Raw genomic sequence first — 56161 nt, 5'->3', positions numbered from 1 at the left:
CACTTTCGCGGTGCCGGTCAGCTATCACGTTCACGCAGTCGTCTTCATGGGCTGGATCGCGCTGTTTCTGGCGCAGCACGTTACCGCTTCGTCAAAGAACTGGGCGCTGCACCGCACGCTCGGCAAGTTCGCCTATTTCTGGGTTCCGGCGATGGTCGTGGTCGGGACGATGATCATGCTGATCGTCGCGCGCCGGACCGGCGGCCCGTTCTTCTTCAACAAGAGCGAGTTCCTGATCAGCAATATCGTGACGCTGTGGGGTTTCGGCGGCATCGCGTGGTGGGCGCTGAGGCGGCAGCGCTATACCGGATGGCACCGGCGGCTCTTCCTCGTGTCGATGGCGATGCTCGTCGGTCCCGGCATAGGCAGGCTGCTGCCGATGCCGCTGCTGATCCCCTATGCGTGGCCCATCTCGCAGGCGCTGACCTTCCTTTTTCCGGTCATCGGCATGATCGCCGACAAGCGGGCCACTGGCAGCGTGCATCCGGCCTATAAATGGGGTCTCGGCATTTATGTCGGACTGTTCCTAGCCTCGATGGTGCTCGCCTATTCGCCGCTCGGCTATGCGATGACCGAAGCCTTCGTGGCGGGCACACCGGGCGCGGACCGGCCGATGGACCCCTTCCTTCCGCCCGGCTTTACCATGTGAAAGCGGAACGGCCTCGCGTTCCTGTCCGTTCGTCCTATATCGAGCCCATACACACGCTCAAAACTGACGGACATTATTGATGACGGCCCAAGACACGAGACTGCCTACCGGCACGGACCTGCGCGCGGAAATCGACCGCCTGCGCAAGGAAAAGAACGCGATCATCCTCGCGCACTACTACCAGAAGCCGGACATTCAGGATCTCGCCGATTTCGTGGGCGACAGCCTGCAGCTTTCGCAGATGGCCGCCGACACCGATGCCGACGTCATCGCGTTCTGCGGGGTTAAGTTCATGGCCGACACGGCCAAGATCCTTTCACCCGAAAAGATCGTCGTTCTGCCCGACATGGACGCAGGCTGCAGCCTCGAAGACTCCTGCCCGCCCGAGAAATTCAAGGCTTTCCGCGAGAAGCATCCCGATCACATCGCGCTGACCTACATCAATTGCTCGACCGAGGTTAAGGCGCTGAGCGACGTCATCGTGACCTCCTCCAGCGCGGAAACGATCCTGCAGCAGATCCCGAAGGACCAGAAGATCATTTTCGGACCCGACCGGCATCTGGGCGGCTATCTCAGCCGCAAGTTCGACCGCGAGATGCTGCTGTGGCCGGGTGTGTGCATTGTGCACGAAGCTTTCAGTGAAACAGAACTGCTGAAGCTGAAGCAGCAGCACCCCAATGCACCGATCGCCGCGCATCCCGAATGCCCGCCGACGATCGTCGACCATGCCGATTACGTGGGTTCGACCAGCGGTATCCTGCAGTTCGCCGAGACCTTTCAGGGCGATACGCTGATCGTCGCGACCGAGCCGCACATCATCCACCAGATGGAAAAGGCGCTGCCGCAGAAGAACTTCATCGGCGCGCCCGGCGCGGACGGCAACTGCTCGTGCAATATCTGTCCCTACATGGCGCTCAACACGATGGAGAAGCTGTACGCCTGTTTGCGCGATCTCGAACCGCGGATCGAGATCGAGGAAGGGCTGCGCCTGAAAGCGAAGCAGAGCCTCGACCGGATGCTCGAAATGGCAAGCGGCACGATCGGCAAGGGCGACCTCGGCAAGATCTGAGCAAGCCTAACGCTCCAGACGCTCTGTCAGCATGTGCGGGGTGGCAAGGCCAAAGGCGAGCGCGGCGGCGAGTTCCAGTTCCAGCCGGCAGGTAGCGGTCAGGACCGCGAGTCCGGCGCCGCCGGCGAAAGCGATGAGCGTAGGCAGCGCGACGGCTTTCCATACGGTGCGCTGGCCGTAAGCCGCGATCTGGCGGCGCTGGATCGGGATTGCGTGACCGACGAGGAAGATGAGCCCCACCGCCAGTACCGGAGATAGCAGCGCCGTTGCGGCGAGCGCGATCAGCGCCTCGCCGCAGCCGCGCTCGTTCCGGACGAGCGAGATGACGACCAACACGCAGCCGGCGATCCCTGCCAATGCGACAAGATCCATGAAGATGCCCGGCACGCTATGCGCGATGACCGCCTCGAACACCTCGGTCGTCTCGCGCGGACGGAACAGTGCGCTACCGCCCGTCGCCAGTGCCGCAATCGCGCCGCGCGCCAGCGGTCCCATCGCGCAGTCGCTGCGCGCGAAGTGCCAAGCGGACAGTGCGAGGAACAGCGCGAGACCGGCCAGCGGCTCGGCCAGGAACAATCCCGCCACCGCCGCGCCGACGACGAGATAGGCGGCCGCCTGGATAAGTCCGAACCGCTTCATCAGGCCGCGCTGCTCGTCACCAGCGCCGTGCGACAGGCCCGCCGCGAACAGCACGAGCCCAAGGACGAGCGGCGCGATGCCGCCCGAGATCTGCGCGATCGCGGCAAGGATCAGCGCGGCCCATGCAAGAAGGGCCCCGGCATCGTGCCAGGGCCCCGCTTTTCGTATGCGCGTGATGCGCTGCAAATCAGTCTCCGCGTGATGAAGCCACCGCCGAACCCGCCGGGCTCGTTTCCAGCGCTTCCGCTGCCGGAACGTAGCCTTCAAGGGCACTGCGCCGCAAGACGTAACGCGACAGGATGATGCCGTAGATCAGCTTCGAGGAGATGTCCGCGATGGTGAACAGTAGTTGGCGAACCACGACAACGTCGCCGGTAAAGCCGAGCTGCGGCAGGGCGTAGGCGATCGGGTAGAGACCCCAGGTTGCAAGGAAGTACCACCAGATGTTCTTCGGCCAGCCCTTCAGTTCGGCCGGGCTCAATGCGATGCCGCGGGAGATGACGCCGCGCACTTCGACGATCAGCCACACGAAGAACACGGTCGAAATGACGCCCCAGATGTTCAGCCGCGACCAGTCGCCCGTTTCTCCGAACTGGCCGTAGAGGCCGGTCCAGATCATCAGGATTGCCGGAATGATCATCCGCAGCGTGCGCTTGTGCAGTTCCGGGCGCGGCAAGCCGAACGCGATGCCGAGCTGTGTAAGCAGCAGCGGAACTGTGATCGTCCAGTTGCCGTAGCGAAAGGCATTGGTGAAGGTCGAGTTCTCCGACAGCGGCTGGTACATGCCGGCGACGAAGGCGTAGCTCGTCTCCCAAGTCGAGAATTCCCGCAGCAGGCTGAGGCCGGCGCTCGCCATGACGACGGCGGACAGGATCGTGACGATCCGGTACCGCGGCGCGACCTGAAAACTGCTCCACAAAAAGTAGAGAATGAACGCGAAATGCGCGCCGTAACTGATCATCAGGATCAGCGAGCCGGCAGTATATTGGCCGGTCGTGAGCGGAACGAGATTTTCGATGCTGCCGAAATCGGCCGGCGAGACAATGCCGACGGTCGGATCGGGTAATACTGCCGCATCGTTCATCGGCATTACTGGTGGTGGTGCTGTTATTGTCATTGAGATACCCCGTTGGCGTTTAGGGACGGAACCCGTGCGTTCCGATCCAAATCCGCTCCGCACAAGTCCACCGACGGAATTCGTTCTGACGCACCGAAACATAAGTTAAGACAGTGCGTTTGGTTCCGCGAGCATGAGATTCCTCGCGCTCGAAGAAGGGGCTAGTCAGTGACAATCAAGGGGCCGCTCAAGGGCTTGTTCGGCTGGCTGGCGCACCGCGTCTTCGCGACCTACTTCCTCGTGCCGATCTGCGCGACGATCATTGCCGCGCCCATCGCCTACCTATTCCTTGCCGCGGATGACGAGGGCCTCTCCGGGTGGGTGCTGTCGAGCGACATCCCGCTGGTCGCAAGCGGCAAGGCGGCGCAGGAATATGCCAGCGTCCTCACGGGCGTGAATGCGGCGCTTCTGACGCTTTATTTCTCGATCACGCTGCTGGTGCTGACAATCGCAGCGGCCAACCTTGGCGTGCGACTAATCGACCGCTGGCTCGACAAGCGGCTCATCCGGGTGTCACTCGCGGGCCTGTGCTTCAACCTCGTATTCTCGCTCGTGCTGCTCGCCGCCGTCGATCCTGACGCGTCCGGGACCGGCCTGCCGCAGGGCACGCTGTGGATCTCGCTGCTCCTCTTCCTGCTCAACCTGTCGATGCTGACCGTTGCGCTGCACGATCTCGGGCGGACCATGTATGTCGACAAGGCGGTGTCGAAGATCGCGGAGGACGCGGGCGAGAAAGGGACGCAGATCGCGAGCGCGCTGCCTCATAAGGGCACGTGGAATACGTCGATCGCGGCGAAGCGGGACGGCTATGTCGAAGGTATCGACCTCGAAGAACTCGCCAAATGCTTCAAGGACGGCACGGGGAAGGTCCACATTGCCGTCGCGCCGGGGCAGCACGTGCTCGAGGGCGAGACGGTCCTTCGCGCCGCGGAGACCGATTTGCCCGAAAAGCAGATCTGCCGCGCCATTCCCATCGGTCCCTACCGCAGCAACAGCCAGGGGGCAGTCTTTCAGATACGCCTGCTGGTGGAGATCGCCGCACGCGCCCTCTCGCCCGCAGTCAACGACTTCTACAGCGCCATTGCCGCCGCCGATCGGCTGACGAGCGTGATGGCGAACCAGAAGGACCTCTGGATCGAGGACGGCGAAATTGCAGTCAGCGCTCTCGACAACCGGTTCGAACTTGCCGGGCAGGATTTCCGCGGCCTGTTCGAAGATCCGATGAACGCCTTCCGGCAGGCCGCCGCGGATTATCCGTCCGTGTCCATCCGCATGATCGGCAACCTCGCGCGCCTCACTAGGCAACTGAGTGAAGAAAGCGCGTCCGCCGGGCTGCTTCGCTATCTTCACCGCCTCGCCGAAGAGCTTGCCGAGCACGCCAAGTCCCGCGCCCAGACCGACTACGACCGCCAGGCGATCGCGCGAAGCCTGGACGCGTTCGAGGGCTTGGCGCAGGCTTCCGAAACTGGCAACGCTTGAACGATGGCGAAGCTGAAGAAATTCTGGAACGAAATCAACGCCAGTTACTGGTTCTATCCGGCGCTGTTCTCGATCGTCGCCGTGCTTCTCGCGATCGTCAGCGTCTGGCTCGACCGGAACGGCTACGCGGATTTCCTGCATAACATTTCGTGGCTCGAACCGGCGCGTCCGGCGGGGGCGAGCAATATGCTCACCGTGATCGCCGGCTCGATGATCGGCACCGCCTCGACCGTCTTTTCAATCACCATCGCTGCCGTTGCCTATGCGAGCGGAAATTACGGTCCTCGCCTGCTGACGAACTTCATGGAGAACAAGGGCAACCAGCTCAGCCTCGCGGTGTTCATCGGGACGTTCGTCTACGCGATTTCGGTCCTGCGCGTCGTGCGGGTGGAAGACGAGGCCAGTATTTTCGGCGACCAGACCGAGACCCTGCCCGCCTTCGTACCGCAGCTGTCGCTGCTACTCGCATTCGCCGCGATGGCGGTAAGCGTCATGACGCTGGTCTATTTCCTCAACCACATCCCCGCCTCGATCCGTATCAATTCGGTGCTGAAGGGAATCGGCGACCGGCTGATCAACGACATCCGGCGCGATTTCGACAAGCCGATGAAGAAGCGGGTGCGGATGAAAGCGCCCGAAGGCCGCGCGGTCACCGCCAAGAAAACTGGCTACGTCCAGATCATCGACTTCGAACGGCTCGACCGGATCGCCCACAAGGTCGGCGGCCGCCTGCAGCTCGGCGTGCGAAGCGGCGACTTCGTCCACCCTGCCGTTCCGCTGGTCTACTGGACCGACGACGACATGCTCGACGATCTTCGCGACGAGGATATTCGCGAATGTTTCGCGCTGGGCGGAATGCGCACTCCCAATCAGGACCTGCATTTCCTGATCGACGAGCTGGTCGAGATCGGGCTGCGCGCGCTGTCGCCCGGCATCAACGATCCCTTCACCGCCATTTCGGCGCTGCACTGGCTTGGCGCGGCGACCGCGGAACTCGGCCAGCGGGAACTCAGCCGTGCGTTCGGCGGAGCGGAAAACGACGACGAGGACCGCATCGACCTTCTCGGTGACGATTTCGCGCATTACGTCCACCGCGGCTTCGGCTCCGTCCGGCCGGGCGTCGCGACCAACCCCAACGCCGCCGTTGTCATGTTCGAGGTGCTGTACCACACCTCCAGCACGATTACCGATGCGAGCCGCCACCACGTGCTGGCGCGTGAAGGCGAGCAATTATGGCGGCAGACGCAGGAGCATATGTCCGGCCCCGACATCGAATGGGTCGAAAGCGCCTACCGCAAGTTCGAGAAGGACATGGCCCGCTAGCGACGGGCGGACGCCGCTTTCGGCATTCGCGTGCGCGCTATCACGAGCGCCCCGCCGAGCAGCAGCATTCCCGCGATATCGAGCGCCGACAATGTCTCGCCGAAGACCGCGAAGCCGTAGAACGCGGCGATCGCCGGCTGCGTCAGCAGCGCGAGCCCGATGACCAGTGCCGGGAAATGTTTGAGCGAGAAGACCAGCAGCCCCTGTCCGACAAGCTGGCTCGAGACGAACAGCGCGATGACCGGCCACCAGTTCTGCGGGATGACCGCCTCACCCATTATCACCGCCAGCAGGAGCAACACCGGCGCGCCCGACAGGCAGACCCAGAACAGCAGGCTCCAGCTGCCGAGCGCCCGCCGCGCGTTCTGCAAAAGCAGCAGGTAGACGGCGTAGAACAGGCCGGCGAGCAGGCAGAGCAGATCGCCGACGAGGCTCGCGGATGAGAGTTCGAGCGAGCGGGCGAGCAGGATCGCCGCCCCCGTCAGCGCCGCCAGCACGGCCAGCCACTCGCGCTTTTGCGGCAGGGTGCGGGCGACGACGAAGCCCCAAATCATCAGCACGATGCTCCCCGAATTGCCGAACAGCACCGAGTTGCCGAGGCGCGTGCGCTCGATGCCGATATGCCAGCTCGCTATGTCGAGCGCGAAGGCGAAACCGGCAAGGAGCACGGGCCAGAGCACGCCGCGCGGGATAGCGGCAGGTCGCTCTCCGTTGGCGCGGGCGAACAGGAACAGGAACGGGATGGCGAGGAACAGCCGCCAGAACCCCGCGGCGACCGGTCCGGTGTCGGCAAGACGTACGAACCACGGGCCGAGCGCCAGCGCCATGTTCCCGGCCAGCAGCGCGGCGAGCAGCAACCAGCGCGGCCAAGTGTCGCTATCCCGCCTGCTTGCTTTTGTTGCACTTGTATCGCCCATGCCCGGCCCATAGCTGCTGAGGCACACCGCGCACATGCGAAAAAGCGCTATAAGAAGGATTGAATCACGATGACGACCGATGCCCTGTTCCAGCCGCTCAAGATGGGTGCGCTCGAAGCCAAGAACCGGATCATGATGGCGCCGCTCACCCGCGGCCGGGCGAGCGAGCCGCCTTTTCTGCCCAACGAAATGATGGCGACCTACTACCGCCAGCGCGCCGGGGCAGGCATGATCCTGACCGAGGCGACCGGCATCAGTGTAGAGGGACTGGGCTGGCCGAACGCTCCCGGTATCTGGTCGGACGAGCAGGTCGAAGCATGGAAGCCCATTACGGACGCCGTCCATGAGGAAGGCGGGCTGATCGTCCTGCAGATGTGGCACATGGGCCGCCTCGTCCATCCCGACTTCCTCGGCGGTGACGCGCCGGTATCGGCCAGCGCAACCACCGCGCCCGGCCACGCGCATACGCCGAGCGGCCGGCAGGATTACGAGCAGGCACGCGAGCTCTCGGTCGAGGAAATTGCGCGCGTGGTCGAAGATTACCGGAAGGCTGCGGAGAACGCGAAGAAGGCCGGGTTTGACGGCGTGCAGCTGCACGGCGCCAACGGCTACCTCGTTGATCAATTCCTGCGCGACGGCACGAACAAGCGGACAGACCAATACGGCGGTTCGGTCGAGAACCGGGTCCGGTTCCTGCGCGAAGTGCTCGAGGCGCTGGTCAGCGTTTGGGGTGCGGACCGCGTGGGCCTGCGCCTGTCGCCCAATGGCGAAACGCAGGGCTGCGACGACAGCGACCCGGCGGCGACCTTCGGCGCAGCGGCACAGGTGGCGCAGGACCTCGGCATCGCGTTCCTCGAACTGCGGCAGCCAGGTCCCGACGGAACCTACGGCTCGACGGAGGTGCCGCAGCAGGACGACGTGATCCGCGGCATCTACAAGGGCGCGCTCATCCTCAATTCCGATTACGATGCGAAAGCCGCTGTTAACGATATTGAAAACGGCAGGTGCGATGCCGTGACCTTCGGACGGCCGTTCATCTCCAACCCAGATCTGCCGCAGCGGATTGAGGCGGGAGCGGAATGGGCGCCGAACAAGAACGTGCCGAAAAGCTGGTACCTTCCGGGAGCGGAGGGTTACATCGATTACCCGGCGATGGACGGCACGTCGGACTAGGGCCGAGGCGCATCTTCCCGCGGCTCGGTTCACGATGCGGATGAGGAGCCGCGGGACATGCGATCCTGGTTACTGGTAGCGACCGACAACGACGGGGAACTGCAGGGCGCTGCCAATGCGGGCGCCGACGTAGTGGTCATCGATCTCAACCGCGCGCTGTCGCCCAAGCGGCAGGAGACGGCGAGAGAGATTGCGCAGAACTGGCTCGCCTCGCATCAGAAGCAGGTCCTGGCGCAGCGCCGGTTCGGGCGCTGGGTCCGCATTTCGCCCATCGACAGCCAGCAGTGGCGCGCGGATCTGCATAGCGCGATGAGCGGTCAGGCAGACGGTATCGTTCTGTCCGACGCCGCCTCGCCCGATCATATCCAGCAGCTCGCAGCGGAAATCTACGAGATCGAGCAGCGGATGGGGATCGGTCACAACAAGACAGGCATCGTCCCGCAGCTCGGCACGAGTCCGCGGGCAGCCCTAGAACTCGCGAAGTTCGCGGACGAGGTGCATCCCCGTGTGTCGGGTTATTCATGGGATGCCGCCGCGCTTGCCCGCGCAATCGGAGCGCGGCGGACACGCGCACCTGGCGGATGGAGCAGCGTCATGAACATGGTGCGCAGCCAGGTCCTCCTCGCAGCGCATGCCCGCGGCATCGATGTCATCGAAACGCCCTTCCGCGACCTCCGTGATGCAAAGGCCTGCCAGATCGCTGCCGCATCCGCGCGCGCTGACGGCTTCACCGGCATGGTCGCGCTAAGGGGCGCGCAGGTCTCAGCGATCAATCAGGCCTTCGCGCCCACCGCGGAGGAACTGCGCGAAGCAGAAGAGATCATCGCCCTGTTCGCCAGCAATCCCAACCTCGAATGGCAGAACTATAAAGGGCGGCGCATGGGCCAGTCGCAGCTCACCCGGGCCAGAAACATGCTTGGCCAGAGCTGACCGCTCTCGCGTTTATTCTTCCGGCTCTGCGGCAGGTGTTACATCGGTCGCAGCCGGTGCGCCCTCCGCTTCCGGTGATTCCTCAGATGCCGGCGGAGCGTCGTTCGCACCGAGCGTATCGAGCGGCATCATATCGTCGTTGATCGTTCCTGGCACTACCTCGCGCGGAGCCGCCGCTTCGCCTTCCTCCGGCGCGGGCGGGGCATCGTCGCCGCATCCCGCCAGCGCCAATAACAGTGCCGGAACGCCCGCTCGCATCATCGTCTGCCGCATCCTCGTCATGGCAATCTGTCCTCTTCGCCGCCAACTGCCGCCAGAAAATCCTCGGCGCGCGCCTGCAATGCCGCATCGAAGGCACCGGGCGCAATATCCAAACCGAGATCGGCCAAGCTCGTTACCCCGAATTCGTCGATGCCGCACGGCACGATGCCGGAAAAATGCGAGAGGTCGGGCGCGATATTGACTGAAAAACCGTGCATCGTGATCCAGCGGCGTACGCGCACGCCGATCGCGCCGATCTTCGCTTCCCCGCCCAAGGGGCCGCGCGTCCAGATGCCGATGCGCCCCGGTGCGCGCCAGCTATCCACGCCGAGATCGCCCAGCGTGGCAATCACCCACCCCTCGACCGAAGCGACGAAGCGCCGCACGTCGCGCCCCCGCTGCGCCAGGTCGAGCATGATATAGCCGACGCGCTGCCCCGGCCCGTGGTAGGTATAGCGCCCGCCCCGCCCCGCCTCGACCACCTCGAAGCGCGGATCGATCAATTCGGCCTCCGCCGCGCTCGTCCCGGCGGTGTAGACCGGCGGATGTTCGAGCAGCCAGATCTGCTCCGCCGCTTCACGCGTGTGGATCAGGCGATTGCGCTCTTCCATTGCGGCCAAGGCTGCGCGATAGGGTATGCGTTCGCGCGACAGACGCCACTCGATGGCGGTATTCGTGGTTGCGGACATCGCCGGTTTGCTTGGCCCGCTACGCCGCGGCTGGCAAGTGGCGAGATGAAGACAAGGCAAGGGCGCTCGATGCGAGAAACAGGGACTTCGATGCATTTCAACATGAACCGCGCGTGGGACGAGGCCGTCAGGATCATGCGCGCCAATCCCGAACTGCTCGCGCTGCTCGCCGGCCTGTTCATTTTCCTGCCGACTTTCGCGATCTATCTCGCCGTTCCTGAAGCGATGTCGATGCCGGCTAACATGACGCAGGAAACCGCTTCGACCGAGATGAACGCGTGGATGCAGCGCAACGCACTCTACGTCATCCTGCTTCAGGTCGTGCAGTATATCGGCATCCTCTCGATGCTGGCGCTGTTCGCGAGGCGCAAGCCGACCGTGGGCGAGGCGATCAAGAATGCCTTCATCGCTTTGCTGCCGCTGCTGGCAGCGCAAATCCTGCTGGGTTTGGCGTTCGGACTCGCGGGATCGCTCCTGATCGCGCTCGGATCGGCGCTTGGCAGCGCGGGCGTGTTCGTGATGACGCTGTTCGTCATCGGCGGCGCGATCTACGTCGCGGCGCGGCTGTTCGCGCTTCTGCCCATCGTCATCTTCGAGAAGATCTACAACCCGCTCAAGGCAATCGGCGACGCATGGCGGCTGACCAAGGGGCAGGGTTTCCGGCTTTTGGCATTCTTCGCGCTGCTCATCATCGCGGCCATTGTGATCAGCGCCGTCCTGAGCGGTATCGCCGCGCTGATCGGCGCGATTGCGAGCGAGCAGGCGGCGCTGTTCGTGCAGGCAGGCTTCAGCGCGCTGTTCGCGGCGATAAGCTCGGCGATCTTTACCGTCGTGATCGTCGCGCTTTACCGGCAGTTCGGGTCCAGAAAAGACCCCGAGGCGCGTTTACCGGGTGCCTGAGCGCACCGAGACGCTAAATTTAAGCGCTCAGGAGGCGTCGCTTTTCCAGCCCCAGAACAACTGGCACGGCAGCACGTTGCGCCACTCGAAACCCTGCTCGATATGACTGAAGTGCCGCGCCATGAAATCGCGTGCCTTGGCCGAGAACTGGTAGACGAGGAACGCGCCGCCGGGCCGCAGGATGCGGTGCGTCGCGGCCGCGATGTTCGGCCCCACGCCTTCCGGAAGGGTCGAGAACGGCAGTCCTGACAGAATATAGTCCGCGTGGTCGTAACCGTGGGATCGGACGATGTCCTCAACATGCTCGGCCGAACCGAGAACCGCGTGAAACCGCGGGTCGCGGATCGCTTCGCGCAGGTAGTTCACGTAGAGCGGATTGGTGTCGATCACCACCAGCTTGCCGTCGGCAGGCAGACGGTCGAGCACCGGCTGGCAGAAGGTGCCGACGCCGGGGCCGTATTCCACGAACAACTGGCACTCGTCCCATTTCACCGGAGCGAGCATCTTCTCGACCGTGAAGCGCGAGGAGGGAATGATCGAGCCGACCATCCGCGGGTGCTGCACGAATCCCTGGAAGAACACGCGCCACTGCGAAAGCAATCGGCTTGCTGCTGATCGTTCGTCGGCAGCATGCACTGCCCGGCGGTCGCTGTAATCGTTCAAGAGGGGGACCTTCTTCTTCGCCGTGCCAGCGCGGCGAATTCGCGCTGCACGGCCTTGCAAATAAGCACCGCCATTGCAAGCGCTGTTAGCGAGGCGTAGCGGACCGGATCATGGACACCGCCCCTCCAGAAAATACCCAGCAGGCGCAATCGGTTCCGAAGAAGCGGCCTATTTCGCGCGGCCGGATGATGCTGCTCTTCGCCGTCATGCTGACCACCGCGGCCGGCAATACCGCGATGCAATCGGTGATGCCCTCGATCGGTACGGCGCTGGAGGTGAACGACGTATGGATCAGCCTCGCTTATAGCTGGTCGGCTCTTCTGTGGGTGATCTGCGCACCGATCTGGGCGCGGCGGTCGGACCGCAGGGGGCGCAAGGCGATGATGGCGCTGGGCCTCGTCGGCTTCATCACTTCAATGGGGCTGTGCGGGCTGGTCTTGTGGTTCGGTCTCAAGGGCCTGATCTCGGCGCTGTGGACGCTCCTGCTGTTCGCGCTGTTCCGGAGCCTTTACGGCTGGTTCGGCTCCGCCGCGCCGCCAGCTGTGCAAGCTTACGTCGCCTCACGCACGCCGCGCGCCGAGCGCACGCAGGCGCTGTCGCTCATCGCGTCGAGCTTCGGTCTGGGCACGGTCATCGGCCCCGCCCTCGCCCCGCTGATGGTGATTCCGGGCCTCGGCCTCGTCGGACCTTTCGCCGCTTTCGCTGTTATCGGGATCGTCTCGCTGCTCGCGCTGAGGCTCCGCCTGCCCAACGACGAGCCGCAGTTCGCCGCGCGCGGTCATGCCTATGACGCGCCCTGGGGGCAAAGCTCCTCCGACCGGCGCGAGGAGATGCGCGACCGCGATCCGCTGATCGAGGAAGGGGATTTCGCCGAGGAGGACGCGCTCGACGCCGCGCGCAAACCGGCGACCAGCGGGCGGCTCGGCTGGTGGGAGCCGCGGATCAGGCCGTGGGTGATCGCCGGACTACTGGGCGGCCACGCGCAGGCGATGCTGCTCGGCCTCACTGGCTTTCTCGTGCTCGACCGGATGGATCTGCGCGGAGACCCGACGGCAGGGGCCGGACCCGTCGGGCTAGTCCTGATGGCAGGCGCGATCGCGACCCTGCTGGCGCAGTGGGGCGTCATTCCGCGGCTCGATATGGGACCGCGCGCCGCGACGCTGTGGGGCGTGGCGATCGGCGGAGCCGGAACGCTGGCGCTGGGCGTGGCGGGCGACCTGCACGCACTGGCGCTCGCCTACGCGATTGCCTCGCTCGGGTTCGGCCTGTTCCGTCCGGGCTATAATTCGGGCGCATCGCTGGCGGTGACGCGCGCGGAACAGGGCGAGGCTTCTGGCATCGTTGCGTCGATCACGGGTGCGGCATTCGTCTTCGCGCCGGCGCTCGGCGTGTTCCTTTACTCGATATCCGAATGGTTCGCCTTTTCGGCGGTGGCCGGACTGTGTGCGCTGGTGTTTGTGCTCGGCTGGGGCGCGCTAACCCCGGACGAAGTCGCTACGCAGGAGCGGCCGGCCTAGAGGATTTCCTCGACCACTTCCTTCGGCCGGCACAGCCGCACGCCCTTGCCCGTTTCGACCAGCGGCCGTTCGATAAGGTTCGGGTCCTGGACCATCGCATCGAGCACCGTGTCGTCGTCCGCGGACGGTAGCCCGCGCTCTTCCGCGTCGGTTCCGCGCAGCCGTAGTCCCGCAGCCGGGGTGATCCCGGCATCATTGTACAGCTGCGCAAGCTTCTCCCGCGAGGGCGGGTGCTTGAGGTATTCGACGACCGTCACATCCACTCCTTCGCGTTCCTCCAGGATCGCGAGCGTGTTCCGTGACGTGCCGCATTTCGGATTGTGCCAGATGGTCGCCTTCATGCCGGTTCTTCCCTTCAGTTCTGCCGTTCAGAGCCGCCCCGCCACATAGCGGCGCTAAAATCACAGGTAAATGCAAACGGTGGTTGCAATTAAGAATTACTCTCAATAGCAGGCTCGCCACTACTGCGAACGATTCTCAAGAAAAGGTTTCCATGCGCTTTCCATCGATCCGAGCCGCCGCCCTTTGCACCCTTCCCCTCGCCATTTTCGCCAGCCCCGCCGCCGCTGAAGCGCACACCGATACGAACGTCGATCCGGACCGCGATTACTTGCCGTCCGACATTCTCGTCACCGGTCAGCGCGAGCGATACGGAACCGCCGACGGATCGACCGCAACAAAGACCGCTACCCCGCTGATTGACGTACCGCAGGCGGTTGCCGTCATCACCGAGGACCAGCTCAACGACCAGGCGATCACGCAGCTCGGCGAGGCGCTCCGCTACATCCCCGGCGTCAGCCTCGAAAGCGGCGAAGGTCACCGCGACGAGGTTTTCATCCGCGGACAGGAGACGACCGCCGACTTCTACCTCGACGGACTCCGCGACGACGCGCAGTATTACCGCTCGCTCTACAATGTCGAGCGGATCGAAGTGCTGAAGGGCGCCAATGCCCTTATCTTCGGACGCGGCGGCGGCGGCGGCGTGGTCAACCGCGTCAGCAAGACCGCAAGCCTTGGGGGGCAGGAAGTCGCGGGCCTCGCGCAGGTCGACAGCTTCGGCGCCTTCGCGCTGACCGGCGACGTGAACATGCCCGCCGGCGAAAACGTCGCAGTGCGCGTGACCGGCACTTACGAAGAGTTCGACAGCAACCGCGACTATTTCGAAGGCCGCTTCATCGGCATTACGCCGACTGTTACCGCTGAGCTCGGCCCCGACACACGCGTTACGGCGCATTACACCTATGACGACGACCAGCGCGTGACCGATCGCGGCGTGCCATCGTTCGAGGGCGGACCGCTGCGCGGCTACGAGGACACCTTCTTCGGCATTCCGGGCTTCAACGAGGCAAGCTCCGAAGTTCACATCGCCCGCGCCCGCATCGAGCATCAGTTCTCTGGCTCGCTCCGCGCCAATGCGAGCGTCCAATACGCCAATTACGACAAGGTCTACGCCAACGTCCTGCCGACCGGAACCGACGGCGAGACCGTTACGCTCGGCGGATACCAGGACTATACCGACCGCGAGAACCTGATCGGACAGGCCAATTTGATCGGCGATTTCGCGACAGGCGCGCTGACGCACAAGGTCCTCGTCGGGATCGAGGCGAGCCAGCAGGATACGCAGAACGGCCGGTTCGGTGTCGTGCTAGGCGACAACACGGTCGATTTGGACGATCCGTACGACTTTACAAGCGTATCGCTCACGCCGATCCAGCGCCAGCGCGACAGCGACCTCAACGTCCTGTCCGCATACGTGCAAGATCAAATCTCGCTCGGCTCCGCCATCGACGTGATTGCAGGCGTGCGCTGGGACCGCTTCGACCTCGAAACGCTTGACGTCAGGGACGATATAAGAACTGCGCGTGTCGACGAGATGTTCAGCCCGCGCTTCGGCATCGTCGTGAAGCCCATGCGGGGCCTGTCGCTCTACGCCAGCTATTCGCAAAGCTTCCTTCCGCAGGCGGGCGACCAGTTCGTCCTGCTGTCGCCCGAAGATGCCGCCTTCGAGCCGGAAAAGTTCGACAATTACGAGATCGGCGCGAAATGGCTGGTGAAGCCGGACCTGTTCCTCACCGCGGCGATCTTCCGCCTCGACCGCACGAATACGCAAGCGGCCAATCCCGACAACAGCGGCACGACCGTGCTCGTTGGCGAAAGCCGGGTCGAAGGCTTCGAACTCAGCCTGACCGGCGCGATTCTGCCGAACTGGGAAGCCAATATCGCCTACACCTATCTCGACGGCGAGATCACCACGAGTAGCGTGTTCGCCGACGCCGGAACGCGTTTGCAGCAGCTACCCGAGAACCAGTTCGCCGCATGGAACCACTTCGACGTGACGGAGCGACTCGGTTTCGGGCTCGGCGCGATCTACCAGGACGAGCAGTTCTCCAGCTTCAGCAACGAAGTCGTGCTGCCCGATTACTGGCGCGTCGATCTTGCCGCCTATTACGAAGTGACGGAAGGCGTGCAGGCGCAGCTCAATATCGAGAACCTGTTCGACGAGGACTACTTTCCGAGCGCGCACGGCGACAACAACATCCAGCCGGCGAAACCGTTCTCGGTTCGCGCTGGCATCCGTTTCGAACTGTAAGCGCGGGTGAAGGCTACTCGGCTTCGTCCATCTGCGGCGGAGCTGTGTCGCTTAAGGCGGGCACGCTACGCGCCGCATCGCGGGCGCTGATGCCGGGTGCGGGCGCGGCGCTAATCGTCTCCTGCCGCGTCGCCACCCGTCCGGCACGCTGGATCGCCTCGACGAGCCGCGGATAGACGCCGCAGCGGCAGAGGTTGGGCACGGCGGCCTTGATGTCGTCCTCGCTCGGCGAGGTTGACCGGCGCAGCAATGCGGCGGCGGCCATTGCGATGCCCGGCGTGCAGAAGCCGCACTGGATCGTTTGCTCGGCGACGAGCGCCTGCTGCACCGGGTGCGAGCGGTCGGCGGACAGCCCCTCTATGGTGGTGATGACGCGCCCCTCCGCCTCGGCCAGCGTGATGAGGCACGAGCGCAGAGCCGCGCCGTCGACGTGGATCATGCACGCGCCGCAGTCGCCCTCGCCGCAGCCGAACTTCGTGCCCGTCAGATTGGCCGCATCGCGCAGCACGTGGACCAGGGGCGTGCGCGGGTCCATGTCGAAATCAAGCGGCCGCCCGTTCACCGTCATCGCTACCATTTCGGCGTTTTCCTGTTCGGCAATGCTGCGGCGTTACGAGCGCCAGCTGTCGTCGATCCGGTCGACCCGCCGCTTCCACGCCTCGAAATCGAAGACGCCCGCCCCGCCCTGCGACTGCATGACCGACAGATCGCGCTGGTGCACGTCGACGACCTCCTGCTGCACGATGTTGGCGTTGCCTTGCGAGAGAGTCGCGACCTGAATCTCGCACGCGCGCTGCAGCGCCCACATCTTCACGAACATGCCGGGAATGGTCCTATCGAGCACCACCGGACCGTGGTTGCGCAGCATCAGGATCGAGTGCTTGCCGAGGTTCTCGACCAGCCGCTCGCCTTCTTCGTCGCGGACCGTCACGCCCTCGAAATCATGGTAGCCGATCTGGTTCTGGAAATTGCAGGCGTAGAAGTTGATTGGCAGCAGCCCGTCCTTGTGGCTGCAAACAGCCATCGTCGCGGTCGTATGGACATGGCAGATCGCATTCGCCCGCTCGCCCAGCGTCTTGTGGAAATAAGCGTGCTGCGTGAAGCCCGCCTTGTTCACCATGTAGGGCGAGCCGCCGACATTGTTACCCTCGACGTCGATCTTCACAAGGTTGGAGGCGGTCACTTCGTCGTAGAGCAGACCGAAGGGATTGATGAGGAAGGTATCGTCCTCCCCCGGTACCTTCACCGAAATGTGATTGTAGATCGATTCCGACCAGCCGAGGTGATGGAATATCCGGTAGCAGGCCGCAAGGTCGAGCCGGGCTTGCCATTCCTCTTCGCTGCATTCGGGCTTCGATTGAAGCTGCGTCGCCATCATACTCTCCTTCGCCGGTCTTTTTCCTGTGCGCCGCTTATCGCATAGGCCGCCCGTGCCGCACAAGGATTAGCGCGATGGCGCCGATACCCTTTGCCCGCGGCGGCGCGCCGCGCTACGGGACCAGGCATGAGCGAACCGGGCGAACAATCGCGGGGCAAGCTGACCCGCGGAAGCATTCGCGGGCACCTCGTCACCCAGACCGTACCGATGATCATCGGCGTCGCGGCGATCATGTCGATCGGGCTCGTTGACGCCTATTTCATCGGCAAGCTCGGCAGCGCTGAGCTTGCCGCGATCTCCTTCATCTTCCCGATCAGTGTCGCGCTGACGAGCCTAGGCGTGGGCCTGATGGTCGGGATCAACTCGGTCATCGCGCGCGCGCTTGGCGCCGGGAACGAGGAGGAAGCGGCGCGGCGGGCCAGCGTCGGGGTGGTCTTCTCCATCGCAGTCGGCATCGCCATTGGGCTCACGCTTTACATGCTGCTCGATCCGCTGTTCTCGCTGATGCAGGCGGAAGCGGACATACTGCCGCTGATCCGCACCTATATGCAGCCTTTCGCGCTGGGGTTTCCGCTGCTCATGACGATCATGGGGCTGAACGGGGTGCTGCGCGGACAGGGCGAGGCCAAGAAGACCTCGATCGTCTCCATCAGCTATGCGGCAGCGAACTGGGTGCTCGACCCGATCCTCATTACCGGCGCATTCGGGATCGAAGGGCTTGGCATCGTCGGTGCGGCCTATGCCACGCTCGCCGGCTGGGCGGTCGGGATCGCGATGGGCTACTTCCTGCTGGCGCGAACCGCCCTGCCCTTCGACCTCACCTATCTGCGCGAGGCGAATGTCTGGCACTCCGTCCGCTCGATTACGAAGGTCGCCGCGCCAGCGAGCTTCTCCAACGCGATCAACCCGATCGGGCTGTCGGTCCTGACGGCGCTCGTCGCGATCGAGGGATCGGCAGCCGTCGCTGGCTTCGGAGCCGCAGGCCGGTTGCAGAGCTTCGCGGTCGTGCCGCTGCTGGCGCTCTCCGGCGCGATCGGCGGCATCGTGGGCCAGAACTGGGGCGCAGGCCAGGCGGACCGGTCGCGCCGCGCGGCTCGCTACGCCGGAGGCTTCTGCATCGTCTACGGCCTGACCATCGCCGTCATTCTCACGACGCTGAGCGATATGTTCGCAGGCCTGTTCTCCGAAAACCCGACGGTGATCGAGCAGTTCAACGCCTATCTCGCCATCGCTGCCTGGGGCTATGCCGGATACGGCTTGCTGATCGTCGGCAACGGGGCGCTCAACGCGGTGGACAAGGCGGGATGGGCGCTGGCGCAGAGCGTGGCGCGCGTGTTCCTCGTCATGCTACCCGCCGCGTGGCTGCTGCGCGGCAGATGGGGCGCCGACGCGATCTACGCAGGCGAACTTTTTGCCAACCTCGCCGGTGGCGCACTTGCGGCAGGCATCGTCTGGTTCATCCTTCGGCGCGGACCGAAGGGCGAGGAAGCGCCCGCGAACCGCGATCTGAGCGCCGAACCGGCGGAATAGGCAAACGTTAACCATCCTCGTCCACAAGGGCGCTTCAACCAAGCGCCTGGGACGGGAAGACATGGACGATCTCTTGACGGAATTTCTCGCGGAAACGCGCGAAATGCTGGGTAGCATTTCGGGCGCGATCGTCGCGTGGGAAGCAGACCCGTCCAACCGCGAACTGCTCGATTCGATTTTCCGCTTCGTCCACACGGTGAAGGGCAATTGCGGCTTCTTCGACTTTCCGCGCCTCGCCAGCCTCAGCCACGCGGCCGAAGGCGCGCTGGGCGAGGTCCGCGCGGGCCGCCGCCAGGCCGATCCGCGCCTCGTCACTGCCGTTCTTGCGATCATCGACCGGATCGCGGCGATGGTCGATGCCATCGAAGCGGACGAAGAATTCCCCGAAGGCGGCGATGAGCGCCTGATCGTCGCGCTCGACGCGGGCAGCGATGCGGTCATCGATCTGCCGGTGAAGACCGACGCGGAAGAATTGGGCGACGGCACTGCGCCTGCCCGCACTTCCGTGAATTCCGGAGCCGCACGCTCAATTCGCCTGCCGGTCGAACTGCTCGACCGGGTGATGAACGGCGTGTCCGACATGGTACTGGCGCGCAACGACCTGGCCCGCCGCCTGCGCGCGACCGAAGCGGCGTCCGCGCTCGAAAGCCCGTTCGAAAGGCTCTCAGGCATTCTGGCGGAAGTGCGTGAAAGCATTTCGCAGATGCGGATGCACCGGATCGACCACCTCTACCAGTCGCTGCCCCGACTGGTGCGCGACCTTGCCAACGAACTCGGCAAGCAGGTGATGATCGACTTCGAAGGCGGCGATGTCGAAATCGACCGCGAGATCATGGAAATGATCCGCGACCCGATGACGCACCTGCTGCGTAATGCAATCGACCATGGGCTCGAAACCCCGTCGCAGCGGATCGCCGCAGGCAAGCGCGAGATCGGGATGCTCACGATCAGCGCGCGCCATTCCGGCAACCAGATCAGGGTCAGCGTGACCGACGACGGGCGCGGTCTCGACGTGGACCGGATCGTCGCGAAGGCGATCGAGAACGGCCTCGTCACGCGCGCACAGGCCGACGCGATGAGCGAGAAGCAGAAGCTTGCCCTCATCTTCGCGCCGGGTCTTTCGACCGCCGATACGATCAGCGAGATTTCGGGCCGCGGCGTAGGCATGGACGTCGTCCGCTCCAACCTCGAACGGGTCGGCGGCAGTATCTCGGTCACGTCCGAACTGGGCAAGCGCACGACCTTCGACCTGCAGATCCCGCTTACCCTCAGCATCGTGGCGGGCCTGACCGTCTCCGCGGGCGAACAGCAATTCGCGATCCCGCAGTCCTACGTGCTCGAAATCGTGCGCCGCAAATCCGCGAACCTGCGCCTTACCAAGATGGGCGACAGCCGGCTCGTCGAACTGCGCGGGAAACGGATCGCCTATCTATCGCTGGCCGAAGTGCTCGGACTGGAAGAAGCGGGCGACAACGACACTATCTGCAATACGATCATCATGCTGAGCGCAGGATCGAGCGAGCAGTTCGCGCTCGGCGTCGATGCGATCTTCGATTACGAGGATCTGGTGGTGAAGCCGCTCGCGCCGGCGGTGATGGAAGCGGGCTTCTACGCGGGCACGACGCTGCTCGAAAACGGTCTGCCCATACTGATGCTCGACGTGCGCGAGATCGCGGCGAAGAGCGAGCTTGCTTCGGGTAACGCGGCGCTCGCTGCTGCTGGTGAAGACGCGCACAGCGAAGCCGAAGCGCGAAGGGCGCCGAGCCTGATGATCTACCGGAGCATGGAGGGCGTCAAATGCGCCGTCCGCCTGCCGGTTATCAGGCGGGTCGAGACGCTGAAGCGCGCCGACTTCGACTGTCACGGCGAGGTTCCGCTCGTGGTGCTGGGCGACCGCCTGTTTCCCTGCCTCGGCATCAGCGATCCGAGCAAGCTCGGCGAGCAGGTGCGCGCCCTGCGCCTGAGCGACGGGAACAGCGAACTTCTCTACGCGGTGAAGGAACTCATCGACACCGCGGAACTGACCTCGCACGTCGAACCACAAGGCGATTCACGCTTCGAAGGCACGGTCCTGATCGGCGGCGAGGCGGTTCGCCTGCTCGACGTGCACGGTCTCTTCGCGCGCCATGCGGCGAAGATGAAGCAGACCGACACGGACCGCCCGCTTTGTTACCTGCCCGATACCGACTGGTCGCAGACGATCCTGATGCCGCTGGTGGAAGCCGCAGGCTACCGCATATCGGCCGATCCTGACGCGGCGGACGTCGCGATCCTCACGGAAGACACCGAAACGCATGGTGCAGCCGCGCGCCGCATCATCCGCCTGCGCTCCGAGGCGCAGCAGGGCGAAGCGGCGGACGAAACGATCTACCGCTACGACAAGGACGCGTTGCTCGCCGCCCTTTTAAGCGCAGCCAAGGGAGCCGCATGATGGACGAAACGCTGGTGCTTCTGACGCTGGCGGGGCGGCGTGCCGCCCTCCCCGCATCCGCCGTCGGCTCGGTGATCGAGATCGAGACGATCGTGCCCGTGCCCAAGGCAGCGCCGCATATCGCGGGCCTCACTGCGATGCGCAGCCAGGCGCTGACCGTGGTGGATTGCCGCGCGGCGCTGGGGCTCGGCTCGCACCAGAGCAAGCCAGGCGACCGGGCGGTCGTGGTGACGGTCGGCGGGCATCAATATGCGCTGCTGGTCGACGGGGTCGACGACGTCGAGGCCGCCCTGTCCGAACCGCGCGCGATTGCGGGCGGCTTCGGCAAGGGCTGGGACGAAGCCGCGATTGGCATGGTAGAAACCTCGGGGGAGCCGGCGCTGCTCGTCGATCCCGGACAGCTCGTGAACGCGAAGTTCGAGGCTGCGGCTTAAAGGAATAGTTACCGGTGCCCGGTTACCTAGGTACTGAAAAACAAGGGTTCGTTCGATGAAAGATTGCCTAGTCGTGGATGATTCGCGGGTCATCCGCAAGGTCTCCAAACATATCCTCGAAACGCTCGGCCTGTCGGTGCGCGAGGCCGAGAACGGGCAGGACGCGCTCGAGCGCTGCGACGAGCAGATGCCCGATGTGGTCCTGCTCGACTGGAACATGCCGGTAATGACGGGGATCGAGTTCATCACCCAGCTACGCCGCCGCGACGGGGGAAGCGCGCCCAAGGTGGTCTTCTGCACCACGGAGAACGATGTCGCGCATATCCGCGAAGCCATCAGCGCTGGGGCCGACGAATATGTGATGAAGCCGTTCGACCACGAAACGCTTCAGATAAAGCTGCAACTCGTCGGCATGGCCTAGGCGCCAAGCGGAGAACCCTTTGCCATGACTGCATACGCGCATCCTCCCGCCGCCCAGGCCAGCGACAAGCACGCCATCAGGGTGATGATCGTCGATGACAGCCTGACGGTCCGCACCATCTTTTCGCGCATGGTGGACGCCGACGAGCGGCTGACCGTCACCGGAACGGCCGCGACCGCCGAACAGGCCCTGATGAAGCTTAGGACCACGCCGGTCGACGTGATCCTGCTCGACCTCGAAATGCCGGGCATGGGCGGCCTCGAAGCCCTACCGAAGTTCCTCGAGGAACGCGCCGAGGCGAAGGTGCTCGTCATCTCCGCCCTTACCGACGAAGGTGCGCACCACACGCTTTCGGCGCTCGCGATGGGCGCGGCCGATACGATGCTGAAGCCCCAGCCGGGCCGTTTCAACGACGATTACCGGGCGCGGCTCATCGAGAAGATCTACGCGCTGGGCGGCGATGAACAGGCCGCCGCTACCGTCTCGACCGCCGCCCCGGCCGCGCCGGCGCCCGCCGCGCAGGGAGAGAAGCGGAAGGCCGGAAAACTGCTCGCCATCGGTGCGTCGACCGGCGGCATTCACGCGCTTAATATCGTGCTGCGCGCACTTCCCGAAAGCTTCCGTTCGCCGATCCTCGTGACGCAGCACCTGCCCGTGTCCTTTATGGCCGTTTTCGCCAAGCAGGTCGAAATGGCGTCGGGGCGTCCGGCAATCCTCGCAGACGAAGGCATTCCGATCGAGGCGGGCAAGATCTACATCGCCCCCGGACAGGCGCACATGCTCGTGCGCCGCGCCGGGACGCGCTTCACCACCGGCCTGTCGATCGATCCGGCGCGTTCGGGGTGCACGCCCTCCGTCGACCCGATGCTCGACAGCGCTTCCGACGCGCTCGACGGTCGCGCGACGGCCCTCATCCTGTCGGGCATGGGCCGCGACGGCGTCCATGGAGCCCTGAAACTGCACGCGCACGGCGGAACCGTTCTCGCGCAGGACGAGGAAAGCTCCGCCGTCTGGGGAATGCCCCGCGCCGTCACGGAAGCGGGCCTTACCAGTGCCGTGCTTCCGCCAGAACGCCTTGCCGACGCAGTCGTCGCCGCAGCGGATGCAGAGGCATGGAACTGAACGAAACCTCCCGGCTGGTCATTCGCGAACTCCTCGAACGACATACGGGCCAGCAAATCACCCCCGAGCGCGAGTGGCGTATCGGGACGGCGCTGGCCGGTCTGTTCCGAAAGTACGACATCGCGAACGTGGACCAACTCGTCTGCCTGCTCACCATGCCGGGCAAGGAGAAGCTGGAGAAGGCCGTCGTCGAGGCGCTGCTCAACAACGAGACCTATTTCTTCCGCGACCAGGCCTATTTCGATCTCTTGGCGCAGCGCATCCTTCCCGACCTCAGGAAGGCGCGCAGCGACACCCGGCGCATCCGGATCTGGTCGTCGGGCTGTTCGACCGGACAGGAAGCGCTGAGTATCGCGATGATCTTCGCCGACAACCCTGCCGCCTGGGCCGACTGGACCGTCGAGATCGTCGGCACCGACGTTTCCGCCTCGGCAGTCGCGGCGGCGAAGGCGGGCCGTTATACCCAGTTCGAGATCCAGCGCGGGCTCGGCGTTGCGCAGATGCTGTCGTATTTCCGCGAGAACAATTCGCGGTGGGAAGCGGACCCGGCCCTTCACCGGCGGGTGACGTTCCGGCAGGCGAACCTCTTGTCCGGCCCGCCCTCGGGCGATCCGTTCGACCTCGTCTTGTGCCGCAACGTGCTGCTGTATTTCACGCCGCAGACCCGCGAGCGCGCATTTGCGTCGCTGGCAAAGGGTACGGCGTCCGACGGGTGGTTGATGCTGGGTGCGGGCGAGACGAGTGCTGGTCTTACCGATGCCTTCGCGCCCGCCGATTGCGGCAGTTCGTTCTACCGGAAGGTCGCTGCAAATACGCCCGCGGCTGCCCCGCGCCGGGCGCGCGCGGCGTGAACGGCCGCGATCCGCACCCGCACCACACCCCTTCGCGCAGGGTAAATTCCGGGTTTACGGTTCCTTAGAAGGTTAATCGGTAGAACCGCTTACGACTGAAGAAGCAGGTTCGCGCCCGGACCCTCACAAAATGGATCGGCGAAAGTATATGCCCAGTTTTGAGCGTTTCGGACCCAAGGCATTGGTGATCGCCCCGCTGGTGGTGCTGTCCGCCCTGTTCGTGCTGGCGATGGGGGTGCTGGTCGGCTCCAATCTCGTCTCCTACGAAGAGCACGGTACCATTCTTGCCGTCAGCGCGCTCGTTTATTTCGGCGCTGTCTTCATGCTCTATTACGCAGGCATGGTCGGCCTCGCGAAGGTTCAGAAAATCACCTTCAGCGACCCGCTTACCGGTTTGCCCAACCGCCGCGCACTGCAGGAAGCGATCGTCAAGACCGCTGGAAACGGCGAAGTCGCGCTCGCCCTCGTCGATCTGGACGAGTTCAAGCAGGTGAACGAGAACTTCAGTCACCTCTTCGGTGACGAGGTGCTCAAGAAGATCACCGCGATTATGCAAAAGGTCTGCGGCGAAGATGCGACCATCTTCCGCCTGGGCGGCGACGAGTTCTCCATCCTTCTGAGCGGTCCGCTGGCCGGTACCATCCTCGAAGGACTGTGCCGCAAGATCATCGAGCAGCTGACCTATCCGATCCCGGTCGAGGAACGCCGCATCCCTGTCGGCGCGAGTATCGGGATCGCCCGCGCGGGCGAGAAAGACGATCATTCGCTGTCCGAACTGCTGCGCCGCGCCGATGTCGCGATGGATGCTTCCAAGCGCGCGGGTAAAGGCCGTTGCACCTGGTTCAACCCGGCCTTCGACAAGAGCCGCGAAGCCGTGCGCGTCATGGACGAGGAACTGCGCGATGCCCTCGCGAAATCCGAATTCGCGCTGCATTACCAGCCGCTCGTCGACGCGCAGTCGAAGGAAGTCGTCGCAGTCGAGGCGCTTATCCGCTGGAACCGCTCCGACGGGAAAAGCGTCGGCCCCAACATCTTCATTCCCGTGGCCGAAGAGACCGGCCTTATCAACGCCATCGGCATCTGGGTCGTGCGCAAGGCCTGCGAAGACGCGCTCAAGTGGGACGGCATCAAGCTGTCGATCAACATCTCCGCCGCGCAGTTGCGAAATCCCGAATTTCCGGTCCAGCTCGGCCATATTCTCGAAGACATCGGCTTTCCCGCATCGCGGCTCGAACTCGAAGTCACCGAAACCTGCCTCGTGCTCGACCCGGTCGTAGCGGAGCGCACGCTGGAGGTCATCCGCGGGTTCGGCGTGAACGTCGCGCTCGACGATTTCGGGACCGGTTACGCTTCGATCGGGTTCCTGCGGCAGTTCCGCTTCGAGAAACTCAAGCTCGACCGCTCGCTCGTCACCCGCGCCGAAAGCGATGCGGGCAGCCGCGCCATGATGCTTTCCAGCATCACAGTCGCGCGCGCAATGAACATGGGCATCACGGCGGAAGGCGTCGAAACGCAGGAGCAGGCGGACATGGTCCGCGCAGCTGGCTGCGACCAGATCCAGGGGTGGCTGTATTTCAAGGCCATGCCGGCGGAAGAGATTACAAGGCTACTGAACAAGTCGGGCGACGACTTGCTTCTATCGGCGGAGAAAAGAGCATGAGTTCGTCAGTGTCGCTTACCGCGCCGGAACAGGCGCCGCAGCCCGTTTCCTACGAGCGTTCCGAAAGTCGGTTCCTCTCATGGTTCGCAGGCGCGACGACCAGCCAGAAGTTGTTCGTGGTCCTCATCAGCCCGCTCGCCGTACTCGTCGCCGTCATGGCCTGCGCTTTCTGGGGCTTGAGCCAGCTGGAGCACGCGGCGCTTGCCGGTGATGCGGCAGCGGCGCAGCAGGCTGCCGGAACGGCCCGAACGATGCTTGTGATACTGGCAGGAGCGGGCATCGGCATCACGGCGCTGATGCTGAAGGTCCTGAAAGCCGATCTCATCTCGGCGATCGAGGACCTGTGCGACTGCATGGAGCGGGTCGGCAAAGGCGAACACGATCTCGTGGTCCCGCACCGCGACCGGCGCGACCAATATGGCACTCTGGCGAACGGCATCGAAGTCATCCGTTCGCAGGTAGGCGAACTCAGTTCCTTCGCGGACGAGAAGGACCGCATGCGCGGTTTGCAAAGTGAAAGCTTCCGCCGCCTCGCCGACAGTTTCGACCAGACCATTGGCGCAGTCGTCGGCAATGTCTCGACCGCATCGATGCAGCTTGCCTCCACCGCCAGCGAATGGACGCAGCAGGCCGGCGGCACCAATAGGGAAGTCGGTCTCGTATCCGAAGCGATGCGCGAGGCATCGGAAGGCGCAACCGCTGCGGCCGCTGCAAGCGACGAGTTTGCGATGTCGATTGGCGAAATCAGCCGGCAGGCCGCGACCAGCGCCGAACTTGCGCGCAGTGCTTCGGATTCGGCGGACGAGGCCGATACGGCCATCTCCGCCCTGTCGAACTCGGCTGAGAAGATCGGCGAGATCGTCGAACTCATCCAGTCGATCGCGCGGCGTACCAATCTGCTCGCTCTCAACGCCTCGATCGAGGCTGCCCGCGGCGGGGAAGCCGGACGCGGCTTTGCAGTGGTGGCGACCGAAGTGAAAGAACTCGCTGCGCAGACCAGCCGCGCGACGGACGAGGTGGCAGAGCAGATCCGCGACATGCAGGCATCGACCGGTAACAGCGTCAGCCTGCTCAAAACGCTTAACAACCATATCCAGCAGCTCGAATCGACCGCTATCTCGATCGCGAGCGCGGTGGATCAGCAGTCGGTCGCAGGGCAGGATCTCGCGCGCAGCATCGACCGGGCAGCGAGCCGTTCGGACGAGGTGGTCTCACGGCTCGGCACGGTCCAGCAGTCCGCCGTAACGACAGGCGCGGCCGCCGATCAGGTCAAGCAGTCGGCAGGCGAGCTATCGAAACAGGCCGAAACGTTGCGCAGCCAGACCGATGCGTTCCTGAGCCAGATCCGCTCCGCTTAAGACGGTTACGCGATCCAGAGCCGCAGGATATAGGCGACCACGCTCAAAACCGCGACGCTGGCGGCCCAGATGCCCGCCATCCATGCCAGCCGCTTCCATAGCGGGGCTTCGGTATCGCCTTCGGCCATCAGTGATAGCCCTCGTCCTCGGTCTTGCCGCGGAACACCCAGTAAGCCCAAGCGGTATAGGCGATAATGATCGGCATGATGATCGCCGTGCCGACTAGCATGAAGACCTGGCTTTTCTCAGGCGCGGCGGCATCCCAGATCGTGATGTCCGGCGGCACGATGTAAGGCCACATCGTTACACCGAGGCCTGCCATGCCGAGGAAGAACAGCGTTATGCTGAGCCAGAAGGGCTTCGAATGTCGCTCCACCGACAGCGCGCGCAGTAACGCCAGCGCGACAAGACCGGTCAGGATCGGGACCGGCGCGGCGTAATAGATTTCCGGCGCGGAGAGCCAGCGTTCCGCGTACTGCGCATTGAGCGTGACGTTGTAGAGGCTTACCCCGCCCATCAGCAGGAACGTCGCCCACGCGGCGCGCTTGCCCAGCTTTCGCGCGTGACGCTGGCTCTCGCCGTCGAGCTTCCACACCAGCCACGTCGCACCGAGCAGCGCGTAGCCGGCTACCGTGCCCACCCCGGTCAGCAGCGTATAGGGGGTGAACCAATCGAACCAGCTTCCGTCGTAGGTGCGTCCGGTCACCGTCACTCCCTGGAGAAGCGCGCCGAGCGTCATGCCCTGTGCCATCGCGGCGACGAAGCTGCCGCCGGTAAAGGCCGCATCCCAGATCCTGCGATGCCCCGGATCGCGCCAGCGAAACTCGAACGCCACGCCGCGGAATACGAGCCCGAGCAGCATGGCGATAATCAGCGGGTAGGTCGCGGGCAGGATCAGTGCGTAGGCCAGCGGAAAGGCTGCGAACAGCCCGCCGCCGCCCAGCACCAGCCAGGTCTCGTTGCCGTCCCAGACGGGCGCGATTGAGTTCATCGCGCGGTCGCGCTCCGGCCCGACCTCGAACGTCGGGAACAGGATGCCGATGCCGAGGTCGAAGCCGTCCATGACGACATAGGCGAACACGGCGAAGGCGATGATGAACGCCCAGATGGTGGTGAGATCGAAATTGATGCTCATTCCGCGGGCGCCACTTCATGATCGGGCAGCGGCTCATTGCCCCGGCCTGGGTTTTGCGTCGGTCCGGGCGTGATACCGGCGGTCCGGACCGGTCCCTTCTCGGTCCGCTTGACGCCCTTCTCGCCGAGGTGCGGCGGGTGGCTCATGAGACGCAGGATATACCACGTGCCCGCGCCGAAAACTGCGAAGTAGATCACGACGAAAGCGATCAGCGAAGCGGCGACGGCAGGCGCATCGAGCGGGCTCGCGGACTGCGCGGTCCGTAGCACGCCGTAGACTGTGAACGGCTGCCGCCCGACCTCGGTCGTGATCCAGCCAGCGATGACGGCCACGAAGCCTGACGGCCCCATGAGAACCGCTGCGCGGTGCAGCCACGGCCAGTCGTACAGTTTCTTGCGGTAGCGCGCGAACATGCTCCACACACCGATGCCGAGCATGGCGAAACCGATGCCGACCATCACCCGAAAGGCGAAGAACACCGGCAGGACAGGCGGCTGGTCCTCGTCCGGGATCGTATCGAGACCGGCAAGCGGCGCGTCGAGTTCATGCTTCAGGATCAGGCTCGACAGCTTGGGAATACCGATCGCGTAATCGAGCCGCTGTTCCTCGTCGTTGGGAATGCCGAACAGGTAGAGCGGCGCGCCCTCGGGATGGCTCTCGTAGTGCCCCTCCATCGCCATGACCTTCTGCGGCTGGTGCTCCATCGTGTTGAGGCCGTGCATGTCGCCCGCGAAGATCTGGATCGGCGCGACCAGCGCGGCCATCCACATGGCCATCGAGAACATCTTGCGTGCGTGCCCGTTCGTCTTGTCCTTGAGGAGGTGCCAGGCTGCCACCCCGCCGACGACGAAGGCGGTTGTGAGATAGGCGGCGATCACCGTGTGGACGAGGCGGTAGGGAAAGCTCGGATTGAAGACGATCTCGAACCAGCTTGCCTCCGGCAGAAGCTGTCCGTTCGCGCCCGTGGTAAAGCCGACCGGGGTGTGCATCCAGCTGTTGACGCTCAGAATCCAGAAGGCGGAAATGAAGGTGCCGACCGCGACCATCAACGTCGCGGTGAAGTGCAGCTTCTTGCCCACCCGGTTCATGCCGAACAGCATGACGCCGAGGAAGCCTGCTTCGAGGAAGAAGGCCGTCAGCACTTCGTAAGCCATCAGCGGCCCCAGGATCGGCCCCGTGATGTCGGAAAAGACCGACCAGTTGGTCCCGAACTGGTAGCTCATCACGATGCCGGACACGACGCCCATGGCGAAGGCGATGGCGAAGATCTTCAGCCAGTATTTGAACAGGTCGAGATAGAGCTGTTTGCCGGTTTTCAGCCACAAGCCTTCGAGCACGGCGAGATAGCTCGCCAGCCCGATCGAAAAGGCCGGGAAGATGAAATGAAAGCTGACCGTGAACGCAAATTGGATCCGGGCCAGCAGCAGGGCATCGAGCGAGTCGAACATGGCATGTCAATACACAAATCGGCCGCCGAGCGATATTGCCGAGAAGGCGGAGTCAGTTGCACAAAACGCAACAACGTAAAGCGGTGGCCCCTTCCCGCTCGCTCTTGCTCAGTTCGGGATGAGCCTTACCGCCGCGCCGCCGCCCGGTGCGAGCCATAGATCGAGGGTATCGCCCTTGCGCAGCCGCTTCGTTTCGTAAGCAATGTCGTGGCGAGCCTCGGTCTCGTAGGTCGCGCCTTCGCCGTCCTTGTAGATCGTCGCGGTGTAGGTCTTGCCGTCTTCCAGGAAGTCGAGCGGCAGCGACACATCGCGCGGCGTCGCATCGTTGACGCCGCCCACATACCAGTCCTCGCTCTTCCGGTCCTTGCGCGCGAAGATCGCATAGTCGCCGATCTCGCCCGCGATAAGCTGGCTTTCAGCCCAATCGGCAGGAACCTGTTTGATGAACTCGAGCTCGCGCGGATTGGCGGCGAGGCTTTCGATGAAATCCGCCGCCATCTGGATCGGCGAGTAGATCGCGAGGTAGAGGCCAAGCTGCTTCGCCTTGGTCGAGGCGATCGGCACGCCCTTGTCGCCGATGAGGCCCAGCACGCCGGGCGTGTAGTCCATCGGCCCCGACAGCATCCGCGTATAGACCAGCGTCGGGTCGTGTTCCGGCCCGTTCGCGAAGGCATTCCACGCGTTGTATTCCTGCCCTCGCGCACCTTCGCGCGAGACCCAGTTCGGATAAGTACGGCGCAGGCCCGTGGCCTTTACCGGCTCGTGCGGATTGATCGCTATTTGGTGCTCGGCGGCTTCCTGCACGACCTTGAGGTGGTGCTGAACCTGCCGCTGTCCGTCGTGCCATTCGAAGACCTCGCCCTCGCACGGATCGGCGATGTCGGCGTTGCACGATACGATCCCGCCAGCGTCGGCAACATAGCCGGTCTTGATGACGTCAACGCCGTTCGCGGCATAAAGGTCGAGCGCGTCATCCAGTTGCTCTTCGTAATTGGCGATGTTGCCCGAGGTTTCGTGGTGGCCGATCAGGTGTACGCCCTTCGACGCTGCGTAGTCGGTCACTTCCTCGAAGTCGAAGTCGGGATAGGCCTCGGTGAAACTGAACAGCCGGCCGTTATCGAACCAGTTGCCGTCCCACCCGACGTTCCAGCCTTCGATGAGCACGCCGCGGAAGCCGTGCTCGGCAGCGAAATCGATGTATTCCTTCGCCCGCTCGGTCGTCGCGCCGTGGTTCTCGCCCGAGCCCCATGACCACCGGCCCGAGATCATACCCCACCAGATCCCGATATACTTTGCCGGTTCGAACCAACTGACATCGCCCAGCTTGTTCGGCTCGTTGAGGTTGAGGTCGATATCGCTTTCGACGAGCCCCGCCGCATCGCCGCTGATGCGGATGGTGCGCCACGGGGTCGAGAACGCACCCTCGCGGACGACCTTCGCGCCGCGCGAGGACGGAGCGAGCGAAGCGCGGAACGAGCGTCCGTCCATCCGCCGCAGCCACATGCCCGAATAATCGACCAGCGCGGCCTCGTGGATGGATAAATGCGTGCCGTCCTCGAGCCGCATGGTAATCGGCGTATGGGCGGTCGAAACTCCTTCGATCGGCGTTTCGTTGTATAGATATTCGTAGCGGTTCCAGTTTCCCGCCGGGATCCACCATGCCGTGCCTTCGTCCGCAATCACGAACTCGGTCAGTTCTTCGGCGATGTTGGCGACCGGCATCGCGTCCGTTTCGGGAAATTCGTAGCGAAAGCCCACCCCGTCGTCGAACACGCGCATACGCACGGTCAGCGCGCGCTTCGAATCCTCGCGCACTTCGCGGAAAGTCACGGCAAGCTCATTGTGATGGTCGCGCACGAAGCGGCGCTCTCCCCACGGCTGCTCCCAAGTGTCGTCATGGGTTGTGGTGGTCTCGTTCTCGATGACGAAGTTGCGCCGCATGGGCTGCGCATCGGTGAAGAGGAAGCCGAGCGTACTGTGCGCGATGACTTCCTTGCCGTTCCGCTCGACCCGGTAGAAGGGCACACCGCCGGCGGAACTCAGTTCGACCGTCAGGCTGCCGTCGGGGGACGATACCGTGCCGGCAAGCGCGCTCGTTCCCATGAACGCGGCGACCACTACGAGAAGGGGGAGCTTGGTTTTCATCATCGGTCCTTCAAGATAAAGCGCCGGACCGGGAGATGCCGGACGCGCGTAACGCTCGTCGCTATCACGTTTGAACGGCTGTTGTAACCGGTTACAGAAAGGGTCCGAACTTGGCGCCGAGATGCCGCGCCCGCCAACACTGTTTCGCGCAAGGGCCGAGTCCGGGTCCGAAGCTTTTCCGACCTGTGCTCAGGGAAGCATGACGGTCTTCAAGTTCATGAACTCGTGAACACCGAAGCGCGAGAGTTCGCGCCCGTGGCCGGAGCGCTTGATGCCCCCGAACGGCGCTTCGGGAGAGGAAGCGAGGAACTGGTTCACCGCCGTCATGCCCGCCTCGATGTCGCGGATGAAGCGCTCCTTTTCGCCCTCGTCGTTGGTCCAGACGGAGGAGCCGAGACCGAAGGGAATGTCGTTGGCGATCCTGATCGCATCGTCGATGTCGTCCGCGCGGAAGAGCATCGCGACGGGGCCGAATATCTCCTCCTGCGTCACCGGGTTGTCCGGCGCGACGTCGGTGAGAATACCCGCAGTAATATAAGCGCCGTCATCTCCGAAGGCTTCGCCGCCGAACAGCAGCTTCGCGCCGTGCTTGGTCGCCTCTTCGAGCTGCTGGATCACGGTATCGCGCTGCTCGAAACTGGAAAGCGGTCCCATGTCCGTGTCCTCCTCCATCGGATCGCCCGCCTTCACTGCCTTCATCGCGTCCGAGAACCTCTCTAGGAATTCGTCGTAAATATCGGTGTGAACGATCATGCGCTTGCCGCAGATGCACGACTGGCCGGTGTTCTGGATGCGCGCCTTCACCGCCTGCGAGACCGCTTCGTCCAGATTGGCGCTGGGCATGACGATGAACGGGTCCGACCCGCCGAGTTCGAGCACGACTTTCTTGAGCTGCTTGCCCGCCTGCTGCGCGACGGCCTGCCCTGCGCCCTCGCTGCCGGTCAGGGTGACGGCAACGATCCTGTCGTCCGCGATGATGCCCTCGACCGCATCGGACTTGATGCACAGGTTCTGGAACAGGCCTTCGGGCGCGCCGGCCTCGCCCATCATGTCTTCCATCAGCTTGGCGCAGCCCTGCACGATGCTGGCGTGTTTGAGGACGCCGACATTGCCGGCAAGGATCGTCGGCGCAAGGAAGCGGGCCGCCTGCCAGTAGGGAAAGTTCCACGGCATGATCGCGAGCACTACGCCCTGAGGCAACCACCGCCCCTCGGCTGTGCCGCCGCCGTCCAGTTCCCATGTCTCCGGTTCGAGCATGGGCGGACCGTTCTTTGCCAGATGCCGGAACAGCGACGCGCATTTCTCGACCTCGGCCGTGGCCGAAGACAAGGTCTTGCCCATCTCCCGCGTGCACTGGCGCGCCATCGCGTCCTTGTTCGCCTCGTAGGCATCGGCGAGCCGGGAGAGGATCTGCGTCCGCTCGCTGATGTCGCTCACCCGCCATGCCTCGTACGCCGATTGCGCCGCCGCCAGCTTGCTTTCGATCCCCTCGGGCGAAAGTTCCTCATACTCTTTAAGGGTCTGTCCGGTGGCGGGGTTGCGCGTCTCGATCATTTTCTTTCCTTGCAGGGGGTTTTGCTGTGTCCTTTCCCTAACCGAAGAGGGCACGCGCCAGTTCCGTTCATCCGCGCGGCGCGTCCGGTTGCCCCGACGTCGGTTGAGATTTCGCGCAGAGTGGCTATCTCGATGGCCTATTCGTCACGCCCGATAACACCAACAGACAGGATGCAGCCTTGAAACTCACAGGACAAATGTTCGTCGCCGGAAACCGCCGCGACGGTACCGCCAATCTAAATGCAGTCGACGCCGCCGACGGCAGCGAACTTTCGCCCGGATTTGTTACCGCTACCATGCAGGACGTCGAGGACGCCTGTAAGGCCGCTGCCGACGCGCAGACCGACTACGCGGGCCGCCCATTGGCAGAGCGCGCCGCGTTCCTGCGCCTGGTCGCGGACAAGATTGACGCGCTCGGCGACGACCTGACGCAGCGCGCGATGAAGGAAAGCGGGTTGCCGGAAATGCGCCTCAACGGAGAGCGCGGCCGGACCGTCGGCCAACTTCGCCTGTTCGCCGACGAGATCGAGAACGGCGCATGGCAGTCGCTCCGCATCGACCACGCAGACGCCGACCGCACGCCGCCCAAGCCGGACCTGCGTCTGCGCATGGTGCCGCTCGGCCCGGTCGCCGTATTCGGCGCCAGCAACTTCCCCCTCGCCTTCTCCGTCGCGGGCGGCGACACCGCCTCCGCGCTCGCGGCAGGCTGCTGTGTCGTGGTGAAGGGCCACCCGGCTCACCCCGGAACCTCCGAAATGGTTGCCGCTGCCATCACCGAGGCGGTCAGCGAAGCGGGAATGCCTGCCGGGGTCTTCTCGCTCCTGAACGGTGCGGGTAACGAACTCGGCGAGGCGCTGGTCAAGAACCCGCATATTGCGGCAGTCGGCTTCACCGGCTCGCGCGGCGGCGGCCTCGCCCTCATGAAGCACGCATCGGAACGCAAGGTGCCGATCCCGGTCTATGCCGAGATGAGCAGCATCAACCCCGTCGTGCTGCTGCCGAACAAGTTGGAAGCACAGGCGGACGCGCTCGGTACCGCTTATGTCGCATCGCTGGCGCTGGGTGCAGGCCAGTTCTGCACCAACCCCGGCATCGTGCTGGCGGTGAAGGGCGACGCGCTCGACACGTTCCTCGCTTCGGCCAAGGAAGCGCTCGGAACCACGGCAGCGCAGACCATGCTGACCAAGAACATCAAGGGTGCATACGATCAGGGCGCAGGCAAGCTGTCGTCCAAGTCCGGCGCGACGCTGGTCGGCCAGGGCGCGGAAGGTTCCGCCGCTTGCGGCCGTGCGCAGGTCTTCACCGTGTCCGCCGCGGACTTCATGGCGGACGAAGACTACCGCGAGGAAGTGTTCGGCCCCTCCTCCATCGTGATCCGGTGCGCCGACGTGGACGAGATCCGCAGCGTGCTCGCATCGCTCGAAGGCCAGCTCACCGCGACGCTGCACATGGTCGAAGGCGATTACGAAGCCGCCAAGACGCTGCTTCCGGTGCTCGAAAGCATTGCCGGCCGCGTGCTCGCCAACGGCTGGCCGACGGGCGTCGAAGTGACCCATGCGATGGTTCACGGCGGGCCGTTCCCGGCAACCTCCGACGGGCGCAGCACCTCGGTCGGGACGATGGCGATCGAACGCTACCTGCGCCCCGTGTCCTATCAGGATCTGCCGGAAGAGCTACTTCCCGAAGTGCTGAAGGACGGCGCCGCGAAATGCCTGCGCCGCGTGGACGGCAAGTACGAAGTCTAAGCTGAAAGTATCGCTCAGTTCCGCCCTGCGTCAGGCGCGGCAGTACCGAAAGCCGTGGTAACCCAGTTCATCCTCGGCGCCGGGCGGAACGACGATCATTTCCATTCCCTGCAAACCGGCATCCCCTTCGTAGTCGAGCATCCGCGTACTGACGCGTAGATCGCCGCTGGCGAACTGGCCCGGACCCGCGGCGTCCAGCTCGATCAGCTTGCCGTTGAGCTTGATGACCGCACCGCCGCCGCTGCGGTAGACCAGCGCGGGAAAAGACACCTCGGTCAGGCGGAAAACGCAATCGCCGTCGTTGAGGCCGATCGCGGCGAGATCGGCACGCGACATCGTTTCGGGCTTGATAACGGCCGTTGAAACATTGTTCAGCGCCGCTGCGGCGCTCATGATCGGAGCGGCCTCTTCCGGCCGATCGAGCTGCGCCTCGCGGTCGTTGCCGAGCGCGGTGTTCTCGTTGCACGCAGCCAGCGAGAGGCTGATGACGATAGGAAGAACGAACTTTCTCATCGTTCGATCTCCTGCGGCAAGCGGCGCTCGGTTCGCACCCCGTTCTTCTCGATGTCGTCGATCAGGTAGCGCATCTGTGCAATTTCGCGCCGCTGCGCGAGGATGATGTCATGTGCCAGCTTGCGCACCCTCGGATCTTCGATCTGCGCGCGTTCGCTCGTCATGATGGCGATCGAGTGGTGCGGGATCATCGCCTTCATGTATTCGACGCCGGTCACGGTCGTCTGACTGCGCACGAGCCACAGGCCGCCTGCGAAAACGAGGGCGGCGACGCCCAGGATAACGAAGTTCTTCCTCGGATTTCTGTACATTCCCCACATGAAAAGCAGCATGATGACCATCATCGCCGCTCCCATGACGAACGCCATCCAGAAGCGGGTCTCGCTCCAGAAGACATGGTCGATGGTGTAGGTGTTCAGATACATCAGGCCGAACATCACGACGGTGCTCGTTCCGATCATCGCCATGAACTTCCAGTAGGGACCGTCTCCCCCGTGTTTGTGACCGCTATGAGCCATTATTCTCCTCCGTTCCGTCTGGTTTCGGAGCAAACGCGTCGCACGGTGCGGCGGTCAGGCGGACGCCGCGACCACCGCGTTCTCCGATCGGTCGCTATCTGAACAATGACGAAGGCGCGGGCTTTGTTTCCGCGCGCCGTGAGGGACGGTTTTGCTGCGAGCGCCAGTGACCAAAGCCGAGTAAGCCTTCAGCGAGGCGGTCTCCGCCTCGCTTTCGGCGTCAATACCCTATCCCAGCCGCTCTGCGTGCCACTTCACGTGTTCGGCCATGAAGGTCGAGATGAAGTAGTAGGAATGGTCGTAGCCTTCCTGCATCCGGATCGCGGCGTCGATCCCGGCCTTCTTGCAGGCAAGCGCGAGCAGGCCGGTCTTGAGCTGTTCGGCGAAGAAGTCGTCGGCGGTTCCCTGGTCCACCAGCATGTGATCCACCCGCGCGCCGCCTTCGATCAGCGCCACGGCATCGTACTCGGCCCAGCTATCGCGGTTGTCGCCGAGGTAGCGCGAGAATGCTTTCTCGCCCCACGGCGCCTGCACCGGCGCGACGATCGGAGAGAACGCGCTGACCGAGCGGAAGCGGTCCGCATTGCGCAGGCCGATGGTAAGTGCGCCGAGGCCGCCCATCGAATGGCCCATGATTGATTGCCGGTCCATGTCGGCGGGAAAGTGCTCGGCGATCAACGCAGGCAATTCGTCCTCGATATAGGAGCGCATCCGGTAGTTCTTCGTCCACGGCTCTTCGCTCGCGTCGAGGTAGAAGCCGGCGCCCTTCCCGAAATCAAATTCGTCTTCCGCGTCGGGCACATCGCTGCCGCGGGGGCTCGTATCGGGCGCGACGAAGATGATCCCGTGCTCGGCGCAAGCCTGCCGGTATTCGCCCTTCTCGGTCACGTTCTCGTGCGTGCAGGTGAGGCCCGATAGATACCATAGTACCGGCAACTTCGCGCCCGTCTCATGCGGCGGAACGAAGACGGAGAAGGTCATCTCCGTCCCCGTCTCTTCCGAATGATGGGTGTAAACGCCCTGCGTGCCGCCATGCGACTTGTTGGTGGCGATCGTCTCCATCAGGGTTACTGGACCCGCATCGCGCCGCACAGCTTGTGGCCGTCGGGATCGCGGAAGTAGGACAGGTGCATCGCGCCGATCGAGGATTCACGGAGGCCGGGCGGGTCTTCGATGCTGCTGCCGCCGTTGGCGATCGCGACGTCGTGAAGGTCCTTCACCTGTTCGGGCGAAATGCATTTGAAGCCGATCGTGCTGCCATTGGCGGCGGTTGCCGGCTCGTCGTTGATCGGCTCGGTGAGGCACAGCGTGTTGCCGTTGTGGATGTAGAAATAGCGGACGTGGCCCTTCGGGCCGATGTTCTTGAGCGGCTCGGCATCGTAGCCGAGCACGGCCAGCACCGCGTCGTAAAATTCCTTCGACTTCTCGATATCGTTGCAGCCGATCATGATGTGATTGAACATGGCTTTCTTCCTAGATTGCGACCGCCTTCGTGGCGGTGGCGTGGTTACCGGTATTGGGCGATTCCGCGGGATCGATCATCAGTAGCTTCGCCGTCCCGCGCCGCGCGACGGGACGGTGCTCGGTGTTTGCAGGGATCAGCAGAAGCTCAGACGGGTGAAGCGTTTCGGTCCGGTCGCGGAATTCGACGTCGAGTTCCCCTTCGATCAGCAGGAACAGCTCGTCATGGTCGTGGCTGTGCCATGTGAACGGTCCTTCAAGCTTGGCGATGCGCACCTCGTGCCCCTCGTAGCGCGCGACGATGCGCGGTGCGTAAGTCTCTTCGAACTGCGCGAACTTCTCCGCAAGGTCGACTTTGACGGTCATCAGTAGATCACGACGCCGCGGATGCTTTCGCCCTTGTGCATGAGGTCGAAGCCCTTGTTGATCTCGTCGAGCGAGAACTTGTGCGTGATCATCGGGTCGATCTCGATCTGGCCATTCATATACCAGTCGACGATCTTGGGCACGTCAGTCCGGCCGCGCGCGCCGCCGAAAGCGCTGCCGCGCCAGTTGCGACCGGTCACAAGCTGGAAGGGGCGCGTCTCGATCGTTTCGCCCGCTCCCGCCACGCCGATGATGACGCTCGTGCCCCAGCCCTTGTGGCAGCATTCGAGCGCCTGGCGCATCACGTTAGTATTGCCGATGCATTCGAAGCTGTAGTCCGCCCCGCCGCCGGTTAGATTGACGATCCGCTCGACGATATCGCCGCCGTCCCTGGGGTTGAGGAAGTCGGTCATGCCGAACTTGCGGCCCCATTCCTCGCGGTCCGGGTTGATGTCGACGCCGACGATCTGCGCCGCGCCGGCCATCTTCGCGCCCTGAATGACGTTGAGGCCGATCCCGCCGAGTCCGAACACGACCACGCGGCTGCCGGGCTCGACCTTCGCCGTGTTGACCACCGCGCCGACCCCCGTCGTCACACCGCAGCCGACGTAGCAGGTGGTGTCGAAAGGTGCGTCCTCGCGGATCTTCGCGACCGCGATTTCGGGCAGGACGGTGAAGTTCGAAAAGGTGGACGTGCCCATGTAGTGGTAGATCGTCTCGCCCTTGTAGCTGAAGCGGCTCGTCCCGTCGGGCATCAGGCCTTTGCCCTGCGTCTCCCTGATCCGCTGGCAGAGGTTGGTCTTGGGGTTCAGGCAGTATTCGCAAGTTCGGCATTCGGGCGTGTAGAGCGGGATGACGTGATCGTCCTTCGCTACGCTGGTCACGCCCGGTCCGACTTCGCGCACGATGCCCGCGCCTTCGTGGCCGAGCACGCTCGGGAACAGGCCCTCGGGGTCCGCACCCGAAAGCGTGTATGCATCGGTGTGGCACAGGCCTGTCGCCATCAGTTCGACCAGCACCTCGCCCTCCTTCGGCCCTTCGAGGTCGAGTTCGACGATCTCCAGCGGCTGTTTGGCTTCGAAGGCGACGGCGGCGCGGGTTTTCATGGGCGGTATCTCTTCAATTCGTCGTGTATGTTGGCTGGCCGCGTTGCCACTGAAGAGGCCGCTGCGTCAATGGCGGGCCCGCCCGGCCGGGCGACTTTCGCGCTCGCTCTGGCGCGGATATTAACCGGCGGGTAGGAGCGGCGCTGTATGCAAAACCGGCGCGCCGGAGTGCGCGCAAGCAGGAGCAGATCGATGAGCGGCGAATGGGTGATCGGCATAATCGGCGGATCGGGCCTCTACAAACTCGATGCGCTGGAAGACCAGCAATGGATCGAGGTGAGCTCGCCGTGGGGTACGCCGTCCGACGAGATCCTGTGCGGGCGGATCGGCCATACCAAGGTGCGCTTCCTGCCGCGGCACGGCCGCGGGCACCGGATCGTGCCGGGCGAGGTTAACGCGCGCGCCAATATCGATGCGCTCAAACGGGCGGGTTGCACCGACATCCTGGCGGTATCGGCCGTGGGCTCGCTGAATGACGATCTTCCGCCCGGCCGCGCGGTGATGGTCGAGCAGTTCATCGACCAGACCAAGGGCCGTCCCGCCAGTTTCTACGGAACCGGCTTCGTCGCCCATGTCTCGATGGCCGACCCGACCTGTGCGCGCCTGTCGCAGTGGTGCGCCGATGCGGTCGAGATGGCCGGCGGCGAGGTCAGCGACGGGGCGACCTATATGGCGATCGAGGGGCCGCAGTTCTCCACCCGCGCCGAAAGCAAGCTCTACCGCCAGTGGGGTGCGGACGTGATCGGGATGACTGCCATGCCCGAAGCGCGGCTCGCCCGCGAGGCGGAGTTGCCCTACGCGTTGATGACGCTCGTCACCGATTACGACTGCTGGAAGGAAGACGAGGAACCGGTCAGCGTCGATCAGGTAATCGAACAGCTCAACGCCAACAGCGAGATGGCGCGAAAGACGATCGAGCATTTCGTCAAGACGCTGCCTGAACACCGCTCGCCCTCACCGATCGATTTCGCGCTCGAGGATTCGGTCATCACCGCCGTCGAAATGCACGACAAGACACTGCTCGCAAAACTGGACGCGGTGGCCGGACGTTTGCTGCAAGGCGGTTAAATCGCTCACCTTTCCGTAGACGGCAAGCGTTTCACGCTTCGGTTGCATGAGTGCTGCGCCGCTCCTACGTGCCAATGATGGCAACTGTAATCGCACCGCGTCGCAACACCGCTAGCTCGGCTTTGAAGCCCCTCGACAGGGATGCGATTCATCGCGCCTACCGCGAGGAAGAAGAGACGTGCCTGCGGGAACGGATGCGGCAGGCCGCGCCGGCCTCTGCGATGCATGACAAGGCCTCCGCACTGGCGCAGGACCTGATCAAGGGCGCCCGCAGCCGCAAGGCGAGCGGCATCGACGCGTTCCTGCACCAGTTCGGCCTCGATACCGAGGAAGGCATTGCGCTGATGTGCCTCGCCGAGGCGTTGCTGCGTGTCCCCGACAGCCGCACCGCCGATGCGCTGATCCGCGACAAGCTGGGCGAGATCGACTGGAGCGAGCATCTGGGCGAATCCTCCTCCACCTTCGTCAACGCCGCGACGTTCTCGCTGATGCTGACGGGCGAAGTGCTCGAGCGTCCGCAGGAACAGCAGCGCGGCATGGGCAAGACGCTGAAGCGCACCATGAACCGCCTCGGCGAGCCGGTCATCCGCACCGCGACGCTGCAGGCGATGCGCATTCTCGGCGGGCAGTTCGTCTATGGACGCACGATCGACGAGGCGCTGAAGCGCGCAAAGCCCGAGCGGGCGAAGGGTCTGACGCATTCCTACGACATGCTCGGCGAAGCGGCCATGACCTTCGCCGATGCCGAGCGCTACCGCGAGGCGTATCTGTCCGCGATCGAGAAGCTGGTCCGCCAGCCGGGCGCGGGCATCGCGGAATCGCCGGGCATCTCGGTGAAGCTGTCCGCGCTCTATCCCAAATACACCTTCCTTCACGCGGACGAAGCGCGCGAGGCGCTGGTCCCCATCGTCCGCGATCTCGCCGGCCGCGCCCGCGACGGAAACATCCACTTCACCATCGACGCCGAAGAAGCCGACCGGCTCGACCTGTCGCTCGACATCTTCGAGGATCTGGTTGCCGACGACAGCCTGTTCGCCAACGGCTCGCCCGGTGGTTGGACCGGCTTCGGCCTTGCGGTGCAGGCGTATCAGAAGCGTGCCGTTCCGCTGTGCGACTGGGCGATCAAGCTGGCGCGTCGGCACGACCGCAAGCTGTTCGTCCGGCTCGTGAAGGGCGCTTACTGGGATACCGAGATCAAATTGAGCCAGGTCGGCGGCTTCACCGATTACCCGGTCTTCACCCGCAAGCTCGGCACCGATGTTTCCTACCTCGCCTGCGCGCAGCGTCTGCTGTCCGCGCCCGAAGCGGTCTATCCCGCCTTCGCCACGCACAACGCGCAGACGATCGGCGCGATCAAGGCGATGAGCGCGGCGGCGGACAACGACGATTTCGAATTCCAGCGCCTTCACGGCATGGGCGAGGAAATTTACGCCGAACTCGGCAAGCGCGAGGGTAATGCGCGCACGCCGGTTCGCATCTATGCACCGGTCGGCAATCACAAGGACCTGCTCGCCTATTTGGTGCGCCGCCTTTTGGAGAATGGAGCCAACAGCTCCTTCGTCAACCGAATGGCGGATGCGGGCATCCCTGCGGAAGAACTGACGACCGACCCGGTCGCCGATCTCGCCGCGCTGGACCCGCTGCGCAATCCGAACATTCCGCTACCGACCGATCTGTTTCCGGACCGCCAGAACAGCGCCGGGATCGACCTGTCCGATCCGCTCGTGCGCGTACCGCTGATGCAGCGGCTTGCCGCCATGGAAGAGCGCCGCTGGCACGCGGAGCCAACGTTCCGCTCGAACGCGGAAGGCGAGACCGCGCCGATCACCATGCCCCAGGACCTGACGCACGAAGTCGGCACGCGGCGCGATACGCTGGTGGAGGAGGTGGAAACCGCCATCACGCTCGCCCAGCAGATCCAGCCGGGTTGGGACTCGCTCGGCGGAGAGAAGCGCGCGCTGCTGCTCGAAGCGGCGGCCGACCTGTTCGAAGAGCATACCGACGAATTTCTGGCGCTGTGCCAGCGCGAGGCAGGTAAGACCCTGCCCGACGCAGTGCTCGAACTGCGCGAAGCGGTCGATTTCCTGCGGTTCTACGCTGTCGAAGCGCGGCGGCTGTTCACCCACCGCTTCGACCTGCCCGGACCGACGGGCGAGGACAATTATATCTCGCTTCACGGGCGCGGCGTCTTCGCCACGATCAGCCCATGGAACTTCCCGCTCGCCATTTTCATCGGCCCCGCCGCCGCGGCGCTCGCGGCAGGCAACACCGTGGTCGCCAAGCCCGCGGAGCAGACGCCGCTCTTGGCCGCACTCGCGGTAAAGCTGTGCCACGAAGCGGGCATTCCCGAAGAGGTGTTCCAGATCCTGCCCGGCGCGGGCGAGGTCGGCGAAGCCATTACTTCCGACCCGCGCATCGCGGGCGTCGCCTTCACCGGCTCGACCGATACGGCGCGGATCATCAACCGCACGCTCGCCGCGCGCGATGCGCCGATCGCGACCTTCATCGCCGAGACGGGCGGGCAGAACGCGATGATCGTCGACAGCTCGGCCCTGCCCGAACAGGTGACGCGCGACGTGATCGCGGGCGCGTTCCAGAGCGCGGGCCAGCGCTGCTCCGCCCTGCGCGTCCTCTACGTGCAAGACGATGTGGCGGACGAACTGCTCACAATGATCCGCGGCGCGTTCGAGACGCTCAACATCGGCGATCCGGTCAACCTCAACATCGACGTCGGCCCGGTGATCGACCCCGACGCGAAGGCCGCGCTTGAACGCCACGTCGCTCGCCGCAAGAAGAACGGGCGGACCATGTGGCGGCGCAAGCTGCCGAGCGGTACGAGCCAGGGCTGCTTCGTCGCGCCGACCATCATCGAAATGAATTCGATCCACGATCTGAAGCGCGAGAACTTCGGCCCGGTGCTGCACTTCATCCGCTACAAGGCGGCGGACCTGGGCAAGGTCGTCGACGACATCAACAGCACCGGCTACGGCCTCACCTGCGGCCTCCACAGCCGGATCGACGGCACGCGCCGCTTCGTCGAAAGCCGCATCCGGGTCGGCAATTTCTACGTCAACCGCAACCAGATCGGTGCGGTCGTGGAAAGTCAGCCCTTCGGCGGCGAAGGCCTCTCAGGGACCGGCCCCAAGGCGGGCGGCCCGCATTATGTGAAGGCCTTCGCGACCGAGCGGGCGGTGTGCATCGACACGACGGCAGCGGGCGGCAATGCGAGCCTGCTGGCGGCAGACGACCCGGACTGACAACAAGAAGGTTTGCGCGGACCTGGCGAGCCGCTAAACCCCGGCATCATGGGACGCCTTGCCAGATTGTTCGTGCTGTTTGCCGCCGCGTTATGGGCGCAGGCCGCTGCGGCGGAGGTTCAGCTGAGCTTCCACAGCTTCAACGGATCGGTCCTCTTCGGCCGCTATCCGCATACCTTCGTCGTGCTCGAAGGGACGCTCGAGGAAACCGGCGCGCCGGTAAACGAGAACTACGGCTTTACCGCCAAGCGCGCCTCGCCCGCCGTGCTGCGCGGGCCGGTCTACCACGACATCCTGATCGAGAAGCCCAAATACATCAATTCGACCAACCGGCACTTCACCGTGCCGATCTCGGACGAGGAATACTGGGCGATCCGCCGCGAGATGGAAGGGTGGCGCGATGCGCCGGGGAAGTATTACGACCTCGAAACGCGCAACTGCATCCATTTCGTAGGTACCATCGCCAAGCTGGTCGGCATTACCGTCGAGTATCCGGACGACATGATGCGCCGCCCGAAGAAGTGGCTTAATCACATCGCCGCGATCAATCCCGACCTCGGTGCGCCCCAGATAGATTAGGTGGGGACAGCGCCGCATGGCGCTTGCCCGCATGCGCGCCTTCGGGAATTAATGCCGCGCATGGCGATACTCAGCGACAAGTGGATTCGAGAAGCGGCGCAGACCCGGGGCATGATCGAGCCCTTCGTGGAAGCGCAGCGGCGAGACGGCTGCATCTCCTACGGCCTCTCCTCCTACGGCTACGACGCGCGCGTCGCGGACGAGTTCAAGATCTTTACCAATGTCGACAACGCGGTAGTCGATCCGAAGGATTTCGCGGCTACCAGCTTCGTCGACCGGCAGACCGACGTCTGCACCATCCCGCCCAACTCCTTCGCCCTCGCCCGCACGGTCGAGTACTTCCGCGTGCCCGAAGACGTACTCGTCATCTGCCTCGGCAAATCGACCTATGCGCGCTGCGGCATCATCGTGAACGTCACTCCGCTGGAGCCGGGCTGGGAAGGCCACGTGACGCTGGAATTCTCGAACACCACGCCGCTGCCTGCAAGGATCTACGCCAACGAAGGCGCCTGCCAGTTCCTGTTCTTGAAAGGCAACGAGCGGCCCGAAGTCACCTACGCAGACCGCGCCGGCAAATACATGGGCCAGAAAGGCGTGACCCTGCCGAGGCTGTGATGGAAGCGCTACTGGCAGGCGAGTGACAGGCGGCGTCTGATCTGGCTCGCATATTGCCGCCCGGCATCCCGTAATGGAGCGTCAGCAATAGCGCATGCCGCGCTGAAAGCCGCCCATCCGCTAACGACCCCGAAACGGTCGTTAAGTTGCCTGGTAAGTTATCCTGATAACAGACTGGCTGTTTTTCGCAGTAGCCGGCCGAAAGCGGTTGATCGGATCACCACCCGATATCGGCTCTCTAAGCCGCAAGGTTACGGTATGTTATGTAAATGTTCACGGCGTCTGGTTAAGGGCTGAGATCGTTAGAGAGTGAGGAAATTTCACTTGGTTAGTGCAATTGCTCGAAAGCTTCAGTTCAAGATCGACAAACGCATAGCGAGAGATCACCGGTACGCCCTTGATACGTACCTGGCGCTTGCGGACATTCGGGACTGGTCGAAGAATGACCTGATTTTCGATGTCGGCGCGAATGACGGGCGAACAATCATGCGCTGGCGGCGCCACCTCGGTGCAACGCGAGTTTACGCTTTCGAGCCGGTCGGAAGCACTTACCGAACTTTGGCGAAGCGGACGGGCGATATACCGCAAGTCAAATTATTCCAGCTTGGTTTGGGAGAGAAGGCCGAACGCCGTAAAATCTATCTCCACGAAGCTTCTGCGCTGAATTCATTCTATGCGGACCGGGTAAGCGCAGACACGACTGAGGAGGTCGAAGTGGAAACGCTCGACACCATTGTCGAGCGGGAAAAGGTCGGAACTATACAGCTACTCAAGATTGACGCCGAAGGTCATGACCTTGACGTCCTCAAGGGCGCGACACGCTCGCTTGAACAGGGCAAATTCGAGATCATACAGGTTGAAGCGGGTTTCGAAGTTCCTGGAAAGTCGGAAGCAAGCCTGTCGGATTTCACCAAGTTCCTAAGGCCATTTGGCTATTTCCTTCATGCGATCACTAATCAAAGCAAGGTCAGGGTTCCCGAGTATGCACGGAGAACGCCTGTTGCACACGGCGAGCCTTGGATGCTGGGTTATGGCGACGCGATCTTCATCAAGGGATAACGTCGTAGATTCCAGTCCGCTAACCACCCCATTTCGGTCATTCGCCACCAATTGTTACTGGTGCAAAAGCTGCCACCGTGTTTGCGGTCGATTCAGTAAAAAGCCTTTGCCTATACAAGCCCTTCAGTTGCCATTCGCTAATTTCCTACTGCGCGGAAATATGCTGCAACCGGCTCCATGATCTCGCTGCGTCATCGGACAGGTAAAACTATCGCCGCCAACCGGGTGACGCTTGAGAACGACAAGGGTGACACTTCTGCCGGCAGATCGACGCATTGCCTATCGCTACGGTTACGCATCATCGGAACGGGTTACACTGCCCCGCCGAAACGCGACAGTTTGCGCGCCAGGGTTACGCTTGGAACGCGCTACAGTGACACTTTGTCGCTTTTACCCCTGTACCGCGTTCCATGTGTTCCACCTCGCGGATCGCAAACGGGCGCCGCGCCTTTGACAAACGCCCTCGCCCCGGCGCACACCGGGCGGCAAAGGAGAGGTTCGAGGTATGGCTGACAGGGAATTCGACATCGTGGTCTACGGCGCGACGGGCTATACCGGGCGCCTCGTCGCGGAACACTTCGTGCGAGAGTACGGCGGCAAGGAGGGGGCCCCGCGCTGGGCGATGGCCGGACGCAACAAGGCGAAGCTCGAAGACGTGCGGACGCTGATCGGCGCGCCCGCCGATACGCCGGTGATCGTGGCCGACGCCCACGAACCTGCGACGCTCGATGCCATGGCAAAGCGCGCGAAAGTCGTCATCACCACCGTTGGCCCTTACACGCTCTACGGAGAGCCGCTGGTGAAGGCGTGCGCGGAGAACGGAACGGACTACTGCGACCTCACCGGCGAGCCAACCTGGATCCACGACATGATCGGCAAATACGATGCGGCCGCGAAAGAAAGCGGCGCGCGCATCTGCTTCTCCTCCGGCTTCGATTCCATCCCGTTCGACCTCGGCGTGTTGATGCTCCAGAAAGAGGCGGTGAGCCGCTTCGGCAAGCCCGCCCCGCGCGTTCGCGGACGGGTGCGCGCGATGGAGGGCAGCTGGTCGGGCGGCACCGCAGCGAGCATGAAGGTCGTGATGCAGCAGGTGATGAAGAACCCCTCGCTGTTCAAGCTGATGTCCAATCCCTTCGCGCTGACGCCGGGCTTCGACGGGCCGGACCAGCCGAGCGGCAACATCCCGCATTACGAGAGCGATCTCGGTAAGTGGGCTGCGCCCTTCGTGATGGCAGGCATCAATACGAAGAACGTCCACCGCACCAATTACCTGCGCGGCCATCCCTACGGGGAGGACTTCCGCTACGACGAGATGGTGCTGACCTCGCCCGGCGAGATGGGGAAGAAGGCCGCCGAAGCGGTGGCGAAAGGCGTCAAGAGCATGATGGGCGGCGAAGGCGCGCCCAAACCCGGCGAGGGGCCGAGCGCGGAGGAGCGGGAGAACGGCTTCTACGACGTGCTCTTTATCGGCGAGATGCCGGACGGCGAGACGTTGCGCTATGGGGTGAAGGGAAAGTACGATCCCGGCTACGGCTCGACCAGCCGAATGATCGCGGAAACCGCGATGGCGCTGCTCGAAACGCGCGGGGAGACCGGCAAAGCGGGCGGCGTGGGCACGCCGGGGTCGTTCCTCGGCGAGACGCTGGTGGACCGGCTGCGCGAACATGCGGAACTGACATTCGCGCCCGAGAGTTAGGATGCGGCACGCGGCTGCTCCTGCCGCGCCGAACGGGGAGAGTTAACGATGGCGATGATTGCGGCGATAATCGGGAGGATCCTGATCGCGGTCCTGTTCGTCCTGGCAGGCATCATGAAGATCGCCGATCCGAGCGGGATCACGCAAACACTCGAAGCCTCGAACTTCCCCGGATCGCTCGCGCTGCCCATCGGCATCTTCGAAGTGGTTGCCGGACTGCTCCTCGCCATTGGACTGATGACGCGCCTCACCTCGATCCTGCTGTTCGGTTTCACCATCATCACGATCCTCATCGCGCACAACGACTTCCTCGACCCGATGCAGGGACAGATGGCGCTGAAGAACCTCGCGATTGCAGGCGGCCTCCTGATGGTGTTCGCATACGGGCAGACGCGCGGAACGCTTGATCACATTCGCAGCCGCGACAAGACACACGACGCGGAGCTTCGCGCGGCGCGAGCGGAAGGCCGAGCCGAAGGGGCGGAGCACCGCGTAAACGGCGACCGCCCCCGGATTTAACCAGCGTCAGAAGCTGGAGCGCAGGCTCACCTTGAAGTTGCGCCCCGGCAACGGCACGAAATCCTTGGTGAAGCTGGTGTGGCGGCGGCCAGTGACATCGAAGATGTTCTCCGCCTTTAAAAGGATGCGGACCGTGCTGTCGCCGCGGATCGGCTTCCACGCAAGCGAGGCATTGACGAAGGTAAAGTCGTCCGTCTCCGTCTCGAACGGCGCAATCTCGTCCTGCGCTCCGAAATACTGGACTTCGATGCGGGCGTCGAGCGGATCGGTCTGCGCTTCCAGAGCGCCGAGCAACGACAAAGGCGGGATACGCGGCAGGGGCGTTCCGTCATCGAGCTTCGCCTCGACGTAGTCGCCGCGAATGTCGGCGAGGAACGTCAAGCCGTCGCGCCGGTAGAACGGCAGCGACAGTTCGCCCTCGAGCCCGAAATAATCAGCGTCCCCCTGGAAGTACTGAAATACCGGCAGATCGTCCTCTTCCACCCCGATGTCCTGCAGGTAGATGTAGTCGCTGAACCAGTTCTTGTAGACGGAGAGCGAGAAATTGGCCGGGCCGAATGCGCCGCGCACGAAGCCCTCCAGGCCCCATGCGCTTTCGGATTCTAGGTCCGGATCGCCGACTTCGAACGCTTGCGTCGCGATGTGCGGACCGTTGGAAAAGAGTTCCTCCGCGCTCGGAGCGCGAGCGGCTCGCGAGCCAGTCAAGCCGATACGAACGCCCCGGCTTTCCGCGTTTTCGTATATCAGCGACAGGGCGCCGGAGACATTGTCGAAGTTGCGGTCGATCCCGAGCTGCACCGAATCTACGTCGGTCATCTCGTAGCGGGCGGCACCCTCTACCTGAAATGAGCCGAGTTCGACTTCCTGCAGGGCGAATACCGCGAGCTGGTCGGTACGGTTTGGCGCGATAAAGGCTTCTTCGCCGACCGCTTCGAAGTCACGGAAGTAGTACTGGGTGCCGACCGATCCGCGCAGCGGACCGGCTGCGTTCTGGACGAGTTCCACACGCGCCTCGATACCTTGAACGTCGAAGACCGTGCCGACTTCGTCGCCTTCGAATTCGGTATGCGTGTAATCGCTGTAACCGACGCGGGTGATGAGCTGCGAGAAGAAGCCGTCGCCGATGTCGACAGCGCCGCGCAGGTCCGCGCGGTACTGCCTCAGGCCGATCGTGACGCGCTCTTCACCCTCTTCCTCGACCTCACCGGGTTCTTCGCCGGCTTCGCCTTCCTCGCCGTGGTGATGCCCCGTGCCCGGGCGGCCGGGAACGCCGTAGAGCGTATCGTAGATACCGAAGGATGCGCCGAGCGTGCTGTCGTCGCGGAAGAAGGCCGCACCGATATTCGCGTTCCACGTTTCCGTCGCGCTGTTGGGGACGAAGCCGCGCTGTTCGGCTGCCTCGAGAAGCTCTTCCGCCTCTTCGAATTCGCCTTCCTCTTCTTCCTCCGCCGCATCGGCCAGAAGGTCGGCACGGAGTTCGGGCGCGATGGTGTAACCGGGAACGGAGAAATCGTCGGTATTGCGGTACGACCCGTCAACATGCACCACGAAATCGCGGCCTACCGGAACGTCGAGCGAACCGCCAATGCTGCGCAAGTCGCTGACCGTGTCGGCCTCGGCAATCGCATCGACATGGAAGGGCTCGGTGACGGGGCGGCGCGGTATGCGCGAATCGATGACGTTGACCGCGCCGCCGATCGCTTCGCCGCCGTAGAGAAGCACTGCCGGTCCGCGAAGGATATCGATCCGCTCGACGGTCAAAGGGTCGATCGACACGGCATGGTCGGCGGAAGTGGCCGAGGCGTCGATCACGCCGATCCCGTCGACAAGGACGCGCACGCGCTCGCCGCCGAAGCCGCGCAGCACCGGACGCGAAGCACCGGGCGCGAAGCCCGTGGTCGACACGCCAGCCTGTTTGGCGAGAATGTCGCCGATCTGCCCGCTCATGTCGCGCTGCAGTTCCTCACCCTCGACCACCGTCGTTCCGGCGAGCACGTCGAGCTGGTTGAGGCTACCCACCGTCACGACGATCTCCGGGCCTAGTTCCGTTCCCCGGTTGTGCAGATCGTCGCCGACGCTCTCAGCCGGCGTGTCGTCCGCATCCTGGGCGGCCGATGGCGCGGCCAGCGCGGCGGACATTGCGATAAGAGAAGTGGAGAGAATTCGTGGCGCGTAGAATTGCATGAAGAAGCTATATCCTGCGATATGATGTTACGTAACAACATCCCCCAAACATAAACTCCTGTAATACGCAAGGGCGAGTTGCCATTGCGAAGCGCCAGTTCCGACCAACGCCCAGTGTACCGCGATGAAACGCGCGCAATCGCTTGAAGCGCCGCGAGGAACGCGGCCCGCCCTCGGTCATTTTCACTGAACATGTTTTGGGAGACTGCCTGTGCGTAAAACTAAACGTACCGCACTTGCGGCGAGCGCCGCGTCGCTGGCCTTAGCCTTGGCGCCGCCAAGCTTTGCCCAGGGTCAGGGCAAAGGGAATGGAAAAGGCGGCGGACCGCACTCCGCGCAGGAAAACCGCGGCAACGGCGGCGGTAACGAAAACCGCGGCAACGGCAATGGCAACGCCGATCGTGGCAACCGTGGCGGACCTGAAGTTTCTGCTCGCGGTAACGGAAATGGAAACGCCGACCGCGGGGGCGGCAATGCGAGTCGCGGCGACCAGAACGGCAACGCCGATAGGGCGAGCGGCAGCCGCAACGATGCTCGTTCAAACGGCAATGGCAACGCAAACCGGGGCAACGCCAGCGCGAACCGAGCCAACGGCAATGCGAACGTGAGCCGCGGCAACGGTAATGGCGGCGGCAGCGCGGCCATTCGCACGAACGGCAACCGTGACCGCACGAGCAATGTCTCGTACAGCGGGCTAAGCGACCTGTACGAAGTGCGCTCGCAGCTGATCGACGGATGTCCGCCCGGTCTTGCCAGCAAGCGCAACGGCTGTTTGCCTCCGGGGCAAGCGCGGCAGCGCTACCGCAATTACGATCCCGGCTTCTTCGGCCTGTTTGGCGCCGACCGCGGGGATTACTACTACAGCGACGGCTATCTGCTGCGCTATCGTGGCGATGGGCTCTTGGGTTATCTCCCCCTGCTCGGCGGAGCGTTGGGGATCGGCAACACCTGGCCGTCCTATTACGAACCGCGTCCGATACCCGATTACTACTCGAGCTATTACGGCTTCGACGATCCCACCGATTATCGTTACGCCGATAACGCGATCTACCGGGTCGATCCCCAAAGCCAGGTCATCCAGTCGGTTGCGGCTCTTCTTACCGGCGACCAGTTCGCGGTGGGTAGCCCGATGCCGAGCGGGTACGATGTTTACAACGTTCCCTACGGGTACCGTGACCAATATTACGACACCCCGCAGGAGAACTACCGCTATGCGGATGGGCAGATTTATCAGGTCGATCCGACGACACAGCTCGTCACTGCAATAATCGATCTGGTGCTGTAAGGGACCGTCTGATGACAAGATGGAAAACGCGAGCCGCGATCGCCGGTTTGATGGCAGCCGCTCTCGCATCGTGCGGAAGCGAACCTGGTGAAACGGCAAACGCCGCAAACGGTCCTATCGATGCGACCATGGCCGAAGCTCTTGCAAGTGCCGGGCTGTTCTCCTCTGCGTCGGATGCCTTCGAACGAACCGGCCTTGATGGCGTGCTGGGAGGCGAAGCAAGCTACACGGTCCTCGCCCCTTCCGACGGAGCGTTCGAAGGACTTTCACAAGACGCCCAATCAGCCTTGCGGGACGAGACGAACGGCGCGGTGCTCGCCGCCGTGCTGCGCGAGCATATGATCCCCGGCGCGCTGACGCCCGACGACATCCGCCAGGCGCTCGCAAACAACAGCGGCAGCGTATCCATGACGAGCTTCGGCAAAGGTACGCTCACCTTTCGCATGGAAGGCGACAAGCTGGTCGTAAGCAACGAGACTGGACAAACGGCCGTTTTCGGAAACGACATCGTCCGGGCGAGCAATGGCGTAGTCATTCCGATCGACGGCGTGCTGATCGATCCGGCTTCGTTGCCTTAATTTAGTGAATTGCAGCAGCAGGCCGCATAGCGCCGCCGATCCATGCTGCGGCATCCAAATGGAGCGGGCGAGGCGATTCGAACGCCCGACCCCAACCTTGGCAAGGTTGTGCTCTACCCCTGAGCTACGCCCGCTCACTTGGCGTCCCGACGGTGCGCGAAGGCGCTGGTACCGCGGTGGGGAAGCGGGCGATTAGCAGCGAGTGCCAAGACCGGCAAGGGGTAATTTCACCTACCGGGCGCTCGCGTACTTCCGGCCGCCCGAGGGTCGCCCGCCCTTTCAATTCGTGTCATAAAGCCCACATTAGCCGCTACACACAATTACACGCAGGAGCACAACCTTGGCGAGCATGGGCCTCAATCTCGAAGAACAGAAGGCAGTCGACAAATTCCGCACGGAGGTGGTCGAGCCTTCGATGTCGAACCTCGTCATCCTCGATTTTTATGCCGACTGGTGCGGGCCGTGCAAGGCGATCGCTCCGATGCTGGAAAAAGTCGCGAGCGAGTATGCGGACAAGGGCGTCGTGCTCAAGAAGATCGATGTCGATGCGGAGCAGTTCATCGCCTCGCAGTTCCAGGTGCAGTCCATCCCGACGATCTACGCGATGTTCCAGGGTCAGCCGGTCGCTGACCTGACGCAGGCGCGCAGCGAGTCGCAGTTAAAGCAGGTACTCGACCAGCTCCTCGAGAAGCTTCCGATTGGCGGCGCACAGGACAGCGCTGGCGAACCCGGTGCTCCGTCCAAGGAAGAAATCGACAAGTATGTCGCCATGGGTGAGCAGGTGCTGGCGGAAGGCGACGGCGAGCGCGCGGTAGGGATCTTCGCGCAGGTCGTGGACATGGCAAGCGACAATGGGGCAGCCCATGCCGGCCTAGTGCGCGCTCTTATCGCGAGCGGCCGCACCGACGAGGCACAGGCGGTTCTGCAGCAAGCGGAGGCCAACCCGGCGCTGGCGAACGATCCCGTAATCGCACAGGCGAAGAGCGCGCTGGAACTCGCCGCGGATCGCCCGGACGACAGCGAGGTCGAGGCGCTTCGCCAGAAGGCAGAAGCCGATCCATCGGATATGGATGCAGGGCTCGCCTATGCAGAAGCGGCGTTCGCCGCCGGACACCGCGATGCGGCAGCGGACAAGTTGCTCTCGATGATCGAAGCGGACCGCGAATGGAACGAGGGCGCGGCTAAGGCGAAGCTGCTGCAAATCTTCGAAGCGGTAGGGCTCGAAGACCCGTGGGTCGTCGAACACCGCCGCCGCCTATCGCGCATATTGTTCGGGTAGGTTGTCGGTTTTGCGTCTTTCGATCTTCCCCCTGCCCGGCGCGATCCTGTTCCCCGGATTGCAGCTTCCCTTGCACCTGTTCGAGCCGCGCTACCGCGCCTTGGTCAGCGACGCGCTCGCCCGCGACCGGCGGATCGCCATGATCCAGCCGCAGGAACGCGGCGACGGCGCGCCCCTCTACAGCGTCGGCTGCGTCGGTAAGATCGGCGAGTTCGAGGCGCTGGACGATGGCCGCTACAACATCGTTCTCGAAGGGGAGAGCCGCTTCCGCCTGCTACGCGAACTCGATGTTTCCACCCCCTTCCGGCAGGTCGAGGGAGAACTGATCGAGGATCCGGAAGACCAAGTGCTGTCCAGCGTCGAGCGCGCCGGCCTCGAAGGGGAAGCGCGCCTGTTCGCGGATGCGCAGGGTTACAGCGTTGATTGGGACTCGGTCACCCGGCTCGACGACGAGACGCTGGTCAACGGCGTTTCGCAGATCGCTCCGTTCGATTCGGCCGCGAAACAGGCGCTTCTGGAAGCGCCCGATCTCGCCACCCGCTGCGAATTGCTCGTGCAGCTGATGCAGTTTTTCGGCCTGCACGACGGCAACGAGGGCGGCCGCGTTACGTTGCAGTAGCCAGGCTCTCAGACGCCGAAGCTGCCCCTGAGGCCGTCGATCACGTATTGCGCGGCGAGCGCCGCCAGCAAGACGCCTAATACGCGGGTGATCGCCGCTTCCACCTTGTCGCCGAACAGCCGCATGATCGGACGCGCCGCTATGAGCGCGAGCAAAGTCAGTATGAGTACGCTTGCGAGCGCCCCGAGTACTGTCAAAGCCTGGGCTGTCTCGGCGGCCTCGTTCATAAGCAGCATGACCGCCGCGATGGCGCCAGGTCCGGCGAGCATCGGTATCGCCATCGGGAAGACCGACACGTCCTCGACTTCGGGCGTGGCGGCAATTTTCTCAGCCCGCTGTTCGCGGCGCTGGGTCCGCTTTTCGAACACCATCTCGAAGGCGATCCAGAACAGCATGAGGCCGCCCGCGATGCGGAAACTGTCGAGTTCGATGTGAAGGGCCGCGAGCAGTTGCTCACCGAACAGCGCGAAGACCAGCAGGATAGCGGCCGCGATCAGGCACGCGCGGATTGCCATCGTCCGGCCCTGCGCAGCAGTCGCGCCTTTGGTCAGCCCGGCATAGATCGGCGCGCAGCCGGGCGGGTCGATGACCACGAACAGGGTAATGAAGGCCGACAGGAACAGTTGCGTCACGGCTGCGCAACCTCGCCGTCAGCACCGACGTCAAAACGCAGTGCCTGCTTCCATGCGCCGTTCTGGACGATCCGTACCCCGAAAGTTCGGCGTCCGTCAGCGTACTGCCCCCAATCGTACACGAGCGAACGATCGCGCGACGTTGCGCTGTCGCCAGTCATGCCCGCAGGAACGACAGTGACGGGCGGCGGCGGCATGGGCGCAGTGCACTCGGATACTTCGCCACGGATCATCGGGTCGCCTTCGACCACGATCACGCCATCGGGATCGAGCAATTCGGCGCGCCCCCTTCGTTGCCGCTCGGTCAAGGCGGGGTCGGTAGCGCTGATCCGGTAGACCCAGCGGTAGGAGTTGTCGCGCTGCCGTTTCCATACGGTCGCGTAGTATCCCCAAGTATTGTCGGGCTGCGCGAATCGGCCGCGCGACACGGCGGTTTCGCCATCGCAGCTCATCCAGATCGCGGTCGGCGTCCATTGCTCTGCTGCCGCGGGATCGGCGCGCTGGGCGAGCCACTGCCGCGCCGCGACCGGACCGGCAGGCGTATGGATCACCGCGCCGTCGCCCGCATATTCAGCGAAGGCGGTCCACTGCCCGTCCTCGCGCGCCTCGCGCGAGAATGCGATCTCCGTCGAAACGATATCGCTCGGCTGCGCTTCGCCCGGCGCGCCTGCCAATGCGCGGTCGATGACCTCGCGCGACGGGCCGGTGGAGCAGCCGGACAGCGCCAGCGCCGATAGAGTTGCAACGATCAGCGCGCCGCGGATCACAGCGCCCCCTCTTCGAGTTCGAGACCGGCGTTACGGTACGCCGCCACTAGCGTATTCCGCAAAAGAACGGCGATGGTCATCGGACCGACCCCGCCGGGGACCGGGGTGATGGCTCCGGCCTTTGCGAACGCCTCGTCATAGGCGACATCGCCGACGAGCCGCCCCTTCTCCTCGCCCGGTTCGGGGGCAAGGCGGTTGATGCCGACATCGATCACCGTCGCGCCGTCCTTGAGCCAGTCAACCTTGACCATCTCTGGCCTGCCGACCGCCGCCACGACGATATCCGCACGCCGCACGACTGCCGGCAGATTCTTCGTCCGGCTGTGCGCGATCGTGACCGTCGCATTCGCGTCGAGCAGCAGCTGCGCCATTGGCTTGCCGACAATGTTCGAGCGTCCGATAACCACCGCCTCCAGCCCCGAAAGGTCGCCCAGCCTGTCGGTGAGCAACATCATGCAGCCGAGCGGCGTACAGGGAACGAACCCCGCCTGCCCGACCGACAGACGCCCTGCGTTAATGACGTGGAATCCGTCCACGTCCTTGTCGGGCGCGATGGCGGCGATCACGGCCTGCTCGTCGAGATGACCGGGAAGCGGCAGCTGGACGAGGATGCCGTCGACCGAATCGTCCGTATTCAGCCGCTCGACCAGTTTCAGCAGTTCGTCCTGCGAGACATCCGCATCGAGCCGGTGCTCAAAGCTGTTCATGTTCGCCGCGAGCGTCGCTTTCCCCTTCGCGCCGACATAGACCTTGCTCGCCGGATCCTCGCCAACCAGAACGACGGCGAGACCTGCTTTGCGCCCGGCCCTGTCCACGAACGCGCTGGCGTACTCGCCGACCCGCTCCCTCAAACGCGCGGCAAATGCCTTTCCGTCGATGCGCACCGCTTCGCCCATCGGATCAGCGCGCAATGCTGGTAAGGACGATCACCA

At 63.9% G+C, this 56161-nt stretch carries 54 protein-coding genes and 1 tRNA gene (2 of these 55 only partly in view); 29 read left to right on the top strand and 26 right to left on the bottom strand.

Annotated features, from left to right (window positions below):
• Both HUV48_RS08010 and nadA read left to right on the top strand, forming a co-directional pair.
• Nucleotides 1-649 carry the 3' portion of a hypothetical protein gene (locus HUV48_RS08010; protein ID WP_176267244.1) on the top strand. The gene continues 128 nt to the left of window position 1, outside the view, so only the last 649 of its 777 coding nucleotides appear in the window; its start codon lies off the left edge, out of view; the stop codon is at nucleotides 647-649.
• Nucleotides 650-728: 79 nt separating this feature from the next.
• Nucleotides 729-1718, top strand: coding sequence for a quinolinate synthase NadA (gene nadA / locus HUV48_RS08005; RefSeq protein ID WP_176267243.1), 990 nt, complete (start codon nucleotides 729-731; stop codon nucleotides 1716-1718).
• A gap of 6 nt (nucleotides 1719-1724) precedes the next feature.
• On the opposite strand, the gene HUV48_RS08000 is transcribed toward nadA, so the two are convergent.
• Entirely contained in the window at nucleotides 1725-2543 is an 819-nt protein-coding gene (locus HUV48_RS08000) for a Brp/Blh family beta-carotene 15,15'-dioxygenase (protein WP_176267242.1), read from the bottom strand.
• Between the two features lies 1 nt (nucleotide 2544).
• Nucleotides 2545-3441 (bottom strand): bacteriorhodopsin, encoded by an 897-nt coding sequence (locus HUV48_RS07995; RefSeq protein ID WP_176267241.1) that lies wholly within the window; start codon nucleotides 3439-3441, stop codon nucleotides 2545-2547.
• Between the two features lie 201 nt (nucleotides 3442-3642).
• Here HUV48_RS07995 and HUV48_RS07990 point away from each other — a divergent pair, with 201 nt between their 5' ends.
• Together HUV48_RS07990 and HUV48_RS07985 are read left to right on the top strand one after the other, a co-directional pair.
• Entirely contained in the window at nucleotides 3643-4953 is a 1311-nt protein-coding gene (locus tag HUV48_RS07990) for a DUF2254 family protein (RefSeq protein ID WP_176267240.1), read from the top strand.
• Nucleotides 4954-4956: 3 nt separating this feature from the next.
• Nucleotides 4957-6276 carry a DUF2254 domain-containing protein gene (locus HUV48_RS07985; protein ID WP_176267239.1) on the top strand — a complete coding sequence of 440 codons (1320 nt, stop codon included), beginning with the start codon at nucleotides 4957-4959 and terminating at the stop codon, nucleotides 6274-6276.
• On the opposite strand, the gene HUV48_RS07980 is transcribed toward HUV48_RS07985, so the two are convergent.
• Nucleotides 6273-7193: a DMT family transporter gene (locus tag HUV48_RS07980; protein ID WP_176267238.1), complete on the bottom strand. Its 921-nt coding sequence runs from the start codon at nucleotides 7191-7193 to the stop codon at nucleotides 6273-6275. The genes HUV48_RS07985 and HUV48_RS07980 overlap by 4 nt on opposite strands.
• Nucleotides 7194-7262: 69 nt before the next feature.
• Between HUV48_RS07980 and HUV48_RS07975 the strand changes: the two genes are divergently transcribed.
• Nucleotides 7263-8366, top strand: coding sequence for an alkene reductase (locus tag HUV48_RS07975; protein ID WP_176267237.1), 1104 nt, complete (start codon nucleotides 7263-7265; stop codon nucleotides 8364-8366).
• 57 nt (nucleotides 8367-8423) lie between these two features.
• Nucleotides 8424-9296, top strand: coding sequence for an HpcH/HpaI aldolase/citrate lyase family protein (locus tag HUV48_RS07970; RefSeq protein ID WP_176267236.1), 873 nt, complete (start codon nucleotides 8424-8426; stop codon nucleotides 9294-9296).
• A 12-nt stretch (nucleotides 9297-9308) separates the two neighbouring features.
• Here the strand turns inward: HUV48_RS07970 and HUV48_RS07965 are convergent, their stop codons facing one another.
• Both HUV48_RS07965 and lipB read right to left on the bottom strand, forming a co-directional pair.
• A complete protein-coding gene (locus tag HUV48_RS07965) occupies nucleotides 9309-9578 on the bottom strand; it encodes a hypothetical protein (protein WP_176266725.1) in 270 nt (89 codons plus the stop codon).
• Nucleotides 9575-10246 (bottom strand): lipoyl(octanoyl) transferase LipB, encoded by a 672-nt coding sequence (gene lipB / locus HUV48_RS07960; RefSeq protein ID WP_176267235.1) that lies wholly within the window; start codon nucleotides 10244-10246, stop codon nucleotides 9575-9577. Before lipB ends, HUV48_RS07965 begins: the two co-directional genes overlap by 4 nt.
• A 69-nt stretch (nucleotides 10247-10315) precedes the next feature.
• On the opposite strand from lipB, the gene HUV48_RS07955 reads away from it, so the two are divergent.
• On the top strand, nucleotides 10316-11146 hold the full coding sequence (locus HUV48_RS07955) for a glycerophosphoryl diester phosphodiesterase membrane domain-containing protein (protein ID WP_217906724.1): 831 nt from the start codon (nucleotides 10316-10318) through the stop codon (nucleotides 11144-11146).
• Between the two features lie 27 nt (nucleotides 11147-11173).
• On the opposite strand, the gene HUV48_RS07950 is transcribed toward HUV48_RS07955, so the two are convergent.
• Nucleotides 11174-11809 (bottom strand): class I SAM-dependent methyltransferase, encoded by a 636-nt coding sequence (locus tag HUV48_RS07950; RefSeq protein ID WP_217906723.1) that lies wholly within the window; start codon nucleotides 11807-11809, stop codon nucleotides 11174-11176.
• 110 nt (nucleotides 11810-11919) lie between these two features.
• On the opposite strand from HUV48_RS07950, the gene HUV48_RS07945 reads away from it, so the two are divergent.
• Nucleotides 11920-13326 carry an MFS transporter gene (locus HUV48_RS07945; RefSeq protein ID WP_225871574.1) on the top strand — a complete coding sequence of 469 codons (1407 nt, stop codon included), beginning with the start codon at nucleotides 11920-11922 and terminating at the stop codon, nucleotides 13324-13326.
• On the opposite strand, the gene arsC is transcribed toward HUV48_RS07945, so the two are convergent.
• Nucleotides 13323-13667, bottom strand: coding sequence for an arsenate reductase (glutaredoxin) (gene arsC, locus HUV48_RS07940; protein ID WP_176267233.1), 345 nt, complete (start codon nucleotides 13665-13667; stop codon nucleotides 13323-13325). The two genes, HUV48_RS07945 and arsC, sit on opposite strands and share 4 nt — an antisense overlap.
• 152 nt (nucleotides 13668-13819) lie before the next feature.
• On the opposite strand from arsC, the gene HUV48_RS07935 reads away from it, so the two are divergent.
• Nucleotides 13820-15916, top strand: coding sequence for a TonB-dependent receptor (locus HUV48_RS07935; RefSeq protein WP_176267232.1), 2097 nt, complete (start codon nucleotides 13820-13822; stop codon nucleotides 15914-15916).
• 13 nt (nucleotides 15917-15929) lie between these two features.
• Here HUV48_RS07935 and HUV48_RS07930 read toward each other — a convergent pair whose 3' ends face one another.
• Both HUV48_RS07930 and HUV48_RS07925 read right to left on the bottom strand, forming a co-directional pair.
• Nucleotides 15930-16493, bottom strand: coding sequence for a (2Fe-2S)-binding protein (locus HUV48_RS07930; RefSeq protein WP_176267231.1), 564 nt, complete (start codon nucleotides 16491-16493; stop codon nucleotides 15930-15932).
• Between the two features lie 33 nt (nucleotides 16494-16526).
• Entirely contained in the window at nucleotides 16527-17291 is a 765-nt protein-coding gene (locus HUV48_RS07925; RefSeq protein ID WP_176267230.1) for a class II aldolase/adducin family protein, read from the bottom strand.
• Between the two features lie 129 nt (nucleotides 17292-17420).
• On the opposite strand from HUV48_RS07925, the gene HUV48_RS07920 reads away from it, so the two are divergent.
• The 8 genes from HUV48_RS07920 (at nucleotide 17421) to HUV48_RS07885 (ending at nucleotide 27101) form a co-directional block, all read left to right on the top strand.
• Nucleotides 17421-18824, top strand: coding sequence for an MATE family efflux transporter (locus tag HUV48_RS07920; protein WP_176267229.1), 1404 nt, complete (start codon nucleotides 17421-17423; stop codon nucleotides 18822-18824).
• Between the two features lie 61 nt (nucleotides 18825-18885).
• Nucleotides 18886-21255 carry a chemotaxis protein CheA gene (locus tag HUV48_RS07915; RefSeq protein ID WP_176267228.1) on the top strand — a complete coding sequence of 790 codons (2370 nt, stop codon included), beginning with the start codon at nucleotides 18886-18888 and terminating at the stop codon, nucleotides 21253-21255.
• Nucleotides 21252-21689, top strand: a complete 438-nt coding sequence (locus HUV48_RS07910; RefSeq protein ID WP_225871573.1) for a chemotaxis protein CheW — start codon at nucleotides 21252-21254, stop codon at nucleotides 21687-21689. The genes HUV48_RS07915 and HUV48_RS07910 overlap by 4 nt, the downstream gene beginning before the upstream one ends.
• 55 nt (nucleotides 21690-21744) lie before the next feature.
• Nucleotides 21745-22110, top strand: a complete 366-nt coding sequence (locus tag HUV48_RS07905; protein WP_176267227.1) for a response regulator — start codon at nucleotides 21745-21747, stop codon at nucleotides 22108-22110.
• Between the two features lie 24 nt (nucleotides 22111-22134).
• A complete protein-coding gene (cheB, locus tag HUV48_RS07900; protein WP_225871572.1) occupies nucleotides 22135-23232 on the top strand; it encodes a chemotaxis-specific protein-glutamate methyltransferase CheB in 1098 nt (365 codons plus the stop codon).
• Nucleotides 23223-24083 carry a CheR family methyltransferase gene (locus HUV48_RS07895; RefSeq protein WP_176267226.1) on the top strand — a complete coding sequence of 287 codons (861 nt, stop codon included), beginning with the start codon at nucleotides 23223-23225 and terminating at the stop codon, nucleotides 24081-24083. Before cheB ends, HUV48_RS07895 begins: the two co-directional genes overlap by 10 nt.
• 148 nt (nucleotides 24084-24231) lie before the next feature.
• Entirely contained in the window at nucleotides 24232-25743 is a 1512-nt protein-coding gene (locus tag HUV48_RS07890) for a putative bifunctional diguanylate cyclase/phosphodiesterase (protein WP_225871571.1), read from the top strand.
• The gene (locus HUV48_RS07885) at nucleotides 25740-27101 is read left to right on the top strand and encodes a methyl-accepting chemotaxis protein (protein ID WP_176267225.1); all 1362 of its coding nucleotides are present in this window, start codon (nucleotides 25740-25742) and stop codon (nucleotides 27099-27101) included. The genes HUV48_RS07890 and HUV48_RS07885 overlap by 4 nt, the downstream gene beginning before the upstream one ends.
• Before the next feature lie 5 nt (nucleotides 27102-27106).
• On the opposite strand, the gene HUV48_RS07880 is transcribed toward HUV48_RS07885, so the two are convergent.
• From HUV48_RS07880 to HUV48_RS07860, 5 genes are all read right to left on the bottom strand, one after another.
• Nucleotides 27107-27229 (bottom strand): DUF2474 domain-containing protein, encoded by a 123-nt coding sequence (locus HUV48_RS07880; RefSeq protein WP_176267224.1) that lies wholly within the window; start codon nucleotides 27227-27229, stop codon nucleotides 27107-27109.
• Entirely contained in the window at nucleotides 27229-28236 is a 1008-nt protein-coding gene (cydB, locus tag HUV48_RS07875) for a cytochrome d ubiquinol oxidase subunit II (RefSeq protein ID WP_176267223.1), read from the bottom strand. Before cydB ends, HUV48_RS07880 begins: the two co-directional genes overlap by 1 nt.
• Nucleotides 28233-29684: a cytochrome ubiquinol oxidase subunit I gene (locus HUV48_RS07870; protein ID WP_176267222.1), complete on the bottom strand. Its 1452-nt coding sequence runs from the start codon at nucleotides 29682-29684 to the stop codon at nucleotides 28233-28235. Before HUV48_RS07870 ends, cydB begins: the two co-directional genes overlap by 4 nt.
• A gap of 108 nt (nucleotides 29685-29792) precedes the next feature.
• Nucleotides 29793-31829: a glycoside hydrolase family 97 protein gene (locus HUV48_RS07865; protein ID WP_176267345.1), complete on the bottom strand. Its 2037-nt coding sequence runs from the start codon at nucleotides 31827-31829 to the stop codon at nucleotides 29793-29795.
• Nucleotides 31830-32018: 189 nt separating this feature from the next.
• Complete coding sequence (locus HUV48_RS07860; RefSeq protein WP_176267221.1) at nucleotides 32019-33383, bottom strand: NAD-dependent succinate-semialdehyde dehydrogenase; 1365 nt, start codon at nucleotides 33381-33383, stop codon at nucleotides 32019-32021.
• A gap of 197 nt (nucleotides 33384-33580) precedes the next feature.
• Here HUV48_RS07860 and HUV48_RS07855 point away from each other — a divergent pair, with 197 nt between their 5' ends.
• On the top strand, nucleotides 33581-35128 hold the full coding sequence (locus tag HUV48_RS07855) for an aldehyde dehydrogenase (NADP(+)) (protein ID WP_176267344.1): 1548 nt from the start codon (nucleotides 33581-33583) through the stop codon (nucleotides 35126-35128).
• Between the two features lie 30 nt (nucleotides 35129-35158).
• Here the strand turns inward: HUV48_RS07855 and HUV48_RS07850 are convergent, their stop codons facing one another.
• From HUV48_RS07850 to HUV48_RS07825, 6 genes are all read right to left on the bottom strand, one after another.
• A complete protein-coding gene (locus HUV48_RS07850; protein WP_176267220.1) occupies nucleotides 35159-35641 on the bottom strand; it encodes a DUF6692 family protein in 483 nt (160 codons plus the stop codon).
• A complete protein-coding gene (locus tag HUV48_RS07845; protein ID WP_225871569.1) occupies nucleotides 35638-36159 on the bottom strand; it encodes a DUF305 domain-containing protein in 522 nt (173 codons plus the stop codon). The genes HUV48_RS07850 and HUV48_RS07845 overlap by 4 nt, the downstream gene beginning before the upstream one ends.
• Nucleotides 36160-36387: 228 nt before the next feature.
• Nucleotides 36388-37221, bottom strand: coding sequence for an S-formylglutathione hydrolase (gene fghA, locus HUV48_RS07840; protein ID WP_176267219.1), 834 nt, complete (start codon nucleotides 37219-37221; stop codon nucleotides 36388-36390).
• Nucleotides 37222-37226: 5 nt separating this feature from the next.
• Nucleotides 37227-37622, bottom strand: coding sequence for a VOC family protein (locus HUV48_RS07835; RefSeq protein ID WP_176267218.1), 396 nt, complete (start codon nucleotides 37620-37622; stop codon nucleotides 37227-37229).
• Between the two features lie 10 nt (nucleotides 37623-37632).
• Nucleotides 37633-37986: a cupin domain-containing protein gene (locus HUV48_RS07830; protein WP_176267217.1), complete on the bottom strand. Its 354-nt coding sequence runs from the start codon at nucleotides 37984-37986 to the stop codon at nucleotides 37633-37635.
• Nucleotides 37986-39092, bottom strand: a complete 1107-nt coding sequence (locus tag HUV48_RS07825) for an S-(hydroxymethyl)glutathione dehydrogenase/class III alcohol dehydrogenase (protein ID WP_176267216.1) — start codon at nucleotides 39090-39092, stop codon at nucleotides 37986-37988. The genes HUV48_RS07830 and HUV48_RS07825 overlap by 1 nt, the downstream gene beginning before the upstream one ends.
• Nucleotides 39093-39284: 192 nt before the next feature.
• On the opposite strand from HUV48_RS07825, the gene mtnP reads away from it, so the two are divergent.
• The 7 genes from mtnP (at nucleotide 39285) to HUV48_RS07790 (ending at nucleotide 47885) form a co-directional block, all read left to right on the top strand.
• Nucleotides 39285-40160, top strand: coding sequence for an S-methyl-5'-thioadenosine phosphorylase (mtnP, locus tag HUV48_RS07820; RefSeq protein WP_176267215.1), 876 nt, complete (start codon nucleotides 39285-39287; stop codon nucleotides 40158-40160).
• A 77-nt stretch (nucleotides 40161-40237) separates the two neighbouring features.
• Nucleotides 40238-43417 (top strand): bifunctional proline dehydrogenase/L-glutamate gamma-semialdehyde dehydrogenase PutA, encoded by a 3180-nt coding sequence (gene putA, locus HUV48_RS07815; RefSeq protein WP_404799928.1) that lies wholly within the window; start codon nucleotides 40238-40240, stop codon nucleotides 43415-43417.
• Nucleotides 43418-43465: 48 nt separating this feature from the next.
• Nucleotides 43466-43996: a hypothetical protein gene (locus HUV48_RS07810; protein ID WP_176267213.1), complete on the top strand. Its 531-nt coding sequence runs from the start codon at nucleotides 43466-43468 to the stop codon at nucleotides 43994-43996.
• Between the two features lie 60 nt (nucleotides 43997-44056).
• The gene (gene dcd / locus HUV48_RS07805; RefSeq protein ID WP_176267212.1) at nucleotides 44057-44611 is read left to right on the top strand and encodes a dCTP deaminase; all 555 of its coding nucleotides are present in this window, start codon (nucleotides 44057-44059) and stop codon (nucleotides 44609-44611) included.
• Between the two features lie 309 nt (nucleotides 44612-44920).
• On the top strand, nucleotides 44921-45670 hold the full coding sequence (locus tag HUV48_RS07800; RefSeq protein ID WP_176267211.1) for an FkbM family methyltransferase: 750 nt from the start codon (nucleotides 44921-44923) through the stop codon (nucleotides 45668-45670).
• Nucleotides 45671-46175: 505 nt separating this feature from the next.
• Nucleotides 46176-47366 (top strand): saccharopine dehydrogenase family protein, encoded by a 1191-nt coding sequence (locus HUV48_RS07795; RefSeq protein ID WP_176267210.1) that lies wholly within the window; start codon nucleotides 46176-46178, stop codon nucleotides 47364-47366.
• 48 nt (nucleotides 47367-47414) lie between these two features.
• Nucleotides 47415-47885, top strand: coding sequence for a DoxX family protein (locus HUV48_RS07790; RefSeq protein ID WP_176267209.1), 471 nt, complete (start codon nucleotides 47415-47417; stop codon nucleotides 47883-47885).
• A gap of 6 nt (nucleotides 47886-47891) precedes the next feature.
• Here the strand turns inward: HUV48_RS07790 and HUV48_RS07785 are convergent, their stop codons facing one another.
• Entirely contained in the window at nucleotides 47892-50069 is a 2178-nt protein-coding gene (locus HUV48_RS07785; protein WP_176267208.1) for a TonB-dependent receptor, read from the bottom strand.
• Nucleotides 50070-50280: 211 nt separating this feature from the next.
• Between HUV48_RS07785 and HUV48_RS07780 the strand changes: the two genes are divergently transcribed.
• Nucleotides 50281-51354: a hypothetical protein gene (locus tag HUV48_RS07780; RefSeq protein ID WP_176267207.1), complete on the top strand. Its 1074-nt coding sequence runs from the start codon at nucleotides 50281-50283 to the stop codon at nucleotides 51352-51354.
• Between the two features lie 11 nt (nucleotides 51355-51365).
• The gene (locus HUV48_RS07775) at nucleotides 51366-51932 is read left to right on the top strand and encodes a fasciclin domain-containing protein (protein ID WP_176267206.1); all 567 of its coding nucleotides are present in this window, start codon (nucleotides 51366-51368) and stop codon (nucleotides 51930-51932) included.
• 59 nt (nucleotides 51933-51991) lie between these two features.
• Here the strand turns inward: HUV48_RS07775 and HUV48_RS07770 are convergent.
• Nucleotides 51992-52066, bottom strand: a tRNA-Gly gene (locus HUV48_RS07770).
• Nucleotides 52067-52281: 215 nt separating this feature from the next.
• Here HUV48_RS07770 and HUV48_RS07765 point away from each other — a divergent pair.
• The gene (locus tag HUV48_RS07765; protein WP_176267342.1) at nucleotides 52282-53211 is read left to right on the top strand and encodes a tetratricopeptide repeat protein; all 930 of its coding nucleotides are present in this window, start codon (nucleotides 52282-52284) and stop codon (nucleotides 53209-53211) included.
• Nucleotides 53212-53221: 10 nt separating this feature from the next.
• Nucleotides 53222-53830 (top strand): LON peptidase substrate-binding domain-containing protein, encoded by a 609-nt coding sequence (locus HUV48_RS07760; RefSeq protein WP_176267205.1) that lies wholly within the window; start codon nucleotides 53222-53224, stop codon nucleotides 53828-53830.
• A gap of 8 nt (nucleotides 53831-53838) precedes the next feature.
• Here the strand turns inward: HUV48_RS07760 and HUV48_RS07755 are convergent, their stop codons facing one another.
• The 4 genes in view from HUV48_RS07755 to HUV48_RS07740 are tightly spaced (at most 4 nt apart) and all read right to left on the bottom strand, a layout consistent with a single transcriptional unit that may run on beyond the window.
• Nucleotides 53839-54462: a MarC family protein gene (locus tag HUV48_RS07755; protein ID WP_176267204.1), complete on the bottom strand. Its 624-nt coding sequence runs from the start codon at nucleotides 54460-54462 to the stop codon at nucleotides 53839-53841.
• Nucleotides 54459-55229 (bottom strand): Cif family virulence factor, encoded by a 771-nt coding sequence (locus HUV48_RS07750; RefSeq protein WP_176267203.1) that lies wholly within the window; start codon nucleotides 55227-55229, stop codon nucleotides 54459-54461. The genes HUV48_RS07755 and HUV48_RS07750 overlap by 4 nt, the downstream gene beginning before the upstream one ends.
• On the bottom strand, nucleotides 55226-56125 hold the full coding sequence (folD, locus tag HUV48_RS07745) for a bifunctional methylenetetrahydrofolate dehydrogenase/methenyltetrahydrofolate cyclohydrolase FolD (RefSeq protein ID WP_176267341.1): 900 nt from the start codon (nucleotides 56123-56125) through the stop codon (nucleotides 55226-55228). The genes HUV48_RS07750 and folD overlap by 4 nt, the downstream gene beginning before the upstream one ends.
• A 4-nt stretch (nucleotides 56126-56129) precedes the next feature.
• Nucleotides 56130-56161: the 3' portion of a YggT family protein gene (locus HUV48_RS07740; protein WP_176267202.1), read on the bottom strand. The gene runs 247 nt beyond the window's last position; 32 of the gene's 279 nt are visible here — the last part of the coding sequence; its start codon lies beyond the right edge, outside the window — the gene reads right to left on this strand; it ends in the stop codon at nucleotides 56130-56132.

It is taken from the genome of Qipengyuania atrilutea (assembly GCF_013370205.1).
GTDB lineage: Bacteria > Pseudomonadota > Alphaproteobacteria > Sphingomonadales > Sphingomonadaceae > Actirhodobacter > Actirhodobacter atriluteus.
Note: the sequence above shows the minus strand (reverse complement) of the source record. Positions and strands in the feature narration are given on the sequence as shown.

Excerpts from the sequence above, each read along its gene's own strand:
- nadA (WP_176267243.1), top strand. The coding sequence starts at position 729 with ATGACGGCCCAAGACACGAGACTGCCTACCGGCACGGACCTGCGCGCG.
- HUV48_RS07995 (WP_176267241.1), bottom strand. The coding sequence starts at position 3,441 with ATGAACGATGCGGCAGTATTACCCGATCCGACCGTCGGCATTGTCTCG.
- HUV48_RS07985 (WP_176267239.1), top strand. The coding sequence starts at position 4,957 with ATGGCGAAGCTGAAGAAATTCTGGAACGAAATCAACGCCAGTTACTGG.
- HUV48_RS07980 (WP_176267238.1), bottom strand. The coding sequence starts at position 7,193 with ATGGGCGATACAAGTGCAACAAAAGCAAGCAGGCGGGATAGCGACACT.
- HUV48_RS07975 (WP_176267237.1), top strand. The coding sequence starts at position 7,263 with ATGACGACCGATGCCCTGTTCCAGCCGCTCAAGATGGGTGCGCTCGAA.
- HUV48_RS07970 (WP_176267236.1), top strand. The coding sequence starts at position 8,424 with ATGCGATCCTGGTTACTGGTAGCGACCGACAACGACGGGGAACTGCAG.
- HUV48_RS07965 (WP_176266725.1), bottom strand. The coding sequence starts at position 9,578 with ATGACGAGGATGCGGCAGACGATGATGCGAGCGGGCGTTCCGGCACTG.
- lipB (WP_176267235.1), bottom strand. The coding sequence starts at position 10,246 with ATGTCCGCAACCACGAATACCGCCATCGAGTGGCGTCTGTCGCGCGAA.
- HUV48_RS07955 (WP_217906724.1), top strand. The coding sequence starts at position 10,316 with ATGCGAGAAACAGGGACTTCGATGCATTTCAACATGAACCGCGCGTGG.
- HUV48_RS07945 (WP_225871574.1), top strand. The coding sequence starts at position 11,920 with ATGGACACCGCCCCTCCAGAAAATACCCAGCAGGCGCAATCGGTTCCG.
- arsC (WP_176267233.1), bottom strand. The coding sequence starts at position 13,667 with ATGAAGGCGACCATCTGGCACAATCCGAAATGCGGCACGTCACGGAAC.
- HUV48_RS07935 (WP_176267232.1), top strand. The coding sequence starts at position 13,820 with ATGCGCTTTCCATCGATCCGAGCCGCCGCCCTTTGCACCCTTCCCCTC.
- HUV48_RS07930 (WP_176267231.1), bottom strand. The coding sequence starts at position 16,493 with ATGGTAGCGATGACGGTGAACGGGCGGCCGCTTGATTTCGACATGGAC.
- HUV48_RS07925 (WP_176267230.1), bottom strand. The coding sequence starts at position 17,291 with ATGGCGACGCAGCTTCAATCGAAGCCCGAATGCAGCGAAGAGGAATGG.
- HUV48_RS07920 (WP_176267229.1), top strand. The coding sequence starts at position 17,421 with ATGAGCGAACCGGGCGAACAATCGCGGGGCAAGCTGACCCGCGGAAGC.
- HUV48_RS07915 (WP_176267228.1), top strand. The coding sequence starts at position 18,886 with ATGGACGATCTCTTGACGGAATTTCTCGCGGAAACGCGCGAAATGCTG.
- HUV48_RS07910 (WP_225871573.1), top strand. The coding sequence starts at position 21,252 with ATGATGGACGAAACGCTGGTGCTTCTGACGCTGGCGGGGCGGCGTGCC.
- HUV48_RS07905 (WP_176267227.1), top strand. The coding sequence starts at position 21,745 with ATGAAAGATTGCCTAGTCGTGGATGATTCGCGGGTCATCCGCAAGGTC.
- cheB (WP_225871572.1), top strand. The coding sequence starts at position 22,135 with ATGACTGCATACGCGCATCCTCCCGCCGCCCAGGCCAGCGACAAGCAC.
- HUV48_RS07895 (WP_176267226.1), top strand. The coding sequence starts at position 23,223 with ATGGAACTGAACGAAACCTCCCGGCTGGTCATTCGCGAACTCCTCGAA.
- HUV48_RS07890 (WP_225871571.1), top strand. The coding sequence starts at position 24,232 with ATGCCCAGTTTTGAGCGTTTCGGACCCAAGGCATTGGTGATCGCCCCG.
- HUV48_RS07885 (WP_176267225.1), top strand. The coding sequence starts at position 25,740 with ATGAGTTCGTCAGTGTCGCTTACCGCGCCGGAACAGGCGCCGCAGCCC.
- HUV48_RS07880 (WP_176267224.1), bottom strand. The coding sequence starts at position 27,229 with ATGGCCGAAGGCGATACCGAAGCCCCGCTATGGAAGCGGCTGGCATGG.
- cydB (WP_176267223.1), bottom strand. The coding sequence starts at position 28,236 with ATGAGCATCAATTTCGATCTCACCACCATCTGGGCGTTCATCATCGCC.
- HUV48_RS07870 (WP_176267222.1), bottom strand. The coding sequence starts at position 29,684 with ATGTTCGACTCGCTCGATGCCCTGCTGCTGGCCCGGATCCAATTTGCG.
- HUV48_RS07865 (WP_176267345.1), bottom strand. The coding sequence starts at position 31,829 with ATGAAAACCAAGCTCCCCCTTCTCGTAGTGGTCGCCGCGTTCATGGGA.
- HUV48_RS07860 (WP_176267221.1), bottom strand. The coding sequence starts at position 33,383 with ATGATCGAGACGCGCAACCCCGCCACCGGACAGACCCTTAAAGAGTAT.
- HUV48_RS07855 (WP_176267344.1), top strand. The coding sequence starts at position 33,581 with ATGTTCGTCGCCGGAAACCGCCGCGACGGTACCGCCAATCTAAATGCA.
- HUV48_RS07850 (WP_176267220.1), bottom strand. The coding sequence starts at position 35,641 with ATGAGAAAGTTCGTTCTTCCTATCGTCATCAGCCTCTCGCTGGCTGCG.
- HUV48_RS07845 (WP_225871569.1), bottom strand. The coding sequence starts at position 36,159 with ATGGCTCATAGCGGTCACAAACACGGGGGAGACGGTCCCTACTGGAAG.
- fghA (WP_176267219.1), bottom strand. The coding sequence starts at position 37,221 with ATGGAGACGATCGCCACCAACAAGTCGCATGGCGGCACGCAGGGCGTT.
- HUV48_RS07835 (WP_176267218.1), bottom strand. The coding sequence starts at position 37,622 with ATGTTCAATCACATCATGATCGGCTGCAACGATATCGAGAAGTCGAAG.
- HUV48_RS07830 (WP_176267217.1), bottom strand. The coding sequence starts at position 37,986 with ATGACCGTCAAAGTCGACCTTGCGGAGAAGTTCGCGCAGTTCGAAGAG.
- HUV48_RS07825 (WP_176267216.1), bottom strand. The coding sequence starts at position 39,092 with ATGAAAACCCGCGCCGCCGTCGCCTTCGAAGCCAAACAGCCGCTGGAG.
- mtnP (WP_176267215.1), top strand. The coding sequence starts at position 39,285 with ATGAGCGGCGAATGGGTGATCGGCATAATCGGCGGATCGGGCCTCTAC.
- putA (WP_404799928.1), top strand. The coding sequence starts at position 40,238 with ATGGCAACTGTAATCGCACCGCGTCGCAACACCGCTAGCTCGGCTTTG.
- HUV48_RS07810 (WP_176267213.1), top strand. The coding sequence starts at position 43,466 with ATGGGACGCCTTGCCAGATTGTTCGTGCTGTTTGCCGCCGCGTTATGG.
- dcd (WP_176267212.1), top strand. The coding sequence starts at position 44,057 with ATGGCGATACTCAGCGACAAGTGGATTCGAGAAGCGGCGCAGACCCGG.
- HUV48_RS07795 (WP_176267210.1), top strand. The coding sequence starts at position 46,176 with ATGGCTGACAGGGAATTCGACATCGTGGTCTACGGCGCGACGGGCTAT.
- HUV48_RS07790 (WP_176267209.1), top strand. The coding sequence starts at position 47,415 with ATGGCGATGATTGCGGCGATAATCGGGAGGATCCTGATCGCGGTCCTG.
- HUV48_RS07785 (WP_176267208.1), bottom strand. The coding sequence starts at position 50,069 with ATGCAATTCTACGCGCCACGAATTCTCTCCACTTCTCTTATCGCAATG.
- HUV48_RS07775 (WP_176267206.1), top strand. The coding sequence starts at position 51,366 with ATGACAAGATGGAAAACGCGAGCCGCGATCGCCGGTTTGATGGCAGCC.
- HUV48_RS07765 (WP_176267342.1), top strand. The coding sequence starts at position 52,282 with ATGGGCCTCAATCTCGAAGAACAGAAGGCAGTCGACAAATTCCGCACG.
- folD (WP_176267341.1), bottom strand. The coding sequence starts at position 56,125 with ATGGGCGAAGCGGTGCGCATCGACGGAAAGGCATTTGCCGCGCGTTTG.